This window comes from Pseudomonas sp. xss_4 (genome assembly GCF_043104125.1).
In the GTDB taxonomy this organism is placed as follows: Bacteria; Pseudomonadota; Gammaproteobacteria; order Pseudomonadales; family Pseudomonadaceae; genus Aquipseudomonas; species Aquipseudomonas parafulva_B.
Genome location: NZ_JBICKJ010000090.1, coordinates 1 through 55,563 on the forward strand (window position 1 = coordinate 1; position 55,563 = coordinate 55,563).

Below are 55,563 nucleotides of genomic sequence, written 5' to 3' on the forward strand. Positions count from 1 at the left end.
TCTAAATACTGTGTTGCTTAACGATAAGCCTGAAATTAAGGGCGTGACAGGGCGTCGTCAAGACGGCAGGAAAAGCCCTTGGTCAAACCCTGTTAAGGCTGCTGATCTGTTAGATGATTTGTTGGAAAGGGCAGATTTTCGTTTTGTTGTAATGAGCTATTCCGGCGATAGCGTTATGTCCTCTGAGATGGTCGCTGACGTGTTTGCAAGCAACGGCAAATATTCGCTCTATACACAACAGCATCAACGCTACAAAAGCCGTAAGGATGCTGATAGCGCTCCTATGGTGGTTACTGAGTATTTGCATGTGTTAGATAAAAAAGCTGCATAACTCTGTGCTAACAGACCAGTCTGTCAGCAGAAAATTTTTTAACTATGAGGAGAGGGTTTATGAAAAATCTAAAAAGTTTCAGAAAATGGATATCAGACGGAAACTGTGAATTTTATTATGTCACTACGAACATTGATAAGTTTGAGATGGCATTCGCAGGGTCTAGTGAGTATGAAATAGTTTTTGAAACAGCAGGTTTTCCTAAAGACAAATTGATTATTAAATTCATTAACAAGGAATTGGTAAGAGTAATTGTCGCAACGGAAGGAGCTTTTTTGAAAAGCAAGTATGAAATAACATCGGACATTTTAGATGTTAATTTCATTAGCGAAAGTTTGATAGAGGTTAAAACATGCAAATTTGAATTTTCAATGTGTAAGCAAGTTTGAAAAACTAATTATTTAAACAGGGAAAATAATATGATTTTTATGAAAATTGATAGATCGAAAATATTCGACTATGTGAGTGCAAGATTCAATGAAGTGGCTCCGCTGACTTCTGCTGCATTGGATAACATAAAAAGATATTCAGTTCAAAAGCACAAAGACAAAATTGTTTTTATTGGGCAATTCGAAGTGCAAGGTGATGACTTAGATTCTACAATCACAATCTACAAGAATGGGAATATTAAATTTGAATATTTTATGTTTGGAATTCCCGCAATGGCATCTTCGACTTACAAAATAGTAGATGTTTATGAAGCCATTGAGCGTCAATTTGTAAGTATTGTTCTTGGGCAGGTTAACGAAAAACCAAAAGAATCACCAAGTCGTTTTAGTCTTGATGCAGAGCAGACAGTGGATTTTATCGCTAAAACTATAACTTTTGACTTTGATCGTGAAATGGGGATTTGAAGTATGGAACACAATAAATTGAATTTAGTAGTATTGTTTGAGAAGTTTAAAGAAGTTGAAAATTATCATGTGTTCGGTATATTTGAAGATGATGCCTACGTGAGTGAATCTAAATGTGATTCAGAAAGTCTGAATCGCAGATTGGAAAACGAATTATATAAATTGGAATATAAAGATGAATATAAGTTAATCTTCAAAAAAATATTTTCTGATACAGGGGATGTTCTGACAGGCAATGATAAAAAAATAAGTTATGTTCTTAATGCTCATACTGGGATTCTAAGTTATCACCTCTGGCATAAAGATATTGCTCATGTTTTTTTAATTCAAGAAGGCTATGAGGTAATGTATAAAGGTTGTAAGGCAGTGTTTCTTGAATTGAATGAGATTGTTAAAAAAGATGAAATTAGCGAGTCAAGAAAATTATCTAATTTAACTATGGCGGGGGTGTTAATTATTCCTTTTTTAGTTGACTAAAAATTTTTTTAGTAAAAAATAGAGGCCATCGACGGCCTTTTATTTTATCTGATGTATGGTAAATCTGTATCTGTTTTCAGGTGCGCCATGTAGTTATGGAATTCCTTCTTGATCCATTCATAGTATTCCGACCAATGATTATCAATGTTCTTATCCAAGGCTGCTTTTACTAACTCATAATTTTCTTTGGATTCAATTTCATGTGGTTCAAGCGATAAGTCATATAAGCAGAAATACATAACATAAGCCTTTACTGAGCCTTTAAGCATTACCTCCAATGGGATCAAACCCATATCTACTGTGATTTTCAACAGCATGAATTTTTCGCAATATTCATCAAACTTTAAACAGTCAGTTACCAATCGATCCCTTGGGTCTGCCCACCACTGATCTCTCAATGCAACAAATACAAGCTCTTTGTTATTTTCAATACCTAGTAATATATCGCTTATCATATTATTAACCCTTAAGTTTTTCATTGTTATATTTTTAAAGTAAAAGTCAAGGGTAATATTTTAATGCTGCCCTAGCTTCCAGTTCTAATGCAGCAATGGCTCTGTCTTCATACTGTTCTTCTTTTTCCTGCTCTTGAATGTCTGTCAGTAATGAAGGGTGAAGATTTTTAAAATGGCTGTATTTCATTGCAAGAGATTCAGCTAACGAGTCAAGATTAGTAGCCAGTTTTTCTTTGTGGTTTCCTTTGAGATCAAACATCACTAGTCTTTCAGAGGATATTTTCTTTCCCCATAGCGCAATTGACAATTTGAATATCAACGCCTTGGTAAACTGAATTTTTTCTTTTTTGCTGATGTATAATAACAACTCAGTTTTAAGAATTGATTTTGCAAGGCGTTTTTTAGCTGAGGCTTCCGCTCCTTGACGTGCTCTCTCAGACATTTTTTGTGAGTTACTTTTTTCCATTACAACCCCACCAAATAATGAAAGGTTTTTACTAGTAATGTAGATGCTATATTTGTGCAATACTGTATAGTTCTAAAAATCCTCGCTATGAAGATAACAGGAGCAATTAGTGTCAATAAGATTGCAAATATATCTAGTCCATTTCGTTGTTCAATTTGCACTTCTTGATAAATATGCGCAACTAAACAAAACATATTAAGAATGAGGCTTACTGTCAAAAAGTTAGACAAAATAATTATTTGTTTATTTTTGGTTTTTTCAAAGTTATCTATTATTTTTGCTAAGTCCATGTCACACCTCAACCTTTCTAAATATTCTCTCTTTTATTCTCCAGGAAAATGCTGCGACATAAAATAGTATAGATAATGGGATTATATTTAACGCTCCGCCCAATACATTTGAATAAGAAATTCCTAATATTTCCAATATTTTTGATTCATCTAAACCAATTCCACTCAATTTTAGGGGCATTATAACCATGTAAGCTTCGCCATAGATTTTTATTGCTAAAAATCCGAGAGTTGAAAGTCCAACGAAAATGTATATCGCGTCAGAAATGTTTTCTCTGGTAAATACTCTCTTTATAGTTATGTCTTTCCATTCAACTTCTAAATCAGATTTTTCATAGTTTGTGATTTTGAAGATTTTTCTAATGACTGTTCTTTCAATAAGTTTGATTAGAGCAACATGAGCGAAAATCCATATGAAAACAGTCATTGCAATGAGAATTGCAATTACAAAGTTAAAATCAACTGATTGTAGATTGCTGACGTATTCGCCAAACCATTTAGCAGCTTGAATGACTATAGGTTGTTTGATTTCTGCTAATATTAGAAAAGAGAAAGCTAAAATTAAGAAGGTTTTAAGGGCGTGTATTTTAATGTTGTTCTTCATATCACACCTGTTGATTTTTAGTTATCAACTGAGCAAGCAAAAAGGCTGTAGCATACGCATGTAATGCAAAAGTGAATAATGCAATCAGTATAATTATGTGTGGCCCTGTTGGATTTGCTTGGGTTTGATTTAATAGTTCTTTAAAATAAATTGCAAAATAAGACATTGTGTAAATGCCTAAGCCTGTAATTGTAAATGAGGTAAACAATGTAGCTAGTTTCTTCATGGTTTTAATAAATTTGTTGTCTAAGCAAATTATAGCAAATGGAATATGGCTAATTTGACGTTAAGGCATAAATAAATTCATGCAAACAGACCGGACTGTTAGCATAGAAGCGAATAACTCATATCCTGTATGAATTATCTACGCTGCAAATATTTTTAAAAATAATCCTTGTTTTGGCTTGGGCACAAAAAAACCTCCTGAAAAGGAGGTTGCTTAACTCTTTCAATTTATTTAGCGGTCAAAAGCGCATTCAACATCAAAGGGTTTACTGATGCTTTGGCGAAAAATTTAAATGAAGAAAAAGAAAGAGGTTTTAGGATAACCTGTTTTGCTTGTGCGTTAACGTTGTGTTTCATAATAAGATAGTTTTGTTATAAGCAAATTATAGCAAATCGAAAATCCTAAATTGTTGGTTAAGAGTAAATATTTTCTGTAGTCACAAAAAAGCCCCATTCAAGGGGCTTGTTAGGAACGGTGAACATCAAGCGTTTGCAGTAGTATCAGACTTTGTAGCAGTGGGCTTTTTCGCTGTCGTTTTTGACTTATCACGAATCTGACCGTCTTTGCTACGTGAGCGGGCTACTGCTGCAACCTTCACACGTCGTGTGGAAGGCTGTATCAGAGGTTCAGTGGTGCGCTTTGGACCATCAGCTACTGTCTTGCTTGGAACCCCGCGCAATCCCCTTCCAAGCGATGCAGGAAGCCTTTCGATTGGCTTCACAGTCAGTTCGACGCCAAGCGCAACCAACAGCTTCTGAATAGTATCGAAGCGCGTCTTTTCGCCACCTTTCAGCGTTTTATAAAGAGACTCGCGGTTGACGCCTGCTGCCTCTGCAAGCTGGTTTACGCCATTGGCCTTTGCGACCTCTGCCAGCGACTGCATCAGGATCGCTGGGTCGTGAGCGCTCATAGCCTCGGCCAGGAAAGCGCTGATGACTTCAGGGCTATCAAGATAGCGGGAAGCCTCGAAACGGCTGGTCCCCGACAGGTCCAGGTCAAGAATGGGCATGTCTTCGTGGTTGAATGTGTTGCTCATCGTTTTTTACCTCTCAGAGCATCGAGAATTTCTTTCGCTCGTTTGATGCCACGCTTCTGGTCTTTCTTGTCACTGCCCCATAGAAGCAGGTAAGCGGTCAGACCTACTTTGACGTAGTAGACGCGGTAGCCAGGCCCTTCAAACACACGCATTTCACTGACAGCATCACCAACGGGCTTCACATCGCCAAAATTCCCGTTCTCGGCCCGCTGGATGCGGGTAAGGATTGCGGCCTTACCAATGGGGTCGGTCACTGAGATCAGCCAACCGTCAAATTCAGGCGTTGTGTGTAGTGTGTTCATCATGTGTAGATTGTAGCCAGTAGGCTACTCCTTGTCGATCTGGTCTTGGAAACGCTGGTCGGGTTCTCAGATGAAAGCTTGCCTGACCGACTCACTGAATCTCTCAATCTTCGCATTGCCATACAGCCCGTTCTGAATACCTTTGAGTAGGGCTAGGGCTGAGGGCTGGTAGACGGTGCTGTCCTGTTCAGACACACGCAAGCCCTGGTTCAGCACGACTGAGCCTGATTCGCAAACTGTGTGAGCAATGCCAAGGGCTTCGAGAATTTGGGGATGGTTCGCCCATGCCATGCCCTGTCTTCCCTCGACCTGGAGAACGGGGATCTCCAATCCGGCCACGGCGACCGCATAAGTGCCTTGGGGTATTGAAGCGTCTGCGTAGTGGGGTAGCTCGACCTTCACCCCTGGATCAGCCTGTGCGCCGTTCTGGTTCGATTTCAGAGCGTCCTGAATGGCCTTGATAGCGTCGATGCTGATCTCATAGCCCAGCGCCTGGAGACGCTCATACGCTACGAGTAGAAACGTCTCGTCACTCAGAGCGTTGACTTGCTCTGCAAGCGTTCTGTGAGACTCTGACAGACCTGCATGTGCGGATGGGTCGAATGGTCCAGGGATCGGCCCCTTAGCTTGCATAGCTCGAAACTGAGCCTGCTGGTGGGCCTTTGCGACAGAAGGGGTGATTCGGTCGAACGTGGCCGTCTTGACGACATTGGCAAGCTGATACGCTTCTGGCCTGCTGGTAAGGTCTTGCATGGCATCGCGCCAATCGTGTTCTGTCTTCATGATGGTCAATTCCTTCTGTTGTATCTGCTGACACGAAAAAGCCCCGGTTAAGGGGCTTTGTCTTGGAACGGGCCGTTTAGGCTTTTTCAGGCTCTGGCTTCACTTCAGTAACCGTTGCGCCTTCGTAGAGGCCGTTTTGCACGCCCTGGACGATGGCTGCAATGGTGCGAACGTAGAGAGTCGCATCGTCTTTGTTTACGGCAATGCCGTCTTCTTTGAAGACGATTTTATCCTTGTTGTTATGGTTCTCGGTTTCGTAAGGAATGCCAAGGTCATCGAGCAGTGTGCTGTAACCATTCCACGAGAAATTACCTTTCTTACCGGCTTCCAGCGTGTATTCAGAACCTTCTTTCGTCTTCACTTTGAAGATGCCTTGAAGCGCAACACGGGGCAGTTTTGGGCCAGTCGGTTCGGCGTTAGGGTCACGAGGCTTACGGCCACGCTTACCGGCGTTGCCAGCATTGCCTTGGCTGGAGGCATTGATAGCTTGATGTGCAGCTTTCAGGGCAGACAGCGCAGCTTGATACGTCAGAGCTTCAAATTCGGCTTTGAACGCCTGCTGGATTTCAGCCCAGTCGGTGCCTTTGCGCAGTTCAGCGATTTTTTTCTGATGCGTTTTTTCAGCGTCTTTGATGTTTTTCAGCTTAGCCATAAGCTCAAAAAGCTTGTCTTCATCGCCACGCTGGCTAGCTTCGGAGATCTCTTTCATGACTTCGACAGATGCAGGGTTAGCAGTCGATGACATGAGGGACGTGATGACTGCCTCACCGACCTGCTTGGCAAGAGGGGAGTGATCTTTGTAAGTCAGAATGATTTCATCATACTGAGCTTTGGCGGATTTCTGAGCGTTTTCAGTAGCGGTTTGAGGCTGAGCGTTTTGATTTGCCATTTTCAAATATTCCTTCGATTGGCTATTCAGAATCTGATTTGGAAAGCAATTTCTGAAATGGATCATTACAAAAGAAAATCAGGTGGTCAAGCTTATTTTTAGCGTTATTAAAATAATTTGAATAAAAAATGCTATGATTAGCTCATAACAAATTGATTTTATTTATGAGCACAAAATTAAAAAAAATCGCACAGCAAGCCAGCCTTGGCGCTCGCCACCTCTATGAAGACAACCCTTTCGTTGAACGAGTCGAACCAACGTTAGGAGAATCACAAGAAAATGAAGCTGAACCAGAAAATAATTCTGTATCAGAATCAACAGCCTTAAAAAAAGACTCTTATAAGTCATTTGCGGGCATCGGTGATGACATTCCAGAATATCTTGAAGAAGCTGTAAACCATGCACCAAAAACACCTACTGAAATTGAAAGAGAAAAAAAATTCAGTGAACTCTTAGAAGAGTTAATCAGGGGGCAAGGGTATAACTTCAAAGCAAGCCCTGGACTTTATAAAGCGCTTGAAGGTCATCAGCGTGTTGCAACGTTCAAAGAAAATGGCTCTATGACATATCACAAGCCAGACGTGGACGGTCCTCATATGCAAGAGTATATAAAGCTTTTGTGTGAACAAAGATTTGCCCATCAGACAAAGCCTGTCAATCTGACTATCAACGAAAAATTGATTCAGAATGAAGACACTCGAATAGCTTTTTTCAGAAACTCCATTAGCACATTAGTGGATAATGGCGTTGACATTGAGCGTGTGCGTATTACCAATAAAGCATACAGATACCTTCTAGACGAATTTAAGCAAAACGCCGTAGAACTTGGTTTGGGCAATCATGATGCAGAGTCAAAAGCGCACAGCAAAATTCGTAAAGAGCCTGAGCTTGATATGCCTAATAAAGTGAGCAGGGTAGACAAGAAAGCGGCTAATGATGGTGATGCGCCGGGAGAACTGCTTATTAGCAATGGTCCAGATCCAGAAATTGCAAGCAAGCCAGATCCTGTAAAGCCTGGGAAGGTCACTGCGGTTGAAGATTCAGCACCTATCGAACCAAACAAAGCATCTGAACCTTCTGCTAAACAATGTGATATTAAGGAAAAAGAACTCACTTCTGACGCGACGCCAGAAGTCAAAGGTCAAGTTGAATCAGCTACTTTTTTGGAAAAGCCGATTAAAGATCCTTTTGAGGTAGCTCGTAAAGAGGATGGTTTTTATCAGGCTATAGATGAAAAAGCATTTAACGTCGATGATCTATTGAACGAGGATGTTTCATTTGCAGATGTTTTTCCACAGATAACTAAAGATGACCCGCTGTTTGCTCCTGATTTTCACGCTCCAAAACCCGAGCCAGCTAAGGAAAAGGCCATAGTTGAGAAGTGCGCATTGGTGAAAAACAGTAAAAAACTAGAAGAAATGTTCAAAAATGAAGATATAAACAGCGAAATCAAAAAGAGGCATAAGAATTTAATAAAGCCGTAATCAAAGCGCTTAGGCGCTTTTTATTTGCTACACTATAGTAAACAAAACTTTATCTTATGAAAGAGAGCCGAACTTTAGAAGAAGACTTGAAAGACTTGATTATTAAAGCTTCTGTAGATGCAGCTATTAAAAGAAAAAAGAAGCCGAGTGAACTAACGCCCTTCGAAAAATATTTGAAAGAAATTGAGCAATTGCCTGATTTGCCTGAGCATAACGAGCCAATTTAGGATTTTCAAAATGCTATAATTCATACATAACAATTTTAAATGTAATATGAATTATATCAAAGAAGCAATTCGCAAAGTTTTGCATGGTAAAGAAAAACTAGATCAAGATTGGGATTCAATAGGTTTACAGCCTGCTTCACTCGGATTGAGCCTGGAAGGTGTAGCATTAAGCTACAGTGAGCTTTCTGCTAGACAATTCCCAGCTAGTAAAAACGCATACCTTAAATTAGTAAGAAAGTCAGTCGATCTCACAAATAAGATGACTAGTTACTTCTCGAATGATAGGAAATTTGCCAGTGAAATAAGGCGTGTCGCAGACATAAATGGCCATACCGTTAAAAAAGACAATCAAATTCTCTCAATAGCAGACGGAAATGGGCCTGTGTTGGATATTGATTATGGGGGAAACATTGAGTTCAAATCAGGAAAAATCACACCGCAACTTCAAAACTATCTAGATTTAGTAGTAAGCAAATTTAACCAAAACGACGCATTCATAGTCTTCAAAAAAGGTGAAAACTATTCGGATTCAGAGAACGCTGATCTGCTACGCATGGTTTCAAAGTCAATGCTGAACAATGATATTAAGTTTGAAAGGTTGCATTTAATTGATTCTAGCCTTCAATATGTTCTAGATGAAATGACGCCAACACCTATCCGTGTTGAAGAAAAAAATGGCAAATACATAAAATCCGATAAGCCTTACGACGAAGATTTTCGCTCTGCAAACTCAGTGCTAGCCCGCTCTGGCATGAACCTCATAAAATATTCTGGTGGTAACTTAGGCTATTTTAAGCAGTATCAAACTATATTTGAGCAAGAGCATAATTTAAAAGTCGAATTTGCTGAAAGAGGGGATGTAATAACTTTCAAATCTATGAGAGATGAAAATTCTATTTCTTTTAGAACAACCTCTATAAAAGATGGTGGGTTAAGACTAAGAAACGAATATAGCGAAGTGTTAGCAATTGAAGAAGAAAAAAACAAAAGAAAAGCTGAGCTTCAAAAGCAGAAAGAAGAGAAGGAAACAAAGGAATATGAAAATCTTTTTTCAAGCACGAGCGGTGAGCATCAATACACTAAGGAAGGAGTTAAATCTAGGATAATAAGAAGACAAGAGGTGTTACATGTTTAATTCGATTAAGTCTATAAGAGATAAATTCAGGTTTAAATTTCTGCATGAAAAGCATGGGGAACATACAGTCGATGAACGTGCAGATGATGAATTTTTCAAAATCAAAATAAAAGAGAAGTTGATTGAAGCAATAATAAACGGCGTAAATGCACTGCCAATAATAGTTGCGGAGTCAAAGTCTGTTGACGCATTTGAATGTGAAATTGCTCATAAGGGTAAGGGTTTTGTAGTTAAAAGAATTCGCTTTTTGGCTAGGTCTGTTTACTTCCGCTCAGTTTTCTATCAAATTTCTAAAGCCTTCAAGATTAGCTATACAGACGAATCAGCAGCCATTATGGATGCGTTCTTTCAAGATGCTAAATTGCAAGATTTTGTGGAGATGCACTGTGGCCGAATAATAGCAAATATGCCGTCTGAGGTGCTTTTAGATGTTAGAACGGCTAATGCTTATTTGCTGAGATCAATCAGCAATAGGTTGAGTATTGAGCTTGATAATTACTTTGAGAATAATCAATTGCTCCTGTTGTGTATCGCTAGAGCAGAAGGTGTTAAAGGCGCATCAATTTTTGATTTAAATGAATCTGATTCTGTTAATAATGAAAAAATTAGAAACATACTGGATAGAAGAAATTACGATAGACCTATTTTTGAAGATCAATACTCTAATATGCGTAAGAGATACAAAGCCAATGACGATGCCACCGAAAAGCCTTTTGAATAAAGGCTTTAAAGCTGAATTTCTTCGTTTACAATTTCTGATAATTCATCAAGACTTAGCTCCCTGCCAGCATTTTTTGAAGGTGGTATGTCTAATCTTTGTTGTCCACCCCTCAATGAATAGACCGGCTTCTCGTCTAGCGTTTTTTCCACATCGCTCGTAAAGGCAGTCAGTCCTATCAACTCTGTTGGGAAGCACATGTTTAACGCCCGTCTGGTTGGTGTCGTCATGTCTTCTATACTTTCGATCATTTTGACTATTTCATAATTGTCCATCTGTTCGAGTCTAGCCGTTTTCAATTTGTTCGCTCCTACGGTTCTTCGTAAAGCGTGAATATTTTCGATGTAATATCTGTTTTTATTTTTTGTGTCAAAAAGCGTGTAGGGAAAAATTGAGTAACGTTCTTCAAAAAGCTTGGCGTAATCGTAAAATGATTTCCACCCAGGGGTTGTTCTTATACATCCCCATTCTGGTTTACCTATCGCATCATAAATCATCTTTTCAATAACGGAAGGGGCAGTTAAATTTGTGATAAGAGAATCGAGCATATAAGTATGTATTTCATCTTTAAGGGCTGAGTTATATCTATTGCACTCGCTTTGTAATTCGTATTGTTCGACCTTAAAGGACTTCTGGATTTTCATAATTTTTTAGATTGTTTTTTCCATTATAGCATCCGAGATCTTGTTTTCTGTTTTATCTGGAGCTATAAAGCAGATCCATTTCGTTTCACAAGGATTGAGTGATGCTTAAGAAAACCTGTTTTGCCCTGGCCCTGGTGTTGATTGGTAGCCAAGCTTACGCTGAAGCGCCTGATTTCAAGGCGTATGCCGTGCCGGTCGAGAATGTCACTCTGAAAGGCCCGCTGAAAGGCGCGAACGATCAGGTGCGTCAACGTATGGCATGGGTCAAGACGAAGGCGCAGAAGCCCAATTTCGCGGGGCATTACGTCCTGGATTCATTTGGCTGTGGCACTGGGTGTATGGCATCCGCCCTAGTGGATCTACGAACCGGGCAGGTCTACCGGGCGCCGTTCCATGAGCCTACCCATGAGGAAAAGTCTTTCAGGGTTGACTCTCGCCTTGTCGAGTTCAGCAAATACAATTACTACAAGCCTAATTCTCCTGAGATGATGCAAGTGGATGGCTTGGCACTGTGGGATGAAGACAAGAAAGAATTCAGAATTTTAAAACAAAGCAAGCCCTACAAAATGGAAATGTGAATAAATAAATTAAGAAGCCCGCCTATATGGCGGGTTTTTTATTGGGATATGGTAAAATATGCACAATAACAAACTACTATATGATGAACGATTTAACAACACGTCTCAATGAAACGAGGTTCTTGATTGCTGAAAAGGTGGGCGGGCGAATAAAGGTTAAACTTGCAGTAACAATTCCCAAAGGGATTTACACAAAGCAAGTTTACCAACGCCATGTTCGAAAAGTGTTAAACCTTTTTTCCAGATCGGCGGGTTCTTTAAAATTGGGGGTTTTTATTCCCGATAATCGAGAAAGTGAAGTAGTTATTTTCAATTATTTAGAGAATTTGCAGATTTTACTAACAGAAAGCGGATTGACGTATGATATGATTAAATTATAACCAAATAATATAATATGACAGATAATAAAAAAACAATCAGTTCCAACCCTAATATCATCGACTTACAAGAAAAGAGAAAAATCCTTGTTAAACGCCGTTTTCTAAAAGATGAAAACTTAGCTGGTTCACAACCATACGAGACAATTAGAAAATTCAACTTGCGTGGTGATGTAGATAAGATTAAGGAAATTGAGAAAAAGATTTCAGCTTATGAGCTAACGTGTAAAATACTGTTTGAAAATGAAGCCCTTAGTGATAAATCTGAATTTGATGAATTATTTACGCTGCTAAACCAAATTTATGAACTGCATATTAAAGCTCAAGGCTATTACAAAGATGCAGAAATCTTGCGCAATGATTTTGTTTTTGAAAGTTTAGAAAAAAAGACATCTGAACCTGCAACATTTGAACCTGCAACGTTTGAACCAGCAACATCTGAAGAAGAAAATGTTATCAAGCCAGTTAAAAAATCTGTTAAGAAAGCTAGTGAAAAAGCTAAAACAGATAAGGTTGACTCAATAAAACCAAAAACAAAAAAAGCTTATAATAAGCCGCGCAAATTCACTTTTGATGAATAATAATGTGATATGCTGATAATAAGAAGTTGTTATTAAGTTTGTCGTAAACTCAACCTTCTTGTAGTTCGACAATCCACCTAAATGGTGGATTTGTTGTTTGTGTGATTTGGATATTCGTGTGGTATAATTCATAAACAACATTTAGAAATATCATGATTAAAAAACCATCAAAATACAAAAGGGTCGATTCAGGTTTATCAAATAAATCAGCCATATCAGATGCAGAACATCAGATTTTGTTGAAAATGAACAATCAAAAGAAAACCGCCAAATAAGGCGGTTCTTTTTTAGTCTGGACGTATGCGATTTCGATTCGCCTCCTGCTTGGGGGTTTTCTTGGCTTCGTCCATGGGCTTGTCCTGCTGAGCCTTGGCCGGGGCCGGGGTTGTGGTCGCCTGTGTGGGCTGGGGATCTACGTCTAGTTTCGTGTCGTAGGGCACAAGAGAGGCGGGTAGCGTGAAGCCTGCAAGGTTGAATAGCTCAGTGAGCCTTTCACGCTCGATCTGCAGGTCTGCCCTAGCACGCGTGGCTATCGCCTCCAGGTCGTCGCTGGTGAGAGGCTTCAAGTCCTTGGGCATAGCCCACAAGCTGGGCTGTGGCGCTCTGTGAAGTGCGTAGAGCATTGCCTGATAGGCTGGCTTGCTGTCTATGGTCCTGTCCAGTTGGCGAGTGTGAACAAGCTTTGTAACCTTGCCAGATCCGGCCGCAATGGCTGCATCAATCTTCTCCATGTTCCTCTTCAACGTGATGTTGTAGTGAGCTTCTTGAAGGTCTTTCAGCTTTTCAGCAACAACCAAAGTAGGCTTGTAATTCTTGACTGTTACGCCATTCAGCATTGCTTCGATGTATAGCGCTTCCTGCATCTTGGCGTTAGCTGGGCCAGTGAATTCGATTGTGTTATCACCTCGGGCCACAATTTCTTGAATCAAGGTTTTCACTGAACTGGCGTTAGATTGCAGAAGCTCATATTCATGAGCATCAATCCTTCTGAACATTTCTTTGGAATTGAATTTACTGATTACAGATGCGCCTTGAACAATTTGGTTTGTTAGCATTTTCTTTGAGTGGTGCGCTAATTTCATTCTGTTTAAGAATTGTTCTGTGGTTTCGTTTTGGTCATATCTAAACTCTGAGTAAGGCGTATAGTCTGAACCCGTGCATGACTTTCTGACCTTCTGGCTGCCAGCAGATATTATAATATCGTTTCGTTTTAGCTTAATTCTTTCTTCTATCAGCTTGTTAATAGTAGATATATCGCAATCAAAAATGGATCTTAATTCTTCTGATTTTGTTTCAATGCCAATCTTTTGGAGTGATAGCTTTTCGTTCTGGTCGATGAAATACAATGACCATGAATATGCACCTGCGCCAGATTTGTTAGGGTAGATTTTCAAACCATTCTGTAAGAGAAGCTTGTTTAATTCCAGAATATTCAAGTGGCTGTTCTGGCGAATTGTGTTCATTGCGAATGGCAAATAAGCAGACAAATCGACTTTATGTTGAGATTTTTTGATATTGAAAAATTCTTGTTTCTCTAATAGGCGTTTCATTGGTAACGGTAGTTTTTTGTAAGATACAAGGCGTTCAGGATTCTTGTTATCTAATAAGAAAATGTCTTTGCATATGCCATTCACTCTATGGAATTTGATTCCAATATCTGCGGCTTTTATGGCTTGTTCAACCTTCGTGAAATTGTAATTTACGTCATTGAATTTGGATTCAATGCTGGTCAATTGGTCTACAAGGTTCTTGTCTTTTTCGCTGATTTCCTGATCCCTTAATTTGGTTTCCATCTGTTCAAGGAATGGATAATCTTTTTCGCATTCATACTTAACGTCTTGGAATAAATCCAGCAAACCGCCTTCATATCTCTTACCAACATAAAATAAATGATAGTTTCCATCTTTATCGAAGTGATTCACGCTCATGTGTAAATGTGGGTTGCCATCTTTCAAATGAATATCAGCACGGTAGTAGAAATTTATGTCTTTTGACTTGGACATTCTTTTAAGAATTCTTTCACCAACGTCATGCAACAGCTCTACTTTTTCATGAGTCGAAAGGTTCGCTGTTTCTTTATCAGAGCATGAGATAATAAATCTGAATAGGTCTTCTTTACCAGATTGACCTTTGGTTTTTGCTCGGCTCTTTGCGTTATGTTCCATCAAAAATTCAGCTTGGGAAGCTGCGTATTTCAAAGCATGTTCTTCATATGCTTTGGCGTCCTCAAAGGGTCTGAGTTTGTTCTCAATGGCTGGATGAAGAACAGCAGTAGCGATGTTCGTTCTGCTGTGTTCAACGCCAATATGAGTGTCTACGCCGTTCACTACACTCGGAGATATGGTGTATCTAATCCACTTCGTAATCTTGGATAAACCATTTACGTTGTAGCCTGAGTGAGTGGTATCGCCACCCTGTTTTTGCTTTGATTTGTTCTTTACATCAATTATCATTTTCCTTCTCGTTTGTGCCATCCAAAGACTTTTTGAGGGCGATCAAATTAGCCGCAATTTTTGGATAAGCTGGTTCTTGTTTTTTGAATAAAGCATCGTTTACATATTTGTTGAGGCTGTTAAATTGTTCAAATATCTTTTTGAATTTCTCTAACAAAGCATTATCTGATTCTGATAATTTAAGCGTCCTTGCTTTTACATTCGCTTCATCAAAGTAGTATATAACTGCATCCAGCAATTGACCTTTCAACGCCAGACAGTTACTCACAATGTCAGATGATTTGAATGTGATAGCTGTTTCCTTATCCCTATTCTTTGCTTCTTCTTTCAAATCTTCAATTAGGTCAAGTGAAGCTGCAGAATAGAATGGATCTGTCTCTGATATTCGGGCTATGAATTGCAAAGCGGGTTCAGCAGATTTGTAATATTCATATATGTAATCTTTCAGCAAGTATTTTTTACCGTTGCTTTGAAATGACACATGCCCAACATTGTTAAGTAATTGGCTTACGTTGTTTGCATGGTTCACTCTGACACGATTAAGCTTATCAATTTCTTCTTTATAGCCACCTTCAATTTCAATGATTGGGGTATTAACGATCTGATCCAACAGCGCTGAGAATCCTTTCTTACGGATGTAAGTCTGTCCTTGTTTCAGATGGACGAAACCGGCACGATGGCCGATCTCATTTACTATCTCTTTGAACCTTTGAGTGCATCTTAAATAATGTTTTTGAGTGAAGTTGTTCATTAGGCTTCACCATTTTTTATACGTTTAACTAAGTCCTCCAAACCAGAAATTCTTTCGAGCAAGAATCTAATTGCATCCGGTTGGTCTTTGAAAGATCTTGTCTTCAATAGGCCGTTGTTCGTCCTGATAGCTTCATCTTTTTCCAAGCTTGCAATCGTCTCATTTATCTCTGAGATTTGTTCCTGCTTCTGTGAAACTTGAAGATTATTAGCTGAGATTTTTGATTCATAATCAGCAATTTTTTCATTGGGTAATGCAATCTCATTTTTGTATTTGTCGATGAATTCAGCGTTACCAGATGCAAGGTAAGATTCGTATTTATCAGCTATATCAGCTTTCAAAATCTTTTGCTTGGTAATGTCTGATTTAAGAGAATTGATTGCGTTCAATAAAGCTGAAAGGTCTTTCTCAAGGTCATTTTTATTTTTGGTTAATTCATTTTTTGTAGCCGGTTTTTGTGTATTTGATTTGGTCATAATATTTAATATTAGTTGTTTGATATAGTTATAGCATTTTTAAAATCGAATCTCTTAAAGAATACAAAAATAATTCCGATGAATAAGAATTGGTGCGCTGTAAAGGCAAAAAATCTTTGCGGTATAGTGAAATCCATCGCGCAAATTAAGAGACTGAACAGCACCAGAAAGTAAGAGAAAATGATTAGTTTCAGGTGGCCTAGCGATGGGTATATTTCACCAATTGCCAGCTTCCATATTGGATCAGTTGCAAGGTATTCGTTTATCTGAATAGCCTGCTTCTCGACTTCGATTTGTTCAGCCTGAGCGACTGCTAGGGCACGTTTAGCCTTGGCCCTTGTAGCTGAGAAGGGGATAGTGCCTTTGATGCTTTTGAGCTGGTCCTGGGCTTGCCTAATGGCATGTTGATTGCCCTGCTGAGCTTGCAATGCGTCTTTGTATCTCTGTGTTGAACGCACTTGATTAGCGATTTGCAGAAGACGAAAGTATGTCTTTATGTCTTGTATCATTTTGATTTGATTTGTTTCTAATTGTATTGTAGCAAATCAGAATCAGAAATATTGCGGTATAACTGCATTTAGCTATGCGGTATAAGTAAACGGAGTGCGCCAAGCCATATAGTAGACCAGCGAAAAGTATTTTTGCGGTATAACTATCCTTCCTCGCTTGCTTTTAAATGCTCTTAAAAAAGAAATTTTTGATCTTTGCTTTTGGCTTTCGCTATACCGCAAAACGCTATACCGCAAGCTTATACGGTATTGAAAGCAGCAAATAACTCACGCCTTTGGCGTCAAGGGTCATAAACGTTGCGGTATAGCGAAATCGTATTTAAAGCTATTTGTGCTGAACCATTATGATGATTCATGCTCATTGAATTGGTCATACTTCTATATAAAAGGAAAATAAGAATCTTTTTCAAAACAATTTCTGATTAACCATCAGTTCTGAAAATTCGTCATGCTATAATTAGGCTATAACAAATCTAATTATCATGATTGATGTATCATTATCACCAGAGCGCCATTTAATTTTTAAGACTCCAATTTCTGTTCATCCAGAAGCCTCAATGTCTGCTTTCTATGTAGTCATAGATGCACCATTTGAAGTGCGTAGAAACTTCCTTAAAGCAGTTCTGCACAACATGGCTGGACTGTCATACAGTGGCGTTTTCAAGGTCTATGATTCAGTCGTTGCAAGAGTCATCGTCGAATCATTTATAAGAGACAACTGCACACCAGAATCGAACCTTCACGGCTATTCAGATGGTCGAATCTACAAGCTGAATTGATTTGGTATCAGGATAAAGAGGTCGCCATGTGCGGCTTTTTTATTTTCAAAATTATTGCGGTATAGCGCAATTCAGGAAATCAAAAATGGTATAATTTAGGTATAACAAAAGAATGAAGTATGAAACTATTTTCCAACTTAAATGCGTGGCATTACAAATTAATCAAGGTGATTATTATTACAATCATTGCTGTGCTTGTTCAGCCTTTGATGTATGAATTATTAAAAAAAATTGTTGAGTTTTATAATTTTCACATGGGTGTTCCTTCTCCAATCGTAATGCCTAAATACATAGTTCAGCATGTGAATACGCCAATGGAAAATTTCAAAGGTTACTTAGCAATTGTTGCGCCGTTAATTTATTTGGCGTTGCTATTAAATATTACCAAGCCATTTCTCAAAAAGTGAATATGATTCTTACAGGCCACCTTCAATGGTGGTTTTTTAATTAAAAATTCTTGCGGTATAGCGCAATTTCATAAATTCAAAATGCTATAATTAAGTAACAACAAATTTATTTCAACATGAAAATATCAAAAGACACACGCAATAAAATAGGCATGTTCTGTGTATGCAGTTTGGGTGCTGCATTCATAGCCTGCTATTGGCTTTATGCAGTCGCAACTGGTGAGCTTCCATTAGAGTTGGTTTCTAAAATTATTGATCATCCAATTTTATTTTTCATTGGAGTTATATTGGTAGATACCATTATGATTGGTCTTCCAATTCTTGGGTTCTTCTTTGCAAGATTCTTGTTCAGATTAGTCTTGAAGCTCAAAGCCAAGCACAAATGAGAGAAAAGAACTTTAAATTGAAGCCACTTATTATGAGTGGCTTTTTGGTTGGCTGACCATGAAAAATAGTTTGCGGTATAGTGCAAAAGATTAAATTCAAAATGCTATGATGCAGTTACAACAAATTTATAAATCACCATGAAATATTTCACACCTTCTGTTAAAGATGTTTTTAGAAGAATACTTTTTATTCTGTTCAGATACACTGTAATATTTTACACCCTTTACATTATTGCAACAAACAGAATACCAAAAAGTTTCTTTGATACAATCGCTGAGCGTCCGTTACAGTCATACACTTTTGGATTGCTTGCGTTGAGTATAATTGGTTTGACTTTTACGATGATTATAATGTCTGTAAAGCCAATTGAGAATTATAAAACTTCTGACAAACCCAAGCCTGACTAACACCATGAAAAAAATAATTAACCCCATTCGTTGGGGTTTTTATTTCCTGATTTTTTTGCGGTATAGCGCAAATATAGAAAACGAAAATGCTATAATTAGGTATAACAAATAATTTTATAATCCATGAATCGCAATATCTTAAATTCAAAAATCTATAATAAGGAAAATCAAAGAATCGTTGATTCTGAAATCAAGAAAGCATGTGAATCAAATGGCATCACTGAATCTGAACTTCGTGAATTCGCGTTCGATACTCCACTTGCACCAGTCGTCAAATTCTTCCTCTATGTGGCTTTCGCTGTCGTGCTAATGACGTTCGCAGATGGTCGCCATGAGCAAGCATTCTGGATCTGGTCTGCTGCAATGATCTTCGCCCTGGCTTGGCGCTACCACGTCCTGAAAGGCTCTATAAGGTTCTTCATGAGCAAGGGCAACAGACAGACCTACAAGGCCGTCAAATCGACTCTCAGAGCCTTAAAGAAGGTGTTGAAACCTATCGCTAAGCAACAGGCCAAGGCTGAGGATGCACACGCCAAAAGGTCAAAGCGTGGTGTGGTCGTGGCGTCTGTGAATGAAGCTGTTGAGAAGCGCATCAAAGCCGAACGTGAAGCCTATGCTGCTCGATCTCCAGCTCGTTCGTCTAAGCCTGTGAAAAAAGACAATGGTGATTACCTTCAGCCTGGCCCTGGCTCCCACGGAGCTGCTGACAACCAAACTACAAGCTCCTGTGGTTCTGATAGCGGTTCGTCTGGTGATGGTGGCGGTGGTGATTGATTGCCACGTAAATTTTTTTCTTGAAGCCCTGAATGGGCTTTTTCTATTTTTCAATCTGGTTGCTTTTATTTATTAAATATTTCCGCTTAAAGTAAGTTTTAAGAAATTAAATATGCTATAATTATGATATAACAAAATATTACTATCATGATTGATTTAGATAAAAACGATTCACAAGAATCACAAGTGTCATACAGAGCTAAAAACTCAAAAGAAATAAAGAATTTAAAAAAAGAAGTCAAAAGATTGCGTGCTGAGAACGCTTCTTTGAAATCAGAATCCAAAAAGGTTGAAGTTAATCAATCTTCAAACTCTATTAAAGATGACAGTGAAAAATATTCTTGGCGTTTGCTTTTAATAGTCGTCTTGCTTTTCCCATTACCATTCTTTTTAAGTGTTAGTGATAGAGCTATTGAATTCAAAGATAAATATGAACAATGCGTTTCTTCAAAAACCGTAGAAGCTAACCATTCATCCATATTATTAGATGAAATAGCAAGCTCAATAATAAAATCGAAACAGGTTGAATTACAAAATGAAGTGAATGAAATTCCAGACCTCAAAAATATAAGAGAGTTAATTAGGTGGGGGTTTGAAAGTCCAACACAATCTGTAGATCTTTCAGAATCTGCGGACTATGATTTCAATCCGGCGATTGGTTCTGTAAACGATGGAACGTTAAGCAAGATTGACAAAGTTTCGTTGGCAAAAATTGTTGAAAGTATGACAGATAGAAAAATTGAAGATATTCAAGATGCTATTTATTCAGTAATAAGCCACGCTAAAAAATCCACTTTAGATGAATTGCATGAAAAAGAGAATGGTAACTAACATTCAAATTATCTAACAATATTACCGCCAAAATGGCGGTTTTATTTTATGCAAATGCTATAATTGCGTTATAACGAAATAACAAAACTATGATTGACTCTTACGAATACGAAAAGATATCGCTTGATATAGATAATGCTTTCACATATAAACCTGACGCTAGCCTTTATAAAAAAAACGCGGCTAGAAATACTCCTAAACTGACTGAGCAGATTTATTTTTCTTTGTGCGCTGCTTTGTCATTCTCAATTTTCTGGGCTTACTGCGTTACCATCATTCTGAGTTTGCTGAATGATACCAGAACAGAATTAGAATTAGTTGATTTTGGTTTAGTTGCATTTCTTGTAGCTTTAACTCAAGCAATAATCTTGAGGGCAATTAGAGGGTGTCTAATATGGCAAGAAAAATAATCTCATTATATATGCTACTTTTATGTGTTAACGCAGATGCTGTAAATTACATACCTGAAAATCAAGTCCAAGCTGTTTTGTTGGGTCTGAATTCTTTAGGGCTGAGCGAACTGCTTTGCTACAAAGACTTACGTTTTGACTATTCGTCATTGACCAAAAGATAATTTGAATTGGGCTTGATTTAAAAATTAAAATGCTATAATCGGCTATATAACAAATCTATAGTCGAAATATGAAAACATTTTTCAAAAGCGTTCAGTCTGCGCTTAAAAAAATTAGACAAACTGCGTCAAAGGTCGAAGTCAAACTCAACGAGTTTGATAATAAATACACAGACCCAATAGGTTCAGTATTAGCTTCAACAATTTGGAACATTATTCGCGTAGCTGTGCTACCTTTCTTTTCAGCGTTGATATTGGCATTTGTAATTAAGCTGATTTTCTCATACGGTCTTAACGTTCAGTCATTTTTTGTTTACCTTGCGATTCTAGCCATTGCTGCTTCTTTAATTGTGGTGTCGCTGATGCTGAATGTGGTTAGGGGTGAACTGAGATATTGTAAAGAGCGTGAGCAAGCAAGAGGGCTGAGTTTTTTCAGCTTCGTTGAAACGTCAAGATTTTTGACCAATGCAACGTTCAACCAGCACCCTGAATTTCGTTCTGCCCTTGACCTTTACTTGAACAGAAGTCCTGGAAGGGTCTTAGGACGCTATGCAGTGGTGTTCTTCATCGTGCCCACTGTCATGTATGCCTTAGCACTGTTGCCTTTCATGATTGGTCTTGGCGGGCTTCACATGAGCTTACCAGCAGTGGCCGGTATCGTGGGCGTTGGGGCCTTGATTGCAGGGCTTCAAAATGCTCGTATCAACACGCATTCTGACCCTGCGTATTTTCTGATGGCTGCATATCGTCATGATGATGTTCGAGCGAAGATCCTGAACGCCAAAAAATAAAATACTCCAAAAAGAAATCCGGGTTTATCCCGGTTTTTTGTTCCATATGATTTTGAAAATCCTGCTCTTAACCGCCTGAATTGGAATCTCATAATGCTATAATTTGCTGTATATAACAAAATATAATTATTATGATAAGAAAATTACTGCTTTCAATTGCATTGATTTTCTCAGTTTCTGCATTTGCAGATGAATCAACTAACCAAGCTACTGATGAAACTGGGACAAACAATAAGGCTGCAGGCGCTTCATTATCTCAATCTGCTAAAGAATTTTTCAATTGGGAGCAAATCAGCAACATCTCAAAATTGGATTTAAATAGCCCAAATCTAAAAATGGATGCCGTGACCATAGGGCGCTTTCAGTTCAACAACGATCTAGTCACAAACTTGATGACACAGCTAACAGGAACAGCGAATCTTCCAGATGATTTTTTAGCTGATTTGAGAGCACAGGGATTTGATAAAACCGTGGAACAATCTTTCTTGTTTAAGTGGCTAGACGATAATAGAAATTATGCGTTAATCGTCATATTTGGGATTTCTGGATTATTCCTTTCAATCTGGGGCACAGTCCATTTAATGAAAGGGGATGGATGGGATGAAGTGATGACCCTGATTGCGAATAAGTTAGTCGTTGTTGGTTTCGCATCTGGAATAATATTCTTCTTCAAGAGTTTCATCGTAATCGTTGTTCTTACAATAAATGGATACGCCAACAAATTCCTTCTGACGATGACAGTTCAGCAACAAATAGCTAATCACTCGTCTGTGCCTTCAGCTAACGATAAATACACCATCGCTGCAAATTCAAACAATATGACTGAAATTGCTTTGTCCATTTTAAAAACTCGTCAAGCTAAGCTTCAATTAAATATGGCGGGGATAGCTGAGCGTGATAGATGGTTTGTTAAATACACTGGGGGATATACAGTTGGTGAGGCATTAGCCAAATTCAATGAATTTCAGCAATTGAAAGTTAACGCTGAAAATGACGGTTGGTTCAATATTGATATGACTACTTCATTTAGTAATGTTGTGAATCTCTATAAAATATCTCGCTCTGTAAATATCAGAAGAAATACAGGTGATTACAGTGTTGACGAAAGAAAGGTTTACGGCTATGACTCCCTTTACGGAACAGTAGAAATCAATGCTAATGCTGAATCTTTCGAGCAAAGCACTAATACATCTGTTAACGATGGCACATTGATTAAGCAAATCCAGGCTGTTGTTGATAATTCTGCGAGCAATAGTAATAACATAATTCTGAGTTCTGCTGAAAAGGCATCTGCTGTTTTAATCCCGTTGATGCAGTCTGGCAACGTGAATAGCGCAACTCTGTATGAGGATGCGACTAAATATCAGGGCTTGGGAGAATTGAAAGATTCAATCAAGGCTTATGCCAAGAAATTTACTAAAGAGCAAGTAGGCGCTGTAAAGATGGATGAAATAGGTTCGACTACTCCAGAGTCAAGAATAGTGCTTTCAGGATTAGTGACTTCTGCAGTAATGGCTGGTGTCCAGGGTGCTGACAAATCAGGTGCTTTGACAAGCAACCAATTGAAATATTTCTTCAAAATAGCTGAGGCTCAGATCAATAAGGAATGCACTGAGCATTGGAGTGATGTTCGTGACAATAAGAAGAATATTGACAAACTTAACGCTTCGATGGGGGAAGACGCTAAAACCTTTTTAGCAAAGGGAATGACAAATGTTCAGTTCAAATGTGCTTTCCTGCGTGAGAACGACAATAGAGTTATCGCCCTTGGTTCTGAGAAGCCCGAAGATGCTTTGCTCTACAAAGCGCAGGTAATGGCTTACAAAGCGGCTTATGATTTTGCAGTGCTTTCGTTCATGGAAGGTGTTAAGGAATATATAAATGAGGATCAGACATACCTGCAAGCAATGGCTGGTGCTTCATTGAGAAACGTAACGCTTGGCCTTGTCGGTTATGCCTTGGATGGTTCGGCTCGTTCAAGAATTCAAGGGTCTATTGCAAAGCGTGATGCGTTTATCACTGACGCTATTCATGTCCTTGTTAATGAACAAATCAGAAAAAGCCCTACAAAAGTTAACACTGAGGATTTATGGAATGCCAAAGATTTAGAAGCTGATGATGAAAAGTCCAAGCAGTTAGCGACTTATTTCTATCCAGTTGATATGCAATATGCTTATTTACAGTCAGTAATTAACCTTTCTGCACTGACGCCAGAATCTGATTCTTCAATGGCAGATAAGCTTAATTCGATGATGAAAAGCATAATCTCCGAAATTGTTGGTATTCCTACCGATTCCTTAAAAGTGCTTGGTCGTTTAGATCCAAATCTTTCAATCTATGATGGTGCTAAGGCTTGTTTGAAAGATTCGATTCCATGCGAGATGCGTCCTAAAGCCAATTTATTAGCTGAAACGTCAAACATGGGTGATGAATTAATTTCTTATTCATTGAAGGTGTTTGTCATGAATTCTGTGCTTCATTTGGCTGCAGATTCAGTAGATGGTGTTGCTGATTTAGCAGAAAATCTTACTAATGGTGCGGCGTCTGTTGGGACCGATCAAAAGATGGTAGGTAAAATTGCAAAAGTGGTCGTAGGTGGTGGGACTAAGTTAGTAAAAATATTTATGGCGGCTGCAACGTCTGCAACAGAAGCTTTAAAACCAGTTGCAATTATTTTGCTTGGCGCTGGTTTTATCATGAAGTATCTATTGCCTTGGCTTCCAGCGTTCATTTTGACTAACGTGTTAATTAAATTCTTAGTGAACATAACAATGTTCCAGAATCTATATGGTCCGTATTACGTCATCAGAATGTTAGTTTCTTTGGACATAGATAACTTTAGAAAACATAGAGCTGCATTGTTTAATGCAATCGTTTCACTCACATTGCTTGTAGCTGTATATGCGTTCTTGACTGCATTTGTATACATAGCGTTAGATTTGTTTGATGTGGCTCCGATCCTTTGGCATATACTAGGTGGATCAGATACCGGAATTATTGGCTCACTAATGGCTGCTGTTTTTGCAATGATAATGTGTGCTTTCACTGTGCATTCATTGATAAAGAATATCTACGGCGTAGGTGAGGAATTTATGAGCAAGTTTGAATATAATTCAAGTGCAGACCAAGAAATTAAGCGTGTAGCAAAAACGTTATTCGATTCAAGAGCAATTGATGCGATTAGGATGGTTTCATCTGAGTCTAATAATTTAATTGATGCGACAAATTCTAAAAGTAAGTATAAAAGAGATCTTCAAAAGGAAGAGAGAAGTAAAATTAGAGAAACTGCCAAAAAATTTGGCGCACAAGGTTTGAAATCCTCAAACGAAAGTCAATAAGATAACCCGCTTTGGCGGGTTTCTTTTTAACCAGAAATTTTGATAGCCAAGCAATTTAATCAAGCGGAAATGTTATAATTTGGTATAACAAATAAATTTTGACATGAATATCAGATCTCTATACATCGCACTACTTGCTTTGATAATCCTCTTTCTATTTAAAGATGCTTTCCATCTGTTCAGCCCCACGACTGGCATAGCCATTGTCATAATCGTTGCTTTCATAGCTGGATATTTTTTTCTTGTGAAATTCAAAATGCCACTAATCAAAAAGGCAAAAGATGAAGCTGCAGCAAAGAAAAAGCAACAAAAAGAATTTCGTGATTTAGTCAAAAATAAGGACGTTAAAGACGAAATATAATAGTCCACAATGCTATAATTGCATTAAATAATCTAAATTTCTATGAAACAAATTCTAATCATTCTGTTGATGGCATTTATACCTTTACTGAGCCATGCTCAAACAGAACAGCAAATCACGCAAACGATTGATGAACATGCAACGTGTATTGTGCAAGACAGCACAACGTTTGCTCAATGCGCTTCATACAATATTAAAAATTCCCCCCTTGGATATATTGAGTCTCTGCTAACTCCAGGCGCTGCCGCTTTCGTAAACGTCGTTGGGTCTGTTCTTACTTGGAAAGAGATTTCAGTAGAGCCATCTGAAAATACTACGGGGTTCAACTACATATTCGACATTACGGATTCCCTAACTGCAATCCTGTGTGAAATCTTCTTGACGCTGACAGTCATGTTCCAGATTTTTAGAATGACTTATACACAGCATCAAGGCCAGTTCGTCTTGAGCCATGGCTTTGGCTATGCCTTCATAAACTATGCAATGATTTTCTTTCTCCTAGTATGCGGTGGCCTGTATGCGCTGGTATGGGGCGCTGTGTTCGTGTCTGTGCTATTTGTTGCCTACATCATGATGATGACTGCGCCTTCACTCGCTGAGACAACTGTGAACGATCCTTCGGCTTATCAGCAACGTGCTGAGGCGTATGCTACTGAGCAGATAGGGCCGATTTTTGATTCTATGGTTCACATTGCTGACAACAACGACAGAATGCGATTAGAAATGTATAACCTCAATCTTAGGAATAAAGGTATTTCAGTTGAGTTTGTTGATACTGCTTTTTCAAACTGTTTGAAGAATAGTAAAGCTGATGCAGATACATTTTTTGGGGGCACGCTTTCCGATGGTGAAGCTAAAAGAAGTCAGAAATGTGCCATAGCCGCAGGATACACGTCATTCGACCCTGGCTCTGTTTCCTATAGCGGTTTTGAATCCACAATAAATGACGCCCTCATTGAGCTAAACAATCAAGCAAGAATTTATCAATACGAATATAAAAAGAATCTCTGCGCAAATTCCTTAAAAGTAGATGGTAAAAGAGAAGCGCTAAAGGATTCAATGATTGCTTATAAAGATTGTTTGAATGTTGATTCAAACTCAATCCCTTTGCTTGGTGAAGGCAATATAGTTTCCTTCTTGCCAGAGTTAAATGTAGATTCTCAAAGCTTGAAATATATTAAAGACAATGCGATTAAGGCGTTCGCCAAAACTTTTGCTACGGTGGGTGTTGATTATGGCGAGAAAATGGAAAAATCCTCATTGGTTTTCAATGTGAACGCTATCAGTTTCATGCTCGATCTCGTTACGCAAGAAGTTGGAGCGTCAAAATGGAGGGCGGAGGTTAAGTCTGAGCTTAGCAAAATATCGTCAATTAGTAGCGAATCGCTCTCTGCATACAGAAACGCAGTGGGTCTAAATGAAGCTGAATCAGCAAAGATCGCATCTGATTTATCTGGTGGTCTTTCAAATATAAAATTTATAGATAGAGATAAAAGTTTAGCAACCGCTTTGGGTGAAAGCTTTTGGTCAAATAAAGATGATGTGGAACATCATTTATTAGCTGCTGCAAACCTTTTAGGCGGTAACATGTTCGATAATGCTGGGTTTACAGGTGAAGACTGCTTTCAAACTGATAACACTTGCCAAGTTCCCTATTTGAATCAAATGGCCGCATCAACATCTTCAAATCTTATGTATGCACAAGCAGTTTTCGAGATTATCGTATCGCTCAAAGGGGTTCACATCCTCTTAGAACAAACAATGCCAAACTCCCCATTCCTGAAAATTATAGATCTGGCGATTCATTTCTTGCAGTTAGCTTTAGGGTTTTCATTTATAAGATTGATAGCCGGACTATCTCCTATTTTCGTCCTGGGTGGAATGATGCTCGCAACTGTTGCCGGGGCATTATTCATGACGCTCGGCTATAAGATAGATCTATTGAAAAGCGCTTTCCCATCGCATGAGAACCTAACGAAGCCCGTTCAAGCTGGAGTGAGCATAGCTTCTATATTCTCTGCGTCATTGTGGCTGATAATTTCATTGCCAGTCATGTTTGCAGCGTTTTTACTGGTTTTAGGAATTTATGGGTTTGCCATGGTATTGGTGGGATTTTGGGCCACGGCAATGGGTGCATCGTTTATCGGGGAGAATGGACAATTTATAAATTCAATCATTAACCTGTCTTTGAAGATTTTCATATTTCAATTGCTTGATACTGTTTTTATAATCAAATTAAGCTCAATGGCTGGCAATCTTGTTACCAAGCTCCAAAGTTTCTTTACATATAATCTGCGTAACGAAGGGTTGGGCGAGCAAATTCAATCTCAAATTCAGCAACAAATGCAGAAAATCACAAGAGCAATTTAAAAATTAAGATAAGCGGTTCAAATATTTATTTGAATACGCTTGTTTGTTGAAAGGCATATGCTATAATTGGAATAAATAAGACATATGGAGATTTAAAAATGAGATTGTTTTTAGGCTTTGCAGATGGGGTTGTCTCAACCCTGCGCACCATTGTTGCTGGCTTCGTTACATTTTTTCTTCTGTTTTTCTTTATGTATGGACATTCAAAGTTAGGACCGTCAGTAATTTACGACCACAAATTCTTAATTATGAATGCTCCATTGGTAATGGGTGCTTGCTTCCTTTATTTCGGAAAATATTTAGGAAAAATGGAAGGTGAAAAATGAATAATGCGTTCGCACACTATGTGATTTGCAAATGGACTTTGCTTTTAATATTTACGGTTTTCTTTTACAAGATGATGGTTTCATACGTTCTTGGAATTTTCATTTGGGATTTCTCGCCTGAGCTTAACGGATATTCGGCCAGAGCAATCTCAATAGCCCACAACGATTTCTTGGCTAACAATAGCGCTTTTCACTATTACTTCATGATCGGTTTTGCAGTGGTGTGGATGATTGGCGGTTTGGCAATCTCAAAAATCCTGATCAATCGCATACGTTCACAATCTCGACGCTTCACCTGAAAGCTACCTTTACTTGGTAGCTTTTTTTCGCCTGGGCCTTGGGGTTCTGCGCCTCTGCTCGATCCTTCCTCGGTCTGCCAGACCTCTTACATAACCCTGCCAGCTTTATAGCAACCTACTGCCATAGCCATAGCCATAGCAACCATCTGCCAGAATCCTGCCACACTCCTACCAGAGCCGTAGCAAGCCCGTCCTAACGTCATGCCATGCGTCTACCAGCGTCCTGCTAACCATCTGCCATTCTTCTACCATGCGCTTGCTAATCGTCTACGAGAAGCCTGCCATACCATTGCTATGGGCCTGCCATGCGTCTACCAGCCTCCTGCCAGATTCCTGTTATGAGTCTGCCATACCTATGGCATAACCCTGCCAGAGCGCCGGAGTGACGTTAGAAGATGGGGAGTAGAGTAGGGTGGGGATCTGCAGCTCGACTGGTGGCCTTGGCCGTGCCAAGGCGATGCTATGGATCTTGTCGACGTATGGCTATCTTCTGACATGTTCCTGCTATGGGTCTGCCATAGCTATGGCAGAGTCCTGCCATAAGTCTGCTAACCCAGCGTTACCGGGGCTTACAGAGCCGATCACACGTTCGACCTGGGGCGAATTGCAGGCAACAAAAAAGGCCCGTCATGGCCTGTTCTTGATTCTGGATTTGGGTCTTTCGGGCTGTGGTGGTGGCCTGATGGCTTCTGCCTTTTCCCTTAGATCTCGCAGTGCGTAGAGTCCTGCGCTGTTTGGTCTGACTTCAGCAGGGTTCTTGTTCTTACCGTTTGTGTCTGAGAATTTGACTTTCACTGGTTCGCCGTTTTGCAAAACCCTGTTGCCGTCTTTCGTCAGATAATACACAAGGTGTCTGTATTGGGCAGATCTTGGTTCAACACCAAAATTTAAAAACTTAATTTTTTCATAATCAGTTAATTCATCATATTTTTTATCCATTTGGTTTCTCATTCACATGAATAATCTCATGCTTAATTGAATGATACCATTTTGAATTATTAAAACTATGGAAGAAAAAACGCCTTATCGGCGCTTGGTTTTCTTTTCAATAACGGTTTTGACGTAATGTATATGGTTTCGATGAGTCGTAATTTCCTCTGTTGTTGCATTTCCAAGATGGTTTAATATTGATCCATCTTCATATATACCATCTTTTTTTGTGATGATTGCTGAAACTTTATGTTCGTAGAAGTATTTCAATTCATTCGTGTCAAAATCAACCTTTTTAATTACATATTCGTTTTCGTTGAATTTCGCTAATAAGTCATCTTCTAATTCATCATAAACGTAGTTTAAAGTGGCTGGATGAATTCGTTGATTCATATCATTAGCTGGTGAAACTGAAAAGCTGCTGCCTTTAAATGAAAATATCATGATTATCCTCTTATTCGTTTATTGTTTTTATGTTTAATGTTTCGCTTCCAACTGTTCTGCTGAAAATCAAGTTTCCTATTTGTCCAATGAAGCTATCATCCTTTTTTCGCTCTGATGCATTGTCGTTTATGAATCTGTTCCATTCTATTGAAGATGTTGTGTTGGTTAATCCAAAAATTGATTCAAGCGTGTAGTTAATTTTGAACATACTATTTCCTCTTTGTAGTATTTGTTAGTAAAGATATTTATCTCTTAAGTATATAATAACATTTATTTTCACAAATATAAGCTTTAAGGAATTAAATATCTAAAATATTTTAGGATTTTTTTATGGACGAAAAAAAAGCCCTTTCGGGCCAGTTCTTTTTAAGCTGCTAAGTGAGCTTTCACTTTCGCTAAAAGATTTTCCGTTGCTATCCAAATGTGTGAATCTGTGCGTGCTGTCACCGGGTTTTTTGAAATGCCATTATTGTCGTAATATTCTTCAAAAATGAAACCTTCGCTGTTTTCTAGTCTTGCACCAGTTTTAACATCAGTTGCATATAAACGGCCTTTGCCATTTCTGTTTGATTTGTAAATAGGTTCAACGCCTAATTTCTTTAATTCTGTGTAGTTAATATTTGTCATTTTGATTTTCTCCATTTTTAGTTATTGTGGGATTTTCTTTCCCTTAAATATATAATACCATATATTTTTTGAAATATAAGCTTTAAGGAATAAAATATCGAAAATATTATAATATTTTTATTGGGGCATGAAAAAAGCCCTTCCGGGCCAGTTCATTAAGCTGCTTGAATTTCTTCTTCTCCAATGATTTCGGCGTCTTTACCGAAATATTTGAAGAAATCGTAGAAACTAAACTCTTTGTATTCACCATCTTGATCTGATTCTTCATCTAAAAGTTTGCCTATAACAATCCTTTTATTTGCAAGAGTCGATGCTATGTAGTCGTCAATTGTGTTTTCAACAACCACGTTGATAACTGACACTGAGTTTTTCTGACCAATGCGGTGGCATCTGTCTTCGCAGTGCATCATTTTGGCTGGTGTCCAGTCCATTTCTCCAAAGTAAACAGTCGATGAAGCTGTGAGCGTGATACCTTCTGAGCAAGCCCTGATTGAACCAATGAAGACCTGAGCATCGCCGCTTTGGAATCCGTCAATGGACGCCTGACGGGCTTTCTGGCTCATAGACCCATCTACACGCACTGCCTTGATTCCAGCCTCAGAAAGCTTGTTCTGCACTATGTCGAGCACGTCAGAGTGGTGAGCGAAGAATACAACCTTGCCTTGGCTCTCAACAGCTTCTTGAAGATATTCCACTACGATAGGCGCTTTTGCAGTAGCCGTTTCTCTACGAATCCTGCTCATCTGGCTCATGAAGTCAGATCTTAAAGCTCTTAATTCTTTAAGCTTTTCATCATATTGTTCAGTTTTTTTGGTCATTTTTGCCAAGGCAGTCATTATTGAATTGTATTCTTTGAATGACTTTTCAATGAATTGACCTTCTCCACGAATGGCGAATTTAAAATCTGAATTTGAATTGTCTGTTGGAATCGCAAGGGTTGAATGAATTTTGTCTGGTAACTCTTTCAATACGTCTTTTTTCAATCTGCGAATCATGCCAGCTTCTTTCAATTTAGCTTGAAGCTCGTCAAGGTTTTTCAATGACGCTGGTTCTACTTTATGAAAATGACCTGAGCAATATCTGTATCCAAAAGATCCATAAGTTTTGAAAGCATTTGGGTCAAGCTTGTTCGCAATCGTAAATATTTCAAATGGATTGTTGAGGAATGGTGTTCCAGTTAATGCTAAGAATTTTTTCGATTGGATTTTTAACGCTGCTATTGTTCTTTTTGATTCTCCATTTTTAAGATAATGAGCTTCATCAAAGATTATGTAGTCGTATTCTACTGACTCAAGAATGGCTAATTTCTTTGAAGCTAAATCATAATTCATAACGTCGCATATAACATCGGCAGTTGATAATTCAATCTTGTTGCCTACAACGCTGATTGCGTTTCTTAAATCGTCATTCACAAGCCATTTTTTAAGCTCACGTTTCCAGTTTGTTTTTAATGTTGCTGGGCAAAGCACAAGCAATCTCTTAACGTCCGGTTTTGTGTTGATTACGCCGATTGCCTGAATTGTTTTACCCAATCCCATTTCATCAGCGAAAAGTGCATTGCCTTTTTTGGAAGCGTATTCAATGCCAGCTTTTTGGTAAGGTAAGTATTCGAGTCCAGCAGGAGCAGGCGCTTTAAATTTAGACGAAACCTTTGAAGCGGCTTTAAGATTTGATTTGTGGTCTTTAACTTCTTTTGTGTATTGATCTTCAAAATATGGAGTCTGTTCTACTTCAATCCTATCTTTCTTCAATTTCTCCATTAATTTTTTTGCAGCTATTATGTTATCTGCATACCAGTATTTGCCTTTCATTTCCCAACGGAAACCAGCGTTTTTGGGATAGTCTTTCAAATCATATATTGTGTAGCATTGATATTGATTGTTTGTGAACTCCATTTTTAAATTTGACATGTTTGCACCAATTATTTTTATTATCAGAGAGTTTCTTATCTCCTTACTAATATAATAACATTTAATTATCTAAATATAAGCTTTAAGCGATTAAGTATCTAAAATAATTTAATATTTTTTTAGCTGACGAAAAAAAAGCCCCTGGGGGCTATTCTTATTTGTTCTCAATTATCTTGTATGATACTGCTTCTTCATTATCCCACAATTTCAAAGTCTTTTTGTTTACGTTGAAAACTTCCAAAACTGTTCCAGCATCTATATATGTAAACCAGTTTTTTCTGCTTCCGCCTGTAGACATTTCACCTTCAACCATATTCACATCTTTTCCTTCATAAGCCCCTGAGTCTCTTTCTTTACCAACTGCGATGATTCTCCCTCCCAAAATTACATCGCCTGTAAATCCAAATACCTTTTCATTTATTGTTACTAAAATATCGACTTTTTCAACAACAACCCCTGGTTCCTCATAATCGTAAACAGTTCTTAAAGCGTCAAAAACTTTTACCTTAATTTTTGGTGAAAAGTCCCAAGCTTTTGATGTTGTATTGAATTTCCCGTGCAACTTTCTTGCTCTTTCTATAAAGGATTTGTTGTATGGGCTGTTTACGCTCATTACTGTTTCGTCGCCATTTTCATCTGTTGTGTATGTTACTTTTACTTCTGTAGTCATGATATTTACCTTTTTGATATTTGTTATTTAGAGAATCATTTCTCTATATAAATATAATACCATTTATTTTTATGAATATAAGCTTTAACGAATAAAATATCTAAAATAATTTAATATTTTTTCTTTGACGAAAAAAAAGCCCCTTCGGGCTGTTTTAGAAACCGGGTTTTACTCGATTATTATTTTTCACTGAGTTTATTAAATCCTCTTTTTCTTTTAATTCGTTTATGACTTTACAGACCATTTTTTGCGCTTCTTCCAAACCCTCTTTCAACGATGACTGTTTGTAATAATCGTCAATTCCCCAAACGAAAATATCTACACCATCTGAAAGCCGTTTGCCCTGTTGCTTTGGTTCAACTGACATGAGCGTATACATGCCATTTTCTATTTTACTGTTGTAAAGTTCGATTGATGGAAACTCATGCTGGTGATGATTGAGTGTCACTGCGCCAACTTCTACCAATCTATTTAATATTTTAAGCCTTGGAGAATTTTCAAGAATGTCCTTAAATTCTTTTTGAATTATCGTTGATTCGATATGATAGATTTCATCTGTTGTTGGGTTTTTAACACCAGCTTTAGCCAGAATTTCATCTCTACGTTCAGCGTATATTTGGATATATGACTTTTCGTCTCTTTGATATTGTTGCTGTTCGTTAAACGCTAATGCCGCTTCTTTTGATTGATTGGCTATCAATTCTTTTTGTTCAGTTGTTAAATTCATGTGATTCCTCACCAATATTCAGTTCTTCTATCAATTTTACCATTTTGTCAAAGTCGAATTTATCGCCATCAGGACGATATTTATTTATGTCTTCAAGACATTTTTTTAAGCAGTAGATCGCATTCTGTTTATGAACGCTGGGCAATTCCTCTAAAATCTCTCTCATTTTGCTATCGACGATTGAATTAGACGATGTAAATTGAGCTGAAACATCGCTAAAAAGGTGATAGCCAGCTTCTTTAGCTAAATATTTCTTAGTTTTCCTCTGCTGGTTTTCATTAACTTCTCCATAGATCTCTATTTTTTCGCCGTTCTGAGTGGCGTAAATCTTAGTTATGTTGCTAGGGTGTTTCTTTATTGATATTCCGTAACCCATTTTTTTTAGGGCTAAAAATGTGTGGTTGTATTTATAATTTGTCATGTTAAATTACCTCTAAATTTATTCTATCATTTATTATTTGAAATATAAGTATTAAGCAATGAAATATATTAAATATTTTCAGATCGGACCTCTAAGAGTCTTCAACGATGGTTGCTGTCACAGGCATTCGTGGGCTACTGTATGTCCATACAGTCATTGAGTTTTCACCATGTTCACCGTCCTTGGCCCAGTCCTCTACCTTCCTGAACGTCTCAAAAAGCCCGTGCTAGGGCGTGTCTCCTGTGGGTTCCCAAGCCCTGCGCTTGAATATGCTGAGCCACCACTTAGCCTTGACGAACTAGTGGGTCTACGTGAGCCAAGCCGTTGGCTTGTGCGTGCTGACGGTCAGAGTCTGAGAGATCTCGGCATCTACAATAGGGACGTTCTGATAGTCGATAGAGCGCTAGAACCGCTCGATCTGGACGTTGTGATATGCGTGATGGGCGGTGACTTCACTGCAAAGCAATACCTTGAACGCCCCGGCTTGCCCCCCGTCTTGAAGGCCCATAACCCTATGTGCGCTGATGTGCTGGTAGGGGAGTGGGAAGACGTCGAATGCTGGGGTGTTGTGCTCTGGAACCTTCACCGTGTTTCAAGGCGCTGAGGGGGCCGTATGGCTGTCTTTGCACTGGTCGATTGTCATTGCTTCTACGTCTCTGCGGAAGCGACCCTTGATGGCTCGCTGAGGGTGCCAGGTCTACCCATTGCGGCTCTTAGTAACGGGGATGGGGCAGTGGTATCGAGGAATGATGCGTGTAAAGCCCTAGGTGTAAAAATGGGACAACCATTCTTTGAAATTAAGCATCTGATGAAAACTCATGGCTTGCGTGTCGTTTCCTCAAATTATGCGCTTTATCAAGAAATTTCTAATCGTGTAATGCTTGTGCTTTGGAGGTTCGCGCCTCGTATAGAAATTTATAGCATTGACGAATGTTGGTTAGACCTAACCGGCATTCCTGGTGATTTAGAAAAGCTTGCCCATGAAATGAGAAAAGCCGTGTTTATGGCTACGGGAATTCCGGTTGGTGTGGGCATAGGTTCAACAAAAACGCTTGCCAAGGCCGCGAATTTCGCAGCAAAGAAATGGAAAGCAAAAACTGATTCAGTGGTGGTTCTGCTAGATGAAGTGAAGCGGGACAAGCTTTTGAAGTGGATGCCTGTATCTGAAATATGGGGTGTTGGTAGGCGGATTTCTGCGCATCTTGAATCAATGAAAATTCAAAGCGCATGGGATTTGTCGCAGTATGATAAGAAGACTCTGCGCAAGCATTTCAATGTCAACATCGAAAAAACGGCAATCGAATTGACTGGTGTGTCTTGCTATGCGCTTGAAGAACATGCTGAACCAAAACAGACGATTGCCTCTACCAGATCCTTTAATGGTCGAGTAGAAAGCATTAATGGCTTGCGTGAAGCTGTGGCAACGTATGCAGCCCGAGCATGTGTGAAATTGAGATCTGAAAAACAGCTTGCAAGCTGTATTCAAGTCTTTATCCAAACGTCTCGTTTCGATGAAAAGCCTTACAGCAAAGCCATTATTGTGGGGCTTGAATCTCCATCTGATGACAGCCGTGATTTTGTTCAAGCCGCATTGGCTGGGCTTGAAAAGATATTTTTGGATGGGTATAGATATGCCAAGGCTGGTGTAGTTCTCAGTCAGTTTTCAGAAGCTAAGAATGCCCAGCATGATTTGTTTGCGCCTGAACCTCGGCGTAATGCTCCTGAATTGATGAAAGTGATTGATGTTGTAAATATGCGATGGGGCAGGGGGACGATTAGGATTGCTCGGGAAAAGAAACAAGCCAGTTGGTCTATGAAAATGGATTTTAAATCACAAAATTATTTGACGAACTGGAATGAATTAAAGCTGATTAAGTGCTGATTTATTTTAATTTTGGCAAAGGCTTCTGTTTTGCTGGTCTATAAAATCTGTCATTTTTTAGAAATTCAAATTCTGCCTCAACTCCTTCTTTTAAACCAATTTCTTTTTTGTAATTGATAATGTTTTCGTTGGCTTCTTGTAACTCCTTAATGATTATTTTTTTGGGTTCTAAACAGTAATCATCGTTCCATTTTAATAAACTATCCGCTGCAACTAATTTGCTGTGAATGAAAAATGATAACCTTGCTCTTGTGAGGTGAAATTTTTTAGTTATTGAAAAGGAAGTATTTTCATATATTAAGAATTCCTTTTCAAAGCGCTGATAAGCCAGATTAGAGTAATCATCTAAGCTTTTAGTAGGTTTAACAAAGATCATCATTTCTTCATCTTCGTGAAATTCAAATGAGCCTAAACTTTCGAGGTAATCCATTTCTTCGTTTGATAAAGCTTGAACTTCAATCTTCTTGTTGTGTTTCTTCGTCATATATTTCAATTTTGTTGTAATTAAATTATATCATTTTAAGTTGGTGTATTTTAAAAAAATCTATAAAATTTTCTTGTGCATTTAAAGTAATGGCACAAAGCTATCGAGAAAAGGTATACTGCCGCCGAAATTTACAGCGGTTTAAGGATTTTAAGGAATGAAATTTAAAATAACCGGAGCTTTGATTCTGGCATCTTGCTTCGTTTTGACAGCTTGCGAAGACAAAAAAGACGCTTACACAGAGCTTGCTAAGGCCCAAGCGAACATTGAGCCTGCCAAAGTGGCACCACCACCTGCACCACCCGCACCACCAGTTGTTTATGGGCCGCTGTCTTACACAGACATATCTTTAAAGCGCATCATCATCAAGCATGATATCAAATCTATAATTGACAAAGCTAATGAACTCGGGCTTGATGAGAAAAAAGAATTTGAGAAGAAAGAAGCTTTTGCAGCGCGAAAAGCTGAGTTTATATCGACTGTAAATAGTGTAGAGGGAAAGCCGAGTCTTGTCTTTTTTGTCCCATCGAGGCAGACAATAAAATATGATGCGGATAATGAGCGGTTTGATTTGGAAGTAGAGTTTGATACCACGTTCGATCAAAAAACGCCATATAGCTCGTCAAAAAGTTTTCCGCTTTCTGTCTCAATCGCTACAGAGTCAGTGCGAGGAGAAAAAAGGTATGGTTTGCCTGTATACGAAAGCATTTCTTATAAAGTCGGCTTTAAAACAAATCTGTCTGTAACTGACCATATTCCCATGACTGTTCAAGTGCCAATGGATCAGGCGGAGTCACTCAAAAAATCTCTTTCAGTGGCGATTGTAGGTAAAGTCGCGGACCCGGTAGTAATGCGCTGGGGGAATTTTGATATAAATCACGATAGCGTTGATCAATATACTGATAAAACATTGCTTCTGTCTGGTGTGCAGTTCTGGATTTACGACAAAGATAAGCTTGAAGTAAAAGAAAAATTTGACAACAATCTGAAAAGAATCACCAGCAGCCAGGGTAAAAAATAAAAGAACTCAAACCCGCCGAATGGCGGGTTTCAAGGGTTACAAGATTTAGCGGTCCTTTGCGGGTTTTGATTTTTGAAAAAGATCGGCAAAGGTCTTTGCTATCTCTGTGTCAGTCTCTGCTTGAAGCATCAGTAACATCCCCATTTGAGCGAAGCGCTGGAATGACTGGGCTTTGTTCTTCATCATACTTGGACGCTTACTGCCAGCGTTCTTGAAGGCTTCAAGCTCCTGAACTGCCTCTACAAGCGCTTTCGTTTCTTCGTTGAAGGCCATGTGTTCGTATTTTGCTGGTGCTTCATTCCAAGTGTTCAGATAGCTTTCAAGCCCTTTTTCAGCAACGCTTTTAGCCGTTTCAGGCGTGGCAACTGGTTCAGGTGTTGGAGCTTCGACGACAGCGAGAACTGCCGGTTTTGGATTTAACAGCGGGTCAAAATCAGCAAGAATTTCTTCATTGTCTAAGCGGATTGGTTGTCTTTTCATTTTTATTTCCTCATGTAGTTAGTGATTAGTTTTTTGTTTCTGTTTGAAAAAGGCTTGTTAAGCCTTAACCCTTTTTGCTTGTTTGGCATCAGATGAAACCAACAATTCTTTGAACAATGTGGCGATTTCAAGCGAAGCAATTTCACCAGCTTGGCCTTCCAATTCGCCAACGCCAAGGCCGAAATTCTTAACGTCACGGTAGATTTGGCGGTTAGTCAAACGTGATTCAAGAAGGCCGTGCGTCTTCTGGTAGCCATAATCAATCCAAAGATTTTTCACATATTCAGTGCGATCCTTGGCAGTGTTAGGGCGGTCGATAATCACTGAACGAATGTCAGCAGTGATTACTTCGTCGTTTTCAGCCGCATTTACTTTCTCGTCTTGAATGAATTTCTTAACACGCACGTTAGTATCGAATTCATCGTCAGAGTTATTAAAAGGAATAACGATGGAATCGCACACATACAACAAAGGGGACTGTGCATCGCTAAGGTGGCAAGCTGTATCAAACAATACAACGTCAAAATCAGCGCTTGTTTTAATGACTTCTGAGAAATCTACTTCTGGATTGTGATTTGCAAAGTCAATACTTGAAATCGCTTTAAGACGTTCTTCACGCTTGGCAATGCTTTTTTCAGAATTGATTCTGAAATATTCGTTCAATTTGCCTTCTGCCACTTTCTTAGCAAGTTCTTCTTTTGCTTGCTTGATAAAAGCCATTTCTTGCTTTTTGTATTCGTAGCGTTTTTTCCATTGATGCTGCAAAGTCTGCTGAGTATCGCAATCGAAAATGCGAACTTTAAAGCCAAGATTTGCGAGCATGACAGCGAATTGATAAATGATTGTGGATTTAGCAACGCCACCTTTCTGAGAGATAGCAGCCATGATTACGCTTCTGTCTTTGCTTTCCAACATTTCGATAATGTCATTATAGATTGCTTGAAGCTGAGCAAAAATTGAAGATTTTGCTGGATTTACTACGTTCTCAATTACCAAAGACAATGTATTTGCTTGCATTTTATATTCTCCAAGATATATTTAATTTGTTAATACTTATATTTATAACATATTGAATTCGTAAAAGTAGGTATTAACGAAAAATAAATGCCATATTTCTGCTATGTGTCTGCCATACCTATGGCATAACCCTGCCAAACCCTTGCTATATCTATGCTATTTGTATGGCAGGGGTCTGCCATATTTCTGCTATATCTATGGCAGAGGTCTGCCATAATTCTGCCAGAGCTATGGCATAGGTCTGCTATGTCTCTGCCATATGCCTGCTATTTTAATAATTGAAATTGATTCGATCCACTGAAGTATTCAGATTATTTAGAATAAATGGATATCAAAATTAAGAATTCTGATTTTCTGGATATCAAAATTATTAGGCATAAAAAAAGAGCCTTGAAGGCTCTCGGTTTAAGAATCTGGATTCAGTGGATTTTCAAATCGGCAGGGTAGGGCTGTGCTGGTGCCTTGGACTGACTAACGGAATCAGGTTGCTCATGGTCTTCTTCGATTGTGTAACCCAATGCAATCAAAGCTTTTAATTCTTCATCAGTGTCAATCAATTCTTTCAAAATATCGTTCATAATAATTACCTTTTATATTTTCTTGTTTTTGTTGTTTTTTCAGCTTGCCTTTGCTCATAAGCGGCTTCGCTGTCTTTTTTGGCTTGAATTGAAGCTTTCAAAATATCCGGCACTTCTAATGATGGATTGCGTTCAAGCTTTGCTTTCAGGTCTTCTGTCATTAGCTGAATGACTGTTGAACTTGTCTGATCTGCCATCTTAATGGCTTCCCAAATTCTTTGAGGGTTATCTTTGAATCCTGCATTAGCCCATCCTAAATCATATGAAGCATGATTATTTTTAAATGACTCATTCATATCATCTTTAGCTGCTCCATTCAGTTCAAGCCCAAAGTGGTCTGCAATGCGTTGCGCTGAAAGGTTTGCTACTAATTCTTCAAATCCTCTATATTCATTACCTTGTCCATATTTATGCAAAGATTCACGATTCTTTCGGCTGGTATGTCCATATGAATGGCTTATCTCATGAGCGATTGTGTGAAATTCATGGAGACGGCTTTTAAACAAATTTGACGGTGCGGCATTGATTGAATCTTTAGATGGACTGTAATAGTTGTGTTGTCCATCTGGCTCAATATTTCTTGTGAGCGGTGTAGGCATTGTGTCTATCAAAGATTGATAAACAGTTTCAACTTGCTCAGATGTAGAAATCTTGTTTTGAGCGCTAATAATCCTTTCAATCTTGGCTGGCAAAGCACCAGTGAACTGGTCAAGGTTGAATACTGGCACTTGTTTAGAGCCAGCCCGTTTATAAATTTTTGGATTTCCATCTGTGTCTAAAAGCACTTCTTCATGCCCTTGACCATTCTTTTTCGTCAATGGCTTCGAAATAACAAAGTGCTGGGTGATGTAGCTGGCTTCTGTTCCTTTCTGCATAGACATACCAGAATCAAACCCCTGCTTAGCCGTTAGATAATAAGGGGTTTTGAATCCTCGGTCTTCTGCCATCATTGCCAGTTGCGCCGCATTTTCCAGTGTGTATTTAGTGCCACTTACGGGATTCATATATCTGGCTTTAAATACCGGAGATTCCCACGGCTGGCGTTTTCCGTCTGCTGTGAATTTTTCCAGTGAATCAATTAGTTTTTGCCCAAGCATTGCCAAATGCTCGTCAATATTTTCTGGTCTGCTCATAATAATAATATGTAGTTTTATATTATAATAATACCATTTTTATATTTTAGATTGTGAAGCGATTTAAAAAATATCTCGTTGTTGATTAAGCGGTGCCATGGGTCACGGCAGGTCCAGGCGACGTGGACTGCTGAGCAGGTGAGCTGGTGAAGAGGGGAGTGATGGGGAGGTAGGCCGGACAGTGCATGGCCTGGTCAAAATTTAGGCGAAAAAAAACCCAGCCGTTGGGCCGGGTTTCTTCGCTTTGGAAGGTCCAAAATGACTTCCAAAAATTACTTCCAAAAGCATTTCCGTCAAAATCGCTAAGTGCTTGATTTTAAAGGAAAAAGATGGTGCCCCGAGGGAGACTCGAACTCCCACTCCTTTCGAAAACGGATTTTGAATCCGCCGCGTCTACCAATTCCGCCATCAGGGCGTGGCGCGCAGTATAGAGAGGTGCCGTCGGTCGGTCAATCGTCTTTCATGGTCAATTTTCATTCCTTGGGCTAAACTTCCCGGCCCTGCCGAACCGAACATCATCATGCGCGTTGCCGATTTCTCCTTCGAACTCCCCGATTCCCTGATCGCCCGCCATCCATTGGCCGAGCGCCATGGCAGCCGCCTGCTGGTGCTCGATGGGCCAAGCGGTGCACTCGAGCACCGGCAATTCCCCGACCTGCTCGGCTACCTGCGCCCTGGCGACCTGATGGTGTTCAACAACACCCGGGTCATTCCGGCACGGCTGTTCGGCCAGAAGGCGTCCGGGGGCAAGCTTGAAATGCTGGTCGAGCGCGTGCTCGACAGCCATCGCGTGCTGGCTCACGTGCGGGCGAGCAAGGCGCCCAAAGTGGGCGCGGTCATTCTGGTGGACGGCGGTGGTGAAGCTGAAATGGTCGCGCGCCATGACACCTTGTTCGAGCTGCGTTTCACCGAAGAGGTGTTGCCGCTGCTCGACCGGGTTGGTCACATGCCGCTGCCGCCCTACATCGATCGCCCTGACGAAGGCGCCGACCGGGAGCGCTACCAGACGGTCTACGCCGAAAAGGCAGGTGCTGTCGCCGCCCCCACGGCGGGCCTGCATTTCGACGAAGCACTGCTCGAGCAGATCGCCGCCAAGGGGGTAGAGCAGGCTTTCGTCACCCTCCACGTGGGGGCAGGCACATTCCAGCCAGTGCGGGTCGACAAGATCGAAGACCACCACATGCATAAGGAATGGCTCGAAGTGAGCCAGTCTGTGGTCGACGCCATCGAGGCCTGCCGCGCCCGTGGCGGGCGTGTGATCGCCGTGGGCACCACCAGTGTGCGGTCGCTCGAAAGCGCCGCCCGTGATGGCCAGCTCAAGCCCTTCAGCGGTGACACCGATATCTTCATCTACCCCGGTCGCCCGTTCCACGTGGTCGATGCGCTGGTCACCAACTTCCACCTGCCCGAGTCCACGCTGCTGATGCTGGTCTCGGCCTTCGCCGGTTACCCCGAGACCATGGCTGCCTACGCGGCGGCGGTCGAGCAGGGGTACCGCTTCTTCAGTTACGGTGATGCCATGTTCATCACCCGCAATCCGGCGCCTCGCGGCCCCGAGGAGCAAGCATGAGTCGCACCTGCCGAATGTCCTTCGAACTGCTGGCCACCGACGGCAAGGCCCGTCGTGGCCGCATCACCTTCCCCCGTGGCACGGTCGAAACCCCGGCGTTCATGCCGGTGGGCACCTATGGCACGGTCAAGGGCATGCTGCCCCGTGACATCGAGGCCATTGGCGCCGAGATGATCCTGGGCAATACCTTCCACCTGTGGCTGCGCCCAGGCACCGAGGTAATCAAGAAGCACAACGGCCTGCACGATTTCATGCAGTGGAAAGGCCCGATTCTTACCGATTCCGGTGGCTTCCAGGTCTTCAGCCTGGGCGCCATGCGCAAGATCAAGGAAGAAGGCGTGACCTTCGCCTCTCCCGTGGACGGCTCCAAGGTGTTCATGGGCCCGGAGGAATCCATGCAGGTGCAACGCGACCTGGGCTCGGACGTGGTGATGATCTTCGACGAGTGCACCCCGTACCCTGCCGAGCACGACATCGCTCGTACCTCCATGGAGCTGTCGCTGCGCTGGGCCCAGCGCTCGAAGAACGCCCATGCCGACAACACCGCCGCGCTGTTCGGCATCGTTCAGGGCGGCATGTACCAGGACCTGCGCATGCGCTCGCTGGAGGGGCTCGAGAACATCGGCTTCGACGGCCTGGCCATTGGCGGCCTGTCGGTGGGTGAGCCCAAGCACGAGATGATCAAGGTGCTGGACTACTTGCCAGGGCAAATGCCGGCTGACAAACCTCGTTACCTTATGGGGGTAGGCAAACCGGAGGATCTCGTTGAGGGTGTGCGCCGCGGCGTCGACATGTTCGACTGCGTGATGCCTACGCGCAATGCGCGCAACGGCCACCTGTTCGTCGACACGGGGGTGATCAAGATCCGCAACGCGTTCCATCGCCATGATGAATCGCCACTGGATCCGACCTGTGACTGCTACACCTGCAGCAACTTCTCCCGCGCCTATCTGCATCACCTGGACAAGTGCGGCGAAATGCTCAGCAGCATGTTGAATACCATCCATAACTTGCGCCATTACCAGCGCTTGATGGCCGGTTTACGCGAGGCTATTCCACAAGGTAAATTGGCCGCCTTCGTCGACGCCTTCTACGCCAAGCGCGGGCTTGTTGTACCGCCCTTGGACTGACTGTCTGCATCCATTATTAAAATATTTGCATTAGGAGTGCACCCATGAGCTTCTTGATCCCCGCCGCATACGCGGACGCTGCAGCCCCTGCCGCCGGCCCCGCCGGTACTGGTTTCGAGTGGATTTTCCTGGTTGGTTTCCTGGTCATCTTCTACCTGATGATCTGGCGTCCACAGGCCAAGCGCGCCAAAGAGCAGAAGAACCTGCTGGGCAACTTGCAAAAAGGTGACGAAGTTGTCACCAACGGCGGTATCGCCGGCAAGATCGTCAAAGTGGCCGATGATTTCGTGGTGCTGGAAGTGTCCGACACTGTCGAGCTGAAGTTCCAGAAGGGCGCCATTGCCGCGACCCTGCCAAAAGGTACGCTCAAGGCTATCTGAGTTACCGGTTTCATTTTTCCAGTCGGGGCGCGCAACGCGCCCCGCGTCTTGAACGGGCGGCGTGATGCTGAACAAATACCCTCTGTGGAAATACGCACTGATCCTGCTGGTACTGGCGATCGGTTTCATTTATTCCGCTCCCAACCTCTACCCGGATGACCCGGCCGTGCAGATCAGCGGTGCCAGCTCGGCGCTGCAGGTCAACCAGGCCGATCTCGATCGCGTCAGCAAGGCGCTGGTCGAGGCGAACATCGCAGTCAAAGGCGTGAGCCTGGGTGAGAAGGGCAGTGGCCTGATTCGTCTGACCAATCAGGAAGACCAGCTGCCCGCCAAGGATGTGGTGCGCAAGGCGCTGGGCGATGACTATGTCGTGGCGCTGAACCTGGCACAAACCACCCCGCAGTGGTTGCGCAACCTGGGTGCCAGCCCCATGAAGCTGGGCCTGGACCTGTCTGGTGGCGTGCACTTCCTGCTGGAAGTGGACATGGACAAGGCCATGAGCGCCCGCATGAAAGTCTACGAAGGCGAGGTCAAGACCTTGCTGCGCAAGGAGCGAGTCCGCTACCGCAGCCTGCCGCAGCAGGATGGCGGCATCATGCTCGGCTTTGCTGACAACGCTACGCGCGAACAGGCACGCGCCCTGATCCGCAAGAATTTCAACGATTTCGACCTGACCACCACCGAGCGCAACGACCTCGCCGTGCTGCGTCTGGCGCTGTCTCAGGCGAAAGTGGCCGAGATTCGCGAATACTCGATCAAGCAGAACCTCACCACCGTGCGCAACCGTGTCAACGAGCTGGGCGTCGCCGAGCCACTGGTGCAGCGCCAGGGCGCCAACCGCATCGTGGTCGAGCTGCCGGGTGTGCAGGACACTGCCGAAGCCAAGCGTATCCTGGGCAAGACGGCGAACCTGGAGTTCCGTTTCGGTGCCGAGCCGGGCGCGTCCAAAGCCACCACCGAAGTGTTCGAGTTCCGTGAAGGGGGGCGTTCGGCGCCCGTCGAGCGTGGCCTGATCATCACCGGTGACCAGGTGACCGACGCCCAGGCCAGCTTCGATGAGCATGGCCGCCCGCAGGTGAACATTCGTTTGGACGGGCATGGCGGCGAACTGATGAGCCGCGCTACCCGCAGCAACGTCGGTCGCAGCATGGCGGTGATCTTCATCGAGCAGAAGCCTGTCACGCGCTACGTGAAGCAGACGGTCGACGGTGTCGAGAAGGACGTTGCGGTCCAGAGCTTCCAGGAAGAGAAGAAGATCATCAGCCTGGCGACCATCCAGTCGCCGCTGGGTAGCCAGTTCCGTATCACGGGGCTGAACGGCCAGGGCGAATCGTCCGAGCTGGCCCTGCTGCTGCGTGCTGGTGGACTGGCCGCACCGATGTACTTTGCCGAAGAGCGTACCATCGGCCCAAGCCTGGGTGCCGACAACATCACCAAGGGCATCGACGCCTCGCTGTGGGGTATGCTGTTCGTCTCGCTGTTCATCATTGCCATCTACCGCGGCTTCGGTGTCATAGCCACCATCGCCCTGGCGGGTAACATGGTGCTGCTGCTGGCCCTGATGTCGTTGCTTGGCGCCACCCTTACCCTGCCGGGTATTGCCGGTATCGTACTGACCATGGGTATGGCGGTGGACGCCAACGTACTGATCTTCTCGCGTATCCGCGAAGAGCTCAAAGCCGGCATGTCGGTGCAGCGCGCCATCCATGAAGGTTTCAACCGCGCCTATACCGCGATCATCGACGCCAACCTGACCAGCCTGCTGGTCGGCGGTATCCTGTTCGCCATGGGTACCGGCCCGGTCAAGGGCTTTGCGGTCACCATGTCCCTCGGGATTTTCACCTCGATGTTCACCGCCGTCATGGTGACCCGCGCAATGGTCAACCTGACCTGTGGCGGGCGTGACATCAAGAAGCTGTGGGTTTGAGGGAGCTGCGATGAAAACCATCAATTTCATGGGCGTACGCAATGTCGCCTTCGGCGTCACCGTACTGCTCACCGTGCTGGCCCTGTTCAGCTGGTGGCAAAAGGGCCTGAACTTTGGCCTGGACTTCACCGGCGGCACGTTGATCGAGCTGACCTACGAGCGACCGGCCGATCTCAAGGCGGTGCGGGCCGAGCTGGTCGAGTCGGGTTTCCACGAAGCAGTGGTACAGAGCTTCGGTGCCACCACCGACCTGCTCGTGCGCATGCCGGGTGACGACCCGCAGCTGGGCAACAAGGTAGCCGCGGCCCTGCAGAAGGCAGGCGGTGACAACCCTGCCACCGTCAAGCGTGTCGAGTTCGTCGGCCCGCAGGTGGGTGAAGAGCTGCGTGACCAAGGCGGCATGGGCATGCTCCTGGCGCTGGGTGGCATCCTTATCTACCTGGCGTTCCGCTTCCAGTGGAAATTCGCTGTGGGGGCTATCATCTCGCTGATCCACGACGTCATCGTGACCCTGGGCATTCTGTCGTTCTTCCAGATCACCTTCGACCTGACGGTGCTGGCGGCGGTGCTGGCCATTATCGGCTACTCGCTCAACGACACCATTGTCGTGTTCGACCGGGTGCGCGAGAACTTCCGGGTCATGCGCAAGGCGTCTCTGATCGAAAACATCAACGTCTCCACCACCCAGACGTTGCTGCGTACCGTGGCGACTTCGGTGTCCACCTTGCTGGCCATTGCCGCCTTGCTGTTCTTTGGCGGTGACAACCTGTTTGGCTTCTCGCTGGCACTGTTCATCGGCGTCATGGCCGGTACCTACTCGTCGATCTATATCGCTAACGTGGTGCTGATCTGGCTCAACTTGAACAGCGAAGACCTGATTCCGCCGGCCAAGACCGAGGGTGTGGACGACCGTCCATGACCCACTGACGCTCCGCTTGGCGGACGAAAGGGCGCGAGTGTTGAACTCGCGCCCTTTTTTTTGCTCCAAGGCAAGGAGAAAGCGGGCCAAGTCCCGTATGTACGATCAGGAGGTTCACGTGAATAAATCAATGCTGGTGGGTGCGGTGCTAGGTGCTGTCGGTGTCACTGCCGGAGGTGCTGTGGCGACCTACAGCTTGGTGAACAAAGGGCCTGAGTATGCTCAGGTCACCGACGTGCAGCCGATCAAGCAGCAGGTCAAGACCCCGCGCGAAGTGTGCAAGGACGTGACCGTTACTCGCCAAGCGCCAGTCAAGGATCAGCATCAAATCGCCGGCACCGTGGTCGGCGCGCTGGCCGGTGGCCTGTTGGGCAACCAGATCGGCGGCGGCACCGGCAAGAAAATCGCGACCGTGGCCGGTGCGGTGGGGGGTGGTTATGCGGGCAACAAGGTGCAGGAGGGCATGCAGCAGCGTGACACCTATACCACGACCCAGACCCGCTGCAACACGGTCAATGACGTCAGTGAAAAAGTGGTGGGCTACAACGTCAAGTACACCATCGGCGATCAGGTCGGCCAGGTGAAAATGAATCGTGAGCCAGGGCCCACCATTCCGGTGGACAAGAACGGCAAGTTGATTCTCAGCGACGCGGGTCAGTGATCTTGCTGCCGGCGTTGGCCCTGTGCCGGCGCCACTGATGCATGGCTGGCAGGCATAAAAAAAGCACCCCGAAAGGTGCTTTTGTTTTCCTGCGTCAGATGTTCAACGCTTCATGCTTTCTGGCAGGTGCGGTTGGATGGCAGTCAGTACTGCCTTGAAGCACTTGATGTTGCCGGCGACGATGTGACCTTTGTCGAGGAAGTCATGGCCGCCATTGAAGTCGCTCACCAGGCCGCCCGCTTCCTGAATCAGGAGCACGCCTGCGGCCATGTCCCATTCGGAAAGGCCCGACTCCCAGAATGCATCGAAACGGCCTGCGGCAACATAGGCCAGGTCCAGGCTCGCCGAGCCAGCGCGGCGGATGCCGGCGGTCTGGCCGATCAGGCTACGGAACATGCCCAGGTAGTTGTCCAGGTCGGCCATCTGATTGTCCCGGAACGGGAAGCCGGTGCCCAGCAGGGCGCCGTCCAGGCTGGTACGCGAGCTGACGCGCAGGCGGCGACCATTGAGCTGGGCGCCACGGCCACGGCTGGCGGTGAATTCTTCCTGGCGAACCGGGTCGACGATCACGGCGTGTTCGAGGCGGCCACGGTACTTGCAGGCGATGCTGACGGCGAAGTGCGGGATGCCGCGCAGGAAGTTGGTGGTGCCGTCCAGCGGGTCGATGACCCACAGGTAGTCCTTGCCTTCTTCGCCGGAGCCGGCGTGCAGGCCGGTTTCCTCGCCCAGGATGGAGTGGTTCGGGTAGGCCTTGCGCAGAGCATTGACGATGCTCTGTTCGGCGGCACGATCGACTTCGGAAACGTAGTCCTTGGCCTCTTTCTCATCGACCTTGATGCTATCCAGGCGTTCGATGGAGCGGAAGATCAGTTCACTGGCGCTGCGAGCGGCGCGCAGGGCGATATTCAGCATAGGCTGCATGGGCGGGTCACCTGGAGATGTTAAAGAAGAAAGCCGAACATTCTATCAGAAAAATAGGGCGGCAGAAGTGCGCATTCGCGTGCGTGGCGTTACGCCTGTCGGTTCTGTAAGATTCCAGGCCCTGATTTCCGCCACTGTGAGCACGAGACCTTGCTGCAGAATATTCGTGTCGTGCTGGTCAATACCAGCCACCCCGGCAATATCGGCGGCGCTGCGCGCGCCATGAAGAACATGGGCTTGTCGCGTCTGGTGCTGGTGCAGCCCAGGCAGTTTCCTGCCGAAGAGGCCAGTGCTCGCGCCTCCGGCGCGGACGATGTGCTCAATGACGCCGTCGTTGTCGACAGCCTGGAGCAGGCGCTGGTCGGCTGCAACCTGGTGATGGGCACCAGCGCACGCGAGCGCAGCATCCCATGGCCGCTCATCGGCCCTCGTGAGTGCGGCGACAAGGCAGTGCAGCACGCCGCCGGGGGCGAGCAGATCGCCCTGGTGTTCGGGCGCGAGCATGCCGGGCTGACCAACGAAGAGCTACAGCGATGTCACTTCCATGTGCATATTCCGTCCAACCCGGAATTCAGTTCGCTGAACCTGGCCGCCGCCGTTCAGGTGCTTGCCTATGAAGTGCGCCTGGCCAGCCTTGCGACCGACCGCTCGCCGGCCCAGGTCGAGAAGCCCGACGCCGATGCCTTGGCGACCATGGATGAGATGGAGCTGTTCTACGACCACCTGGAGAAAACCCTGGTTGGCATTGGCTTCCTTGACCCCGACAAGCCCAAGCACCTGATGCCGCGTCTTCGCCGGCTATACGGTCGGGTGGCAGTGGAGCGCACGGAAATGAGCATTTTGCGCGGCATTCTTACCGAGACCCAGAAGGTGGTCCGGGGTGAGCCGCATAAACGGAAGGACTGACAGATGCTGGAACGTCTGCGTGAAGATATTCAAAGTGTATTCCACCGTGACCCGGCGGCGCGCAACGCTTTCGAGGTGCTGACCTGCTACCCCGGCATGCATGCCATCTGGCTGCACCGGTTGGGCAATGCCCTGTGGCGGCGGGATTTCAAGTGGCTGGCACGCTTGGTGTCCAACTTCGGTCGCTGGTTGACCGGTATCGAGATTCACCCGGGCGCCACCATCGGTCGGCGGTTCTTCATCGACCACGGCATGGGCATCGTCATTGGCGAAACCGCCGAGATTGGTGACGACGTCACGCTCTACCAAGGCGTAACGCTGGGCGGCACCAGCTGGAATAAAGGCAAGCGCCATCCAACGCTCGAAGATGGCGTGGTGGTCGGGGCAGGGGCGAAGGTGCTGGGGCCATTCACCGTGGGTGCTGGGGCCAAGATCGGTTCCAACGCGGTCGTGACCAAGGCCGTGCCCGCCGGTGCGACGGCTGTCGGCATCCCCGGGCGCATCATCGTCAAGGACGAGCAGGGCGATGTCGAGGCACGGCGCAAGGCCATGGCCGAGAAGATCGGTTTCGATGCCTATGGGGTCAGTGGCGATATGCCTGACCCGGTCGCCCGCGCCATTGGCCAGATGCTCGATCATCTGCAGGCCGTCGATGAGCGCCTGGAGGGTATGTGCGGGGCGCTCACGCGAATGGGCAGCGATTACTGTGCCAAGGAGCTTCCTGCGCTGCCAGAAGATGACTTCACCGAACAGGCGCAGTTGGCCAAGCGCGACATCCAGCCGCATTGATCCCGCCGCGCCAGGCGCGGTGTCTGGCACAGGGGCGTGTGTTATCGCCCCCGTGTCTGCTACAATCGCGGCCGCCTCCCCTCATGCAAACCCGACTAAGGCACTAGGTCTAATAGTTGACTTAAATGCTCGGGAATCGCATACTTGCACACATCCCGTAACTCCCGTGGTACCCAATAGCCATGCGACTGACTACCAAAGGCCGATACGCCGTGACTGCCATGCTCGACCTGGCGTTGCACGCGCAGCATGGGCCGGTGTCTTTGGCCGACATCTCCGAGCGCCAGGGCATATCCCTTTCCTATCTGGAACAGCTGTTCGCCAAGCTGCGCCGCAGCAGCCTGGTTTCCAGTGTTCGCGGCCCCGGTGGCGGCTATCAGCTGTCGCGCGGCATGGAAACCATCCAGGTCGCCCAGGTCATCGACGCGGTCAACGAATCGGTCGATGCCACCCGCTGCCAAGGGCTCGGGGACTGCCATGCCGGTGATACCTGCCTGACCCACCACCTGTGGTGCGACCTCAGTCAGCAGATCCACGAGTTCCTCAGTGGCATCAGTCTGGCCGACCTCGTCATGCGCCGCGAGGTGCAGGAAGTCGCCCAGCGCCAGGACCTGCGTCGCGTCGCCGGTCTGTCTGCCCCGCTGGACAAGATTGAGACGTCCGCCGTCGATTGATCCTTCGGGACGACGAGCGACGCCACCGCCTGATAGGAGAGAAAAATGAAGTTGCCGATCTACCTCGATTACTCCGCGACCACCCCGGTCGATCCACGCGTAGCCCAGAAGATGGCCGAGTGCCTGACGGCCGACGGTAACTTCGGTAACCCGGCTTCGCGTTCCCATGTGTTTGGCTGGAAGGCCGAGGAAGCGGTCGAGAACGGTCGCCGTCAGGTCGCTGAGCTGATCAATGCCGATCCGCGCGAAATCGTCTGGACCAGCGGTGCCACCGAGTCCGACAACCTGGCCCTGAAGGGTGTTGCGCACTTCTATCAGACCAAGGGCAAGCACATCATCACCTCCAAGATCGAGCACAAGGCGGTACTCGATACCGCTCGCCAGCTCGAGCGTGAGGGGTTCGAGGTCACCTACCTGGAGCCGGGCGAAGATGGCATCGTCACCCCGGCCATGGTCGAGGCGGTCCTGCGTGACGACACTATCCTGGTGTCGCTGATGCACGTGAACAACGAAGTCGGCTCGATCAACGACATCGCCGCCATCGGTGAACTGACCCGTTCGCGCGGCGTGCTGTTCCATGTCGATGCCGCTCAGTCTGCCGGCAAGGTCGAAATCGACCTGCAGAAGCTCAAGGTCGACCTGATGTCGTTCTCCGCGCACAAGGTCTACGGCCCCAAGGGGATCGGCGCGCTCTATGTCAGCCGCAAGCCGCGGGTACGCCTTGAGGCAGCCATGCACGGCGGCGGTCATGAGCGCGGCATGCGTTCGGGTACGCTGCCGACTCACCAGATTGTCGGCATGGGCGAGGCATTCGCCATTGCCAAGCAGGACATGGCGGCTGAAAACGCACGCATCAAGGCCTTGAGCGACCGCTTCTTCAAGCAGGTCTCCAGCCTCGAAGAGCTGTACGTCAACGGCAGCCTGACTGCTCGCGTGCCGCACAACCTGAACCTGAGCTTCAACTATGTCGAGGGCGAATCGCTGCTGATGTCGCTCAAGGACATCGCCGTCTCGTCCGGCTCGGCGTGCACCTCCGCCTCGCTCGAGCCGTCCTACGTGCTGCGTGCACTGGGCCGTAACGACGAGCTGGCACACAGCTCCATCCGCTTCTCCTTCGGCCGTTTCACCACCGAAGAAGAAGTTGACTACGCCGCGCAGAAAGTCTGCGAGGCCGTGAACAAGCTGCGTGAACTGTCCCCACTCTGGGACATGTACAAAGACGGCGTCGACATCTCCAAGATCGAGTGGGCCGCCCACTAAGCAGTCGCCGGCAAGAGCGGCTCCCTGATGAGGAAGGAATTGCACCATGGCATACAGTGAAAAGGTCATCGACCACTACGAAAACCCGCGCAACGTCGGCAAGATGAATGCCGAGGACCCGGATGTCGGCACCGGCATGGTCGGCGCACCGGCGTGTGGCGACGTGATGCGCCTGCAGATCAAGGTCAATGAGCAGGGCGTGATCGAAGACGCCAAGTTCAAGACCTACGGCTGCGGTTCGGCCATCGCTTCCAGCTCCCTGGCCACCGAGTGGATGAAGGGCAAGACTCTGGACGAAGCCGAGACCATCAAGAACACGCAGCTGGCTGAAGAACTGGCGTTGCCGCCGGTCAAGATCCACTGCTCGGTACTCGCCGAAGATGCCATCAAGGCTGCTGTTCGCGATTACAAGCAGAAGAAAGGCTTGATCTAACGTCGCCCGTTGCAAGGTAAGGAGTTCTCATGGCTATCAGCATGACAGAAGCCGCCGCCAACCATGTGCGGCGTTCCCTGGAAGGGCGTGGCAAGGGTGAAGGCATTCGCCTTGGCGTACGCACCACCGGTTGCTCGGGCCTGGCCTACGTGCTGGAGTTCGTCGACGAGCTGGCTGGCGAGGACCAGGTGTTCGAGAACCATGGCGTCAAGGTGATCATCGATCCCAAGAGCCTGGTTTATCTTGACGGCACCGAGCTGGACTTCGTCAAGGAAGGGTTGAACGAAGGGTTCAAGTTCAACAACCCCAACGTGCGCGGTGAGTGTGGCTGCGGCGAAAGCTTCAACGTCTGAGGCCGGCCGTGGGTACTCCTTGTCATTTTGCACTGTTTGACTTGCAGCCGAGTTTTCGACTGGACCTGGAGATGCTGGCCACTCGCTACCGCGAGCTGGCCCGCGAAGTCCATCCTGATCGGTTTGCCGACGCCTCCGAGCGCGAGCAACGCTCCGCGCTGGAGAAATCCGCTGCCCTCAACGACGCCTACCAGACGCTGCGCAGTGCGCCACGCCGTGCGCGCTACCTGTTGGCGATCGGTGGCCACGAAGTGCCGCAGGAGGTCACGGTCCATGATCCGGATTTCCTGTTGCAACAGATGCAGTGGCGTGAAGAGCTCGAAGACCTCCAGGACGAAGCCGACCTCGATGGCGTGGCCGTGTTCAAGAAGCGCCTGAAGGCTGCTCAGGACACGCTCAACGAGGATTTCGCCGCCTGCTGGGATGTTGCCGACGCGCGTGAACAGGCCGAACGCCTGATGCGCCGCATGCAATTCCTCGACAAGCTCGCCCAAGAAGTGCGCCAACTGGAAGAGCGCCTCGACGATTAACCCGGTGCTGCCCGTGATGGCACCTAAGGTATTCAGATAAGCATGGCCCTATTGCAGATTGCCGAACCCGGTCAAACGCCCCAGCCCCATGAGCGCCGCCTGGCGGTAGGGATTGATCTGGGCACCACCAATTCTCTGGTTGCTGCATTGCGCAGTGGCGTCAGCGAGCCCCTGCCCGATGCGCAAGGTAATGTGATTCTGCCTTCGGCGGTGCGTTACCTCGAAGCTGGCGGCAGCGACGTCGGGCAAGCAGCGCGTGACGCCGCCTCCAGCGATCCACTGAACACCGTGCTGTCGGTCAAGCGCCTGATGGGTCGCGGCCTGGCCGACGTCAAGCAGTTGGGCGAGCAGTTGCCCTACCGCTTCGTCGGTGGCGAATCGCACATGCCCTTCATCGACACGGTACAGGGCCCCAAGAGCCCGGTGCAGGTGTCGGCAGACATCCTCAAGGTGCTGCGCGAGCGTGCCGAGGCGACGTTGGGAGGTGAACTGGTAGGTGCGGTGATCACCGTTCCAGCCTATTTCGACGACGCCCAGCGCCAAGCCACCAAGGATGCGGCACGCCTGGCTGGCCTGAACGTACTGCGTCTGCTCAACGAGCCCACTGCTGCCGCCGTGGCCTATGGCCTTGACCAGAACGCCGAGGGCGTGGTCGCCATCTACGACCTGGGTGGCGGTACCTTCGATATCTCCATCCTGCGCCTGACGGCGGGGGTGTTCGAGGTGCTGGCCACCGGCGGCGATACCGCCCTGGGTGGCGATGACTTCGACCACGCCATTGCAGGCTGGATCATCGAGCAGGCGGGCCTGTCCTCCGACCTTGATCCGGCTACCCAGCGTGCGCTGCTGCAGACCGCTTGCGCCGCCAAGGAAGCGTTGACCGATGCCGAGGTGGTGAGCGTCACCCATGGCGCCTGGCAGGGTGAGCTCACCCGTGCCGGTTTCGATGCGATGATCGAGCCGCTGGTGGCGCGCAGCCTTAAGGCCTGCCGCCGTGCCGTGCGTGACAGCGGTGTCGAGCTCGAGGACGTGAGCGCCGTGGTCATGGTTGGTGGCTCCACGCGCGTGCCTCGTGTTCGCGATGCCGTCGGTGGCCTGTTCGGTCGTAGCCCGCTGACCTCCATCGACCCCGATCAGGTCGTGGCCATCGGTGCCGCGATCCAGGCCGATACCCTGGCCGGCAATCGTCGCGAAGGCGGCGAGCTGTTGCTACTCGATGTGATTCCACTGTCGCTGGGCCTTGAGACCATGGGCGGGCTCATGGAGAAAGTGATCCCGCGCAACACCACCATCCCGGTGGCGCGCGCTCAGGAATTCACCACCTACAAAGACGGCCAGTCGGCCATGATGATCCATGTGCTGCAGGGCGAGCGCGAACTGATCAGCGATTGCCGGTCACTGGCGCGCTTTGAACTGCGCGGCATCCCGGCCATGGTGGCAGGGGCGGCGAAAATTCGCGTCACCTTCCAGGTCGATGCCGACGGCCTGCTCAGCGTCGCTGCCCGCGAACTGGCATCGGGCGTGGAAGCCAGCATTCAGGTGAAGCCGTCCTACGGCCTGACCGATGGCGAAATCGCGCGCATGCTCAAGGACTCCTTCGAGCATGCCGGTATCGACAAGCAGGCCCGCCAGTTGCGTGAGCACCAGGTGGACGCCGAGCGGCTGCTCGAAGCGGTGCAGGGCGCCCTGGACGCCGATGGTCAGCGCTTGCTCAGCGAAGAAGAGCGCCAGGCCATTGAATTCCAGATGCAAGAACTACGTGATTTGCTGGCGGGCACCGATGGCGCTGCCATCGAGCAACAGACCAAGCGTCTGTCGCAGGTGACCGACGCATTTGCCGCCCGACGCCTTGATTCGACGGTCAAAGCCGCACTGGCCGGGCGCAACCTGAATGAGATCGAGGAGTAACCGATGCCGCTGGTGACATTCCTGCCGCATGAGAAGTTCTGCCCGGACGGGCTGACCGTGGACGTGCCTGCCGGCACCAACATCCTGGAGCTGGCCCACGACCATCATATCGAGATGGAGAGCGCCTGCGGCGGTGTGAAGGCTTGCACTACGTGTCACTGCATCGTGCGCAAGGGCTTCGATTCCCTCGAAGAAGCCGACGAGCTCGAAGAAGACATGCTGGACAAGGCGTGGGGCCTGGAAGCGCAGTCACGCCTGGGTTGCCAGGTGGTGGTAGCCGATCAGGACCTCACCATCGAGATCCCCAAGTATTCGCTCAACCACGCTGCCGAAGCGCCGCACTGAGGTCCTGGACATGAGTCTGAAATGGATTGATGTACTTGATATCGCCATCGAGCTTGCAGAAAGCAAGCCGGACGTCGATCCTCGGTATGTGAATTTCGTCGATTTGCACCGCTGGGTGGTGGCATTGCCTGGCTTCAGCGACGATCCTTCGCGCGCCGGCGAGAAGGTACTCGAGGCCATCCAGGCGGCCTGGATCGACGAAGCCGACTGAACACGTACCGCAGGTTAGGCAATCCCCTGGAACCC

The 55,563-nt window shown here is 44.9% G+C and carries 62 protein-coding genes, 1 tRNA gene and 2 pseudogenes; 39 read left to right on the forward strand and 26 right to left on the reverse strand.

Annotated features, from left to right (window positions below):
* The 4 genes and pseudogenes from ACF8GB_RS19040 to ACF8GB_RS19055 all read left to right on the forward strand — a co-directional run.
* Positions 1-331 (forward strand): annotated as a pseudogene (locus ACF8GB_RS19040) (DNA methyltransferase); the annotation flags it as partial.
* A 59-nt stretch (positions 332-390) separates the two neighbouring features.
* The gene (locus ACF8GB_RS19045) at positions 391-720 is read left to right on the forward strand and encodes a hypothetical protein (protein ID WP_181073616.1); all 330 of its coding nucleotides are present in this window, start codon (positions 391-393) and stop codon (positions 718-720) included.
* A 30-nt stretch (positions 721-750) separates the two neighbouring features.
* Entirely contained in the window at positions 751-1,185 is a 435-nt protein-coding gene (locus ACF8GB_RS19050; RefSeq protein WP_181073617.1) for a hypothetical protein, read from the forward strand.
* 3 nt (positions 1,186-1,188) lie between these two features.
* Positions 1,189-1,662, forward strand: coding sequence for a hypothetical protein (locus tag ACF8GB_RS19055; protein ID WP_181073618.1), 474 nt, complete (start codon positions 1,189-1,191; stop codon positions 1,660-1,662).
* A gap of 44 nt (positions 1,663-1,706) precedes the next feature.
* On the opposite strand, the gene ACF8GB_RS19060 is transcribed toward ACF8GB_RS19055, so the two are convergent.
* The 7 genes and pseudogenes from ACF8GB_RS19060 to ACF8GB_RS19090 all read right to left on the reverse strand — a co-directional run bounded on the left by ACF8GB_RS19060 (position 1,707) and on the right by ACF8GB_RS19090 (position 6,713).
* Entirely contained in the window at positions 1,707-2,117 is a 411-nt protein-coding gene (locus tag ACF8GB_RS19060) for a hypothetical protein (RefSeq protein ID WP_181073619.1), read from the reverse strand.
* Between the two features lie 46 nt (positions 2,118-2,163).
* Positions 2,164-2,583: a hypothetical protein gene (locus tag ACF8GB_RS19065; RefSeq protein WP_324835960.1), complete on the reverse strand. Its 420-nt coding sequence runs from the start codon at positions 2,581-2,583 to the stop codon at positions 2,164-2,166.
* Between the two features lie 291 nt (positions 2,584-2,874).
* Positions 2,875-3,477, reverse strand: coding sequence for a hypothetical protein (locus ACF8GB_RS19070; RefSeq protein ID WP_392527455.1), 603 nt, complete (start codon positions 3,475-3,477; stop codon positions 2,875-2,877).
* 917 nt (positions 3,478-4,394) lie between these two features.
* Positions 4,395-4,739: pseudogene (locus ACF8GB_RS19075) on the reverse strand (addiction module antidote protein); the annotation flags it as partial.
* A complete protein-coding gene (locus ACF8GB_RS19080) occupies positions 4,736-5,044 on the reverse strand; it encodes a type II toxin-antitoxin system RelE/ParE family toxin (protein WP_181073624.1) in 309 nt (102 codons plus the stop codon). The pseudogene ACF8GB_RS19075 and the gene ACF8GB_RS19080, both read right to left, overlap by 4 nt.
* A 63-nt stretch (positions 5,045-5,107) precedes the next feature.
* Positions 5,108-5,824 carry a hypothetical protein gene (locus ACF8GB_RS19085; protein ID WP_392527456.1) on the reverse strand — a complete coding sequence of 239 codons (717 nt, stop codon included), beginning with the start codon at positions 5,822-5,824 and terminating at the stop codon, positions 5,108-5,110.
* A 76-nt stretch (positions 5,825-5,900) separates the two neighbouring features.
* Positions 5,901-6,713: a hypothetical protein gene (locus ACF8GB_RS19090; protein ID WP_392527457.1), complete on the reverse strand. Its 813-nt coding sequence runs from the start codon at positions 6,711-6,713 to the stop codon at positions 5,901-5,903.
* Between the two features lie 164 nt (positions 6,714-6,877).
* Here ACF8GB_RS19090 and ACF8GB_RS19095 point away from each other — a divergent pair, with 164 nt between their 5' ends.
* The 4 genes from ACF8GB_RS19095 to ACF8GB_RS19110 are packed head-to-tail and all read left to right on the forward strand — an operon-like array spanning position 6,878 to position 10,280.
* Complete coding sequence (locus tag ACF8GB_RS19095) at positions 6,878-8,197, forward strand: hypothetical protein (protein ID WP_392527458.1); 1,320 nt, start codon at positions 6,878-6,880, stop codon at positions 8,195-8,197.
* Between the two features lie 56 nt (positions 8,198-8,253).
* Positions 8,254-8,424 (forward strand): hypothetical protein, encoded by a 171-nt coding sequence (locus ACF8GB_RS19100; protein ID WP_392527460.1) that lies wholly within the window; start codon positions 8,254-8,256, stop codon positions 8,422-8,424.
* A 46-nt stretch (positions 8,425-8,470) separates the two neighbouring features.
* Positions 8,471-9,559 carry a hypothetical protein gene (locus ACF8GB_RS19105; RefSeq protein ID WP_392527461.1) on the forward strand — a complete coding sequence of 363 codons (1,089 nt, stop codon included), beginning with the start codon at positions 8,471-8,473 and terminating at the stop codon, positions 9,557-9,559.
* Complete coding sequence (locus ACF8GB_RS19110) at positions 9,552-10,280, forward strand: hypothetical protein (protein ID WP_324835945.1); 729 nt, start codon at positions 9,552-9,554, stop codon at positions 10,278-10,280. Before ACF8GB_RS19105 ends, ACF8GB_RS19110 begins: the two co-directional genes overlap by 8 nt.
* Before the next feature lie 5 nt (positions 10,281-10,285).
* On the opposite strand, the gene ACF8GB_RS19115 is transcribed toward ACF8GB_RS19110, so the two are convergent.
* A complete protein-coding gene (locus tag ACF8GB_RS19115) occupies positions 10,286-10,921 on the reverse strand; it encodes a hypothetical protein (protein WP_181073631.1) in 636 nt (211 codons plus the stop codon).
* A 101-nt stretch (positions 10,922-11,022) separates the two neighbouring features.
* On the opposite strand from ACF8GB_RS19115, the gene ACF8GB_RS19120 reads away from it, so the two are divergent.
* The gene (locus ACF8GB_RS19120; RefSeq protein ID WP_181073632.1) at positions 11,023-11,499 is read left to right on the forward strand and encodes a hypothetical protein; all 477 of its coding nucleotides are present in this window, start codon (positions 11,023-11,025) and stop codon (positions 11,497-11,499) included.
* Between the two features lie 394 nt (positions 11,500-11,893).
* A complete protein-coding gene (locus ACF8GB_RS19125; RefSeq protein WP_181073634.1) occupies positions 11,894-12,457 on the forward strand; it encodes a hypothetical protein in 564 nt (187 codons plus the stop codon).
* A gap of 287 nt (positions 12,458-12,744) precedes the next feature.
* Here ACF8GB_RS19125 and ACF8GB_RS19130 read toward each other — a convergent pair whose 3' ends face one another.
* The 4 genes from ACF8GB_RS19130 to ACF8GB_RS19145 are packed head-to-tail and all read right to left on the reverse strand — an operon-like array spanning position 12,745 to position 16,646.
* The gene (locus tag ACF8GB_RS19130; protein ID WP_392527463.1) at positions 12,745-14,910 is read right to left on the reverse strand and encodes a hypothetical protein; all 2,166 of its coding nucleotides are present in this window, start codon (positions 14,908-14,910) and stop codon (positions 12,745-12,747) included.
* A complete protein-coding gene (locus tag ACF8GB_RS19135) occupies positions 14,900-15,661 on the reverse strand; it encodes a hypothetical protein (protein WP_324835938.1) in 762 nt (253 codons plus the stop codon). Before ACF8GB_RS19135 ends, ACF8GB_RS19130 begins: the two co-directional genes overlap by 11 nt.
* The gene (locus tag ACF8GB_RS19140; RefSeq protein WP_181073637.1) at positions 15,661-16,137 is read right to left on the reverse strand and encodes a hypothetical protein; all 477 of its coding nucleotides are present in this window, start codon (positions 16,135-16,137) and stop codon (positions 15,661-15,663) included. Before ACF8GB_RS19140 ends, ACF8GB_RS19135 begins: the two co-directional genes overlap by 1 nt.
* 11 nt (positions 16,138-16,148) lie before the next feature.
* Positions 16,149-16,646: a hypothetical protein gene (locus ACF8GB_RS19145; protein WP_366548459.1), complete on the reverse strand. Its 498-nt coding sequence runs from the start codon at positions 16,644-16,646 to the stop codon at positions 16,149-16,151.
* Between the two features lie 898 nt (positions 16,647-17,544).
* Here ACF8GB_RS19145 and ACF8GB_RS19150 point away from each other — a divergent pair.
* The 10 genes from ACF8GB_RS19150 to ACF8GB_RS19195 all read left to right on the forward strand — a co-directional run bounded on the left by ACF8GB_RS19150 (position 17,545) and on the right by ACF8GB_RS19195 (position 28,287).
* Complete coding sequence (locus ACF8GB_RS19150; protein ID WP_392527465.1) at positions 17,545-17,832, forward strand: hypothetical protein; 288 nt, start codon at positions 17,545-17,547, stop codon at positions 17,830-17,832.
* 917 nt (positions 17,833-18,749) lie between these two features.
* The gene (locus ACF8GB_RS19155; RefSeq protein ID WP_392527467.1) at positions 18,750-19,400 is read left to right on the forward strand and encodes a hypothetical protein; all 651 of its coding nucleotides are present in this window, start codon (positions 18,750-18,752) and stop codon (positions 19,398-19,400) included.
* Between the two features lie 147 nt (positions 19,401-19,547).
* The gene (locus tag ACF8GB_RS19160; protein ID WP_212624174.1) at positions 19,548-20,231 is read left to right on the forward strand and encodes a hypothetical protein; all 684 of its coding nucleotides are present in this window, start codon (positions 19,548-19,550) and stop codon (positions 20,229-20,231) included.
* A gap of 89 nt (positions 20,232-20,320) precedes the next feature.
* Complete coding sequence (locus ACF8GB_RS19165) at positions 20,321-20,641, forward strand: hypothetical protein (protein ID WP_212624175.1); 321 nt, start codon at positions 20,321-20,323, stop codon at positions 20,639-20,641.
* Positions 20,642-20,873: 232 nt separating this feature from the next.
* Positions 20,874-21,593 (forward strand): hypothetical protein, encoded by a 720-nt coding sequence (locus ACF8GB_RS19170; RefSeq protein ID WP_324835927.1) that lies wholly within the window; start codon positions 20,874-20,876, stop codon positions 21,591-21,593.
* 131 nt (positions 21,594-21,724) lie between these two features.
* A complete protein-coding gene (locus ACF8GB_RS19175; protein WP_392527469.1) occupies positions 21,725-24,931 on the forward strand; it encodes a hypothetical protein in 3,207 nt (1,068 codons plus the stop codon).
* A 103-nt stretch (positions 24,932-25,034) separates the two neighbouring features.
* A complete protein-coding gene (locus tag ACF8GB_RS19180; protein ID WP_392527471.1) occupies positions 25,035-25,292 on the forward strand; it encodes a hypothetical protein in 258 nt (85 codons plus the stop codon).
* 42 nt (positions 25,293-25,334) lie between these two features.
* A complete protein-coding gene (locus ACF8GB_RS19185; protein ID WP_392527473.1) occupies positions 25,335-27,662 on the forward strand; it encodes a hypothetical protein in 2,328 nt (775 codons plus the stop codon).
* A 98-nt stretch (positions 27,663-27,760) separates the two neighbouring features.
* On the forward strand, positions 27,761-27,988 hold the full coding sequence (locus ACF8GB_RS19190) for a hypothetical protein (protein ID WP_181073648.1): 228 nt from the start codon (positions 27,761-27,763) through the stop codon (positions 27,986-27,988).
* The gene (locus ACF8GB_RS19195; RefSeq protein WP_181073649.1) at positions 27,985-28,287 is read left to right on the forward strand and encodes a hypothetical protein; all 303 of its coding nucleotides are present in this window, start codon (positions 27,985-27,987) and stop codon (positions 28,285-28,287) included. The genes ACF8GB_RS19190 and ACF8GB_RS19195 overlap by 4 nt, the downstream gene beginning before the upstream one ends.
* Positions 28,288-28,914: 627 nt before the next feature.
* Here ACF8GB_RS19195 and ACF8GB_RS19200 read toward each other — a convergent pair.
* The 7 genes from ACF8GB_RS19200 to ACF8GB_RS19230 form a co-directional block, all read right to left on the reverse strand.
* The gene (locus ACF8GB_RS19200) at positions 28,915-29,226 is read right to left on the reverse strand and encodes a hypothetical protein (protein WP_181073650.1); all 312 of its coding nucleotides are present in this window, start codon (positions 29,224-29,226) and stop codon (positions 28,915-28,917) included.
* Positions 29,227-29,310: 84 nt separating this feature from the next.
* Positions 29,311-29,661 carry a hypothetical protein gene (locus ACF8GB_RS19205; RefSeq protein WP_392527476.1) on the reverse strand — a complete coding sequence of 117 codons (351 nt, stop codon included), beginning with the start codon at positions 29,659-29,661 and terminating at the stop codon, positions 29,311-29,313.
* 366 nt (positions 29,662-30,027) lie between these two features.
* Positions 30,028-30,288, reverse strand: coding sequence for a hypothetical protein (locus tag ACF8GB_RS19210; RefSeq protein ID WP_181073652.1), 261 nt, complete (start codon positions 30,286-30,288; stop codon positions 30,028-30,030).
* Positions 30,289-30,443: 155 nt separating this feature from the next.
* Positions 30,444-32,198 (reverse strand): DEAD/DEAH box helicase, encoded by a 1,755-nt coding sequence (locus tag ACF8GB_RS19215; protein WP_392527478.1) that lies wholly within the window; start codon positions 32,196-32,198, stop codon positions 30,444-30,446.
* A 154-nt stretch (positions 32,199-32,352) separates the two neighbouring features.
* Positions 32,353-32,868, reverse strand: a complete 516-nt coding sequence (locus ACF8GB_RS19220; protein WP_392527479.1) for a hypothetical protein — start codon at positions 32,866-32,868, stop codon at positions 32,353-32,355.
* Positions 32,869-33,022: 154 nt separating this feature from the next.
* Positions 33,023-33,595, reverse strand: a complete 573-nt coding sequence (locus tag ACF8GB_RS19225; protein WP_212624346.1) for a hypothetical protein — start codon at positions 33,593-33,595, stop codon at positions 33,023-33,025.
* The gene (locus ACF8GB_RS19230; RefSeq protein WP_392527480.1) at positions 33,579-34,016 is read right to left on the reverse strand and encodes a hypothetical protein; all 438 of its coding nucleotides are present in this window, start codon (positions 34,014-34,016) and stop codon (positions 33,579-33,581) included. The genes ACF8GB_RS19225 and ACF8GB_RS19230 overlap by 17 nt, the downstream gene beginning before the upstream one ends.
* A gap of 169 nt (positions 34,017-34,185) precedes the next feature.
* Here ACF8GB_RS19230 and ACF8GB_RS19235 point away from each other — a divergent pair, with 169 nt between their 5' ends.
* Positions 34,186-34,620, forward strand: a complete 435-nt coding sequence (locus tag ACF8GB_RS19235; RefSeq protein WP_392527481.1) for a LexA family protein — start codon at positions 34,186-34,188, stop codon at positions 34,618-34,620.
* A 9-nt stretch (positions 34,621-34,629) separates the two neighbouring features.
* Positions 34,630-35,898, forward strand: a complete 1,269-nt coding sequence (locus tag ACF8GB_RS19240; protein WP_392527483.1) for a Y-family DNA polymerase — start codon at positions 34,630-34,632, stop codon at positions 35,896-35,898.
* Position 35,899: 1 nt separating this feature from the next.
* On the opposite strand, the gene ACF8GB_RS19245 is transcribed toward ACF8GB_RS19240, so the two are convergent.
* Entirely contained in the window at positions 35,900-36,382 is a 483-nt protein-coding gene (locus ACF8GB_RS19245; RefSeq protein ID WP_392527484.1) for a hypothetical protein, read from the reverse strand.
* 157 nt (positions 36,383-36,539) lie between these two features.
* On the opposite strand from ACF8GB_RS19245, the gene ACF8GB_RS19250 reads away from it, so the two are divergent.
* Positions 36,540-37,403 carry a hypothetical protein gene (locus ACF8GB_RS19250; protein ID WP_392527485.1) on the forward strand — a complete coding sequence of 288 codons (864 nt, stop codon included), beginning with the start codon at positions 36,540-36,542 and terminating at the stop codon, positions 37,401-37,403.
* A gap of 45 nt (positions 37,404-37,448) precedes the next feature.
* On the opposite strand, the gene ACF8GB_RS19255 is transcribed toward ACF8GB_RS19250, so the two are convergent.
* The 5 genes from ACF8GB_RS19255 to ACF8GB_RS19275 all read right to left on the reverse strand — a co-directional run bounded on the left by ACF8GB_RS19255 (position 37,449) and on the right by ACF8GB_RS19275 (position 41,026).
* The gene (locus ACF8GB_RS19255; protein WP_392527486.1) at positions 37,449-37,883 is read right to left on the reverse strand and encodes a hypothetical protein; all 435 of its coding nucleotides are present in this window, start codon (positions 37,881-37,883) and stop codon (positions 37,449-37,451) included.
* 57 nt (positions 37,884-37,940) lie between these two features.
* Positions 37,941-38,900, reverse strand: coding sequence for an AAA family ATPase (locus tag ACF8GB_RS19260; RefSeq protein WP_392527487.1), 960 nt, complete (start codon positions 38,898-38,900; stop codon positions 37,941-37,943).
* Positions 38,901-39,319: 419 nt separating this feature from the next.
* A complete protein-coding gene (locus ACF8GB_RS19265; RefSeq protein WP_392527489.1) occupies positions 39,320-39,478 on the reverse strand; it encodes a hypothetical protein in 159 nt (52 codons plus the stop codon).
* A 5-nt stretch (positions 39,479-39,483) separates the two neighbouring features.
* Positions 39,484-40,611 carry a zincin-like metallopeptidase domain-containing protein gene (locus ACF8GB_RS19270; RefSeq protein WP_392527491.1) on the reverse strand — a complete coding sequence of 376 codons (1,128 nt, stop codon included), beginning with the start codon at positions 40,609-40,611 and terminating at the stop codon, positions 39,484-39,486.
* 330 nt (positions 40,612-40,941) lie between these two features.
* Positions 40,942-41,026 (reverse strand) — tRNA-Leu (locus ACF8GB_RS19275).
* Between the two features lie 105 nt (positions 41,027-41,131).
* On the opposite strand from ACF8GB_RS19275, the gene queA reads away from it, so the two are divergent.
* The 6 genes from queA to ACF8GB_RS19305 all read left to right on the forward strand — a co-directional run bounded on the left by queA (position 41,132) and on the right by ACF8GB_RS19305 (position 47,198).
* A complete protein-coding gene (queA, locus tag ACF8GB_RS19280) occupies positions 41,132-42,181 on the forward strand; it encodes a tRNA preQ1(34) S-adenosylmethionine ribosyltransferase-isomerase QueA (RefSeq protein WP_392527492.1) in 1,050 nt (349 codons plus the stop codon).
* A gap of 14 nt (positions 42,182-42,195) precedes the next feature.
* Positions 42,196-43,311 (forward strand): tRNA guanosine(34) transglycosylase Tgt, encoded by a 1,116-nt coding sequence (gene tgt, locus ACF8GB_RS19285; protein ID WP_392527519.1) that lies wholly within the window; start codon positions 42,196-42,198, stop codon positions 43,309-43,311.
* A gap of 44 nt (positions 43,312-43,355) precedes the next feature.
* Complete coding sequence (gene yajC / locus ACF8GB_RS19290; RefSeq protein WP_023533309.1) at positions 43,356-43,691, forward strand: preprotein translocase subunit YajC; 336 nt, start codon at positions 43,356-43,358, stop codon at positions 43,689-43,691.
* Positions 43,692-43,755: 64 nt separating this feature from the next.
* A complete protein-coding gene (gene secD / locus ACF8GB_RS19295; RefSeq protein ID WP_392474864.1) occupies positions 43,756-45,618 on the forward strand; it encodes a protein translocase subunit SecD in 1,863 nt (620 codons plus the stop codon).
* Between the two features lie 10 nt (positions 45,619-45,628).
* On the forward strand, positions 45,629-46,537 hold the full coding sequence (gene secF / locus ACF8GB_RS19300; RefSeq protein WP_058637451.1) for a protein translocase subunit SecF: 909 nt from the start codon (positions 45,629-45,631) through the stop codon (positions 46,535-46,537).
* A gap of 118 nt (positions 46,538-46,655) precedes the next feature.
* On the forward strand, positions 46,656-47,198 hold the full coding sequence (locus ACF8GB_RS19305; protein ID WP_058604497.1) for a glycine zipper 2TM domain-containing protein: 543 nt from the start codon (positions 46,656-46,658) through the stop codon (positions 47,196-47,198).
* A 102-nt stretch (positions 47,199-47,300) separates the two neighbouring features.
* Here ACF8GB_RS19305 and suhB read toward each other — a convergent pair whose 3' ends face one another.
* On the reverse strand, positions 47,301-48,119 hold the full coding sequence (gene suhB, locus ACF8GB_RS19310; protein WP_058604358.1) for an inositol-phosphate phosphatase: 819 nt from the start codon (positions 48,117-48,119) through the stop codon (positions 47,301-47,303).
* A 150-nt stretch (positions 48,120-48,269) separates the two neighbouring features.
* Here suhB and trmJ point away from each other — a divergent pair, with 150 nt between their 5' ends.
* From trmJ to iscX, 10 genes are all read left to right on the forward strand, one after another.
* Positions 48,270-49,025: a tRNA (cytosine(32)/uridine(32)-2'-O)-methyltransferase TrmJ gene (trmJ, locus tag ACF8GB_RS19315; protein WP_145255812.1), complete on the forward strand. Its 756-nt coding sequence runs from the start codon at positions 48,270-48,272 to the stop codon at positions 49,023-49,025.
* A 3-nt stretch (positions 49,026-49,028) separates the two neighbouring features.
* A complete protein-coding gene (gene cysE / locus ACF8GB_RS19320; RefSeq protein ID WP_023533458.1) occupies positions 49,029-49,814 on the forward strand; it encodes a serine O-acetyltransferase in 786 nt (261 codons plus the stop codon).
* A 182-nt stretch (positions 49,815-49,996) separates the two neighbouring features.
* Entirely contained in the window at positions 49,997-50,488 is a 492-nt protein-coding gene (gene iscR, locus ACF8GB_RS19325; RefSeq protein ID WP_023533322.1) for a Fe-S cluster assembly transcriptional regulator IscR, read from the forward strand.
* Between the two features lie 45 nt (positions 50,489-50,533).
* Positions 50,534-51,748, forward strand: coding sequence for an IscS subfamily cysteine desulfurase (locus ACF8GB_RS19330; protein WP_058637453.1), 1,215 nt, complete (start codon positions 50,534-50,536; stop codon positions 51,746-51,748).
* Between the two features lie 46 nt (positions 51,749-51,794).
* Positions 51,795-52,181 carry a Fe-S cluster assembly scaffold IscU gene (iscU, locus tag ACF8GB_RS19335; RefSeq protein ID WP_003248539.1) on the forward strand — a complete coding sequence of 129 codons (387 nt, stop codon included), beginning with the start codon at positions 51,795-51,797 and terminating at the stop codon, positions 52,179-52,181.
* A 29-nt stretch (positions 52,182-52,210) separates the two neighbouring features.
* Complete coding sequence (gene iscA, locus ACF8GB_RS19340; protein ID WP_023533425.1) at positions 52,211-52,534, forward strand: iron-sulfur cluster assembly protein IscA; 324 nt, start codon at positions 52,211-52,213, stop codon at positions 52,532-52,534.
* An 8-nt stretch (positions 52,535-52,542) separates the two neighbouring features.
* A complete protein-coding gene (gene hscB, locus ACF8GB_RS19345; protein ID WP_027913687.1) occupies positions 52,543-53,064 on the forward strand; it encodes a co-chaperone HscB in 522 nt (173 codons plus the stop codon).
* 42 nt (positions 53,065-53,106) lie between these two features.
* Positions 53,107-54,972: a Fe-S protein assembly chaperone HscA gene (gene hscA / locus ACF8GB_RS19350; protein WP_196121699.1), complete on the forward strand. Its 1,866-nt coding sequence runs from the start codon at positions 53,107-53,109 to the stop codon at positions 54,970-54,972.
* Positions 54,973-54,975: 3 nt separating this feature from the next.
* Positions 54,976-55,317 carry an ISC system 2Fe-2S type ferredoxin gene (gene fdx, locus ACF8GB_RS19355; RefSeq protein WP_078479079.1) on the forward strand — a complete coding sequence of 114 codons (342 nt, stop codon included), beginning with the start codon at positions 54,976-54,978 and terminating at the stop codon, positions 55,315-55,317.
* 10 nt (positions 55,318-55,327) lie between these two features.
* On the forward strand, positions 55,328-55,528 hold the full coding sequence (gene iscX / locus ACF8GB_RS19360; protein ID WP_023533289.1) for a Fe-S cluster assembly protein IscX: 201 nt from the start codon (positions 55,328-55,330) through the stop codon (positions 55,526-55,528).
* Positions 55,529-55,563: the final 35 nt, after the last annotated feature.

Bases quoted from the DNA above. Each gene is read 5' to 3' on its own strand.
- ACF8GB_RS19085 (WP_392527456.1), bottom strand. From the start codon at position 5,824: ATGAAGACAGAACACGATTGGCGCGATGCCATGCAAGACCTTACCAGC.
- cysE (WP_023533458.1), top strand. From the start codon at position 49,029: ATGCTGGAACGTCTGCGTGAAGATATTCAAAGTGTATTCCACCGTGAC.
- ACF8GB_RS19145 (WP_366548459.1), bottom strand. From the start codon at position 16,646: ATGATACAAGACATAAAGACATACTTTCGTCTTCTGCAAATCGCTAAT.
- ACF8GB_RS19180 (WP_392527471.1), top strand. From the start codon at position 25,035: ATGAATATCAGATCTCTATACATCGCACTACTTGCTTTGATAATCCTC.
- ACF8GB_RS19120 (WP_181073632.1), top strand. From the start codon at position 11,023: ATGCTTAAGAAAACCTGTTTTGCCCTGGCCCTGGTGTTGATTGGTAGC.
- iscU (WP_003248539.1), top strand. From the start codon at position 51,795: ATGGCATACAGTGAAAAGGTCATCGACCACTACGAAAACCCGCGCAAC.
- ACF8GB_RS19090 (WP_392527457.1), bottom strand. From the start codon at position 6,713: ATGGCAAATCAAAACGCTCAGCCTCAAACCGCTACTGAAAACGCTCAG.
- ACF8GB_RS19100 (WP_392527460.1), top strand. From the start codon at position 8,254: ATGAAAGAGAGCCGAACTTTAGAAGAAGACTTGAAAGACTTGATTATT.
- ACF8GB_RS19135 (WP_324835938.1), bottom strand. From the start codon at position 15,661: ATGAACAACTTCACTCAAAAACATTATTTAAGATGCACTCAAAGGTTC.
- ACF8GB_RS19055 (WP_181073618.1), top strand. From the start codon at position 1,189: ATGGAACACAATAAATTGAATTTAGTAGTATTGTTTGAGAAGTTTAAA.
- ACF8GB_RS19330 (WP_058637453.1), top strand. From the start codon at position 50,534: ATGAAGTTGCCGATCTACCTCGATTACTCCGCGACCACCCCGGTCGAT.
- ACF8GB_RS19105 (WP_392527461.1), top strand. From the start codon at position 8,471: ATGAATTATATCAAAGAAGCAATTCGCAAAGTTTTGCATGGTAAAGAA.
- ACF8GB_RS19140 (WP_181073637.1), bottom strand. From the start codon at position 16,137: ATGACCAAATCAAATACACAAAAACCGGCTACAAAAAATGAATTAACC.
- ACF8GB_RS19095 (WP_392527458.1), top strand. From the start codon at position 6,878: ATGAGCACAAAATTAAAAAAAATCGCACAGCAAGCCAGCCTTGGCGCT.
- tgt (WP_392527519.1), top strand. From the start codon at position 42,196: ATGTCCTTCGAACTGCTGGCCACCGACGGCAAGGCCCGTCGTGGCCGC.
- ACF8GB_RS19050 (WP_181073617.1), top strand. From the start codon at position 751: ATGATTTTTATGAAAATTGATAGATCGAAAATATTCGACTATGTGAGT.
- ACF8GB_RS19045 (WP_181073616.1), top strand. From the start codon at position 391: ATGAAAAATCTAAAAAGTTTCAGAAAATGGATATCAGACGGAAACTGT.
- ACF8GB_RS19205 (WP_392527476.1), bottom strand. From the start codon at position 29,661: ATGATATTTTCATTTAAAGGCAGCAGCTTTTCAGTTTCACCAGCTAAT.
- ACF8GB_RS19160 (WP_212624174.1), top strand. From the start codon at position 19,548: ATGATTGATTTAGATAAAAACGATTCACAAGAATCACAAGTGTCATAC.
- ACF8GB_RS19220 (WP_392527479.1), bottom strand. From the start codon at position 32,868: ATGACTACAGAAGTAAAAGTAACATACACAACAGATGAAAATGGCGAC.
- yajC (WP_023533309.1), top strand. From the start codon at position 43,356: ATGAGCTTCTTGATCCCCGCCGCATACGCGGACGCTGCAGCCCCTGCC.
- ACF8GB_RS19230 (WP_392527480.1), bottom strand. From the start codon at position 34,016: ATGACAAATTATAAATACAACCACACATTTTTAGCCCTAAAAAAAATG.
- ACF8GB_RS19125 (WP_181073634.1), top strand. From the start codon at position 11,894: ATGACAGATAATAAAAAAACAATCAGTTCCAACCCTAATATCATCGAC.
- ACF8GB_RS19235 (WP_392527481.1), top strand. From the start codon at position 34,186: ATGTTCACCGTCCTTGGCCCAGTCCTCTACCTTCCTGAACGTCTCAAA.
- ACF8GB_RS19240 (WP_392527483.1), top strand. From the start codon at position 34,630: ATGGCTGTCTTTGCACTGGTCGATTGTCATTGCTTCTACGTCTCTGCG.
- fdx (WP_078479079.1), top strand. From the start codon at position 54,976: ATGCCGCTGGTGACATTCCTGCCGCATGAGAAGTTCTGCCCGGACGGG.
- secF (WP_058637451.1), top strand. From the start codon at position 45,629: ATGAAAACCATCAATTTCATGGGCGTACGCAATGTCGCCTTCGGCGTC.
- ACF8GB_RS19115 (WP_181073631.1), bottom strand. From the start codon at position 10,921: ATGAAAATCCAGAAGTCCTTTAAGGTCGAACAATACGAATTACAAAGC.
- queA (WP_392527492.1), top strand. From the start codon at position 41,132: ATGCGCGTTGCCGATTTCTCCTTCGAACTCCCCGATTCCCTGATCGCC.
- ACF8GB_RS19195 (WP_181073649.1), top strand. From the start codon at position 27,985: ATGAATAATGCGTTCGCACACTATGTGATTTGCAAATGGACTTTGCTT.
- ACF8GB_RS19190 (WP_181073648.1), top strand. From the start codon at position 27,761: ATGAGATTGTTTTTAGGCTTTGCAGATGGGGTTGTCTCAACCCTGCGC.
- hscA (WP_196121699.1), top strand. From the start codon at position 53,107: ATGGCCCTATTGCAGATTGCCGAACCCGGTCAAACGCCCCAGCCCCAT.
- iscA (WP_023533425.1), top strand. From the start codon at position 52,211: ATGGCTATCAGCATGACAGAAGCCGCCGCCAACCATGTGCGGCGTTCC.
- ACF8GB_RS19070 (WP_392527455.1), bottom strand. From the start codon at position 3,477: ATGAAGAACAACATTAAAATACACGCCCTTAAAACCTTCTTAATTTTA.
- secD (WP_392474864.1), top strand. From the start codon at position 43,756: ATGCTGAACAAATACCCTCTGTGGAAATACGCACTGATCCTGCTGGTA.
- ACF8GB_RS19080 (WP_181073624.1), bottom strand. From the start codon at position 5,044: ATGATGAACACACTACACACAACGCCTGAATTTGACGGTTGGCTGATC.
- ACF8GB_RS19130 (WP_392527463.1), bottom strand. From the start codon at position 14,910: ATGATAATTGATGTAAAGAACAAATCAAAGCAAAAACAGGGTGGCGAT.
- ACF8GB_RS19260 (WP_392527487.1), bottom strand. From the start codon at position 38,900: ATGCAAGCAAATACATTGTCTTTGGTAATTGAGAACGTAGTAAATCCA.
- iscX (WP_023533289.1), top strand. From the start codon at position 55,328: ATGAGTCTGAAATGGATTGATGTACTTGATATCGCCATCGAGCTTGCA.
- ACF8GB_RS19200 (WP_181073650.1), bottom strand. From the start codon at position 29,226: ATGGATAAAAAATATGATGAATTAACTGATTATGAAAAAATTAAGTTT.
- ACF8GB_RS19255 (WP_392527486.1), bottom strand. From the start codon at position 37,883: ATGAAAAGACAACCAATCCGCTTAGACAATGAAGAAATTCTTGCTGAT.
- ACF8GB_RS19155 (WP_392527467.1), top strand. From the start codon at position 18,750: ATGAATCGCAATATCTTAAATTCAAAAATCTATAATAAGGAAAATCAA.
- ACF8GB_RS19170 (WP_324835927.1), top strand. From the start codon at position 20,874: ATGAAAACATTTTTCAAAAGCGTTCAGTCTGCGCTTAAAAAAATTAGA.
- ACF8GB_RS19185 (WP_392527473.1), top strand. From the start codon at position 25,335: ATGAAACAAATTCTAATCATTCTGTTGATGGCATTTATACCTTTACTG.
- ACF8GB_RS19210 (WP_181073652.1), bottom strand. From the start codon at position 30,288: ATGACAAATATTAACTACACAGAATTAAAGAAATTAGGCGTTGAACCT.
- ACF8GB_RS19225 (WP_212624346.1), bottom strand. From the start codon at position 33,595: ATGAATTTAACAACTGAACAAAAAGAATTGATAGCCAATCAATCAAAA.
- ACF8GB_RS19110 (WP_324835945.1), top strand. From the start codon at position 9,552: ATGTTTAATTCGATTAAGTCTATAAGAGATAAATTCAGGTTTAAATTT.
- ACF8GB_RS19065 (WP_324835960.1), bottom strand. From the start codon at position 2,583: ATGGAAAAAAGTAACTCACAAAAAATGTCTGAGAGAGCACGTCAAGGA.
- ACF8GB_RS19245 (WP_392527484.1), bottom strand. From the start codon at position 36,382: ATGACGAAGAAACACAACAAGAAGATTGAAGTTCAAGCTTTATCAAAC.
- ACF8GB_RS19060 (WP_181073619.1), bottom strand. From the start codon at position 2,117: ATGATAAGCGATATATTACTAGGTATTGAAAATAACAAAGAGCTTGTA.
- ACF8GB_RS19270 (WP_392527491.1), bottom strand. From the start codon at position 40,611: ATGAGCAGACCAGAAAATATTGACGAGCATTTGGCAATGCTTGGGCAA.
- ACF8GB_RS19265 (WP_392527489.1), bottom strand. From the start codon at position 39,478: ATGAACGATATTTTGAAAGAATTGATTGACACTGATGAAGAATTAAAA.
- ACF8GB_RS19165 (WP_212624175.1), top strand. From the start codon at position 20,321: ATGATTGACTCTTACGAATACGAAAAGATATCGCTTGATATAGATAAT.
- ACF8GB_RS19250 (WP_392527485.1), top strand. From the start codon at position 36,540: ATGAAATTTAAAATAACCGGAGCTTTGATTCTGGCATCTTGCTTCGTT.
- ACF8GB_RS19215 (WP_392527478.1), bottom strand. From the start codon at position 32,198: ATGTCAAATTTAAAAATGGAGTTCACAAACAATCAATATCAATGCTAC.
- ACF8GB_RS19150 (WP_392527465.1), top strand. From the start codon at position 17,545: ATGAAACTATTTTCCAACTTAAATGCGTGGCATTACAAATTAATCAAG.
- iscR (WP_023533322.1), top strand. From the start codon at position 49,997: ATGCGACTGACTACCAAAGGCCGATACGCCGTGACTGCCATGCTCGAC.
- ACF8GB_RS19175 (WP_392527469.1), top strand. From the start codon at position 21,725: ATGATAAGAAAATTACTGCTTTCAATTGCATTGATTTTCTCAGTTTCT.
- suhB (WP_058604358.1), bottom strand. From the start codon at position 48,119: ATGCAGCCTATGCTGAATATCGCCCTGCGCGCCGCTCGCAGCGCCAGT.